56 protein-coding genes (1 of these 56 running past the window's edge) are annotated in these 55,594 nt (G+C 60.0%); 27 read left to right on the top strand and 29 right to left on the bottom strand.

All coding sequences use genetic code 11. The features are described 5' to 3' along the window. Positions 1-139 carry the 5' portion of a response regulator transcription factor gene (locus tag AB4P91_RS21660; RefSeq protein WP_150595540.1) on the bottom strand. The gene continues 545 nt to the left of window position 1, outside the view, so 139 of the gene's 684 nt are visible here — the first part of the coding sequence; the start codon lies at positions 137-139; its stop codon lies off the left edge, out of view. A 191-nt stretch (positions 140-330) separates the two neighbouring features. Here AB4P91_RS21660 and AB4P91_RS21655 point away from each other — a divergent pair, with 191 nt between their 5' ends. The 6 genes from AB4P91_RS21655 to hcnC all read left to right on the top strand — a co-directional run bounded on the left by AB4P91_RS21655 (position 331) and on the right by hcnC (position 5,752). After that, positions 331-639 carry a hypothetical protein gene (locus AB4P91_RS21655; RefSeq protein WP_395604991.1) on the top strand — a complete coding sequence of 103 codons (309 nt, stop codon included), beginning with the start codon at positions 331-333 and terminating at the stop codon, positions 637-639. A gap of 191 nt (positions 640-830) precedes the next feature. Further along, positions 831-1,772: a hypothetical protein gene (locus AB4P91_RS21650; protein WP_150595539.1), complete on the top strand. Its 942-nt coding sequence runs from the start codon at positions 831-833 to the stop codon at positions 1,770-1,772. A gap of 226 nt (positions 1,773-1,998) precedes the next feature. Beyond that, complete coding sequence (locus AB4P91_RS21645; RefSeq protein WP_150596690.1) at positions 1,999-2,538, top strand: hypothetical protein; 540 nt, start codon at positions 1,999-2,001, stop codon at positions 2,536-2,538. A gap of 241 nt (positions 2,539-2,779) precedes the next feature. Next, positions 2,780-3,094, top strand: coding sequence for a (2Fe-2S)-binding protein (locus AB4P91_RS21640; protein WP_042562120.1), 315 nt, complete (start codon positions 2,780-2,782; stop codon positions 3,092-3,094). Then, positions 3,091-4,500 (top strand): cyanide-forming glycine dehydrogenase subunit HcnB, encoded by a 1,410-nt coding sequence (gene hcnB, locus AB4P91_RS21635; protein WP_150596689.1) that lies wholly within the window; start codon positions 3,091-3,093, stop codon positions 4,498-4,500. The genes AB4P91_RS21640 and hcnB overlap by 4 nt, the downstream gene beginning before the upstream one ends. After that, the gene (hcnC, locus tag AB4P91_RS21630; RefSeq protein ID WP_395603642.1) at positions 4,493-5,752 is read left to right on the top strand and encodes a cyanide-forming glycine dehydrogenase subunit HcnC; all 1,260 of its coding nucleotides are present in this window, start codon (positions 4,493-4,495) and stop codon (positions 5,750-5,752) included. Before hcnB ends, hcnC begins: the two co-directional genes overlap by 8 nt. 150 nt (positions 5,753-5,902) lie before the next feature. Here hcnC and AB4P91_RS21625 read toward each other — a convergent pair whose 3' ends face one another. Continuing rightward, positions 5,903-7,711 carry a monovalent cation:proton antiporter-2 (CPA2) family protein gene (locus AB4P91_RS21625; RefSeq protein WP_395603641.1) on the bottom strand — a complete coding sequence of 603 codons (1,809 nt, stop codon included), beginning with the start codon at positions 7,709-7,711 and terminating at the stop codon, positions 5,903-5,905. A 248-nt stretch (positions 7,712-7,959) separates the two neighbouring features. On the opposite strand from AB4P91_RS21625, the gene AB4P91_RS21620 reads away from it, so the two are divergent. Further along, on the top strand, positions 7,960-8,874 hold the full coding sequence (locus AB4P91_RS21620; protein WP_150595534.1) for a LysR family transcriptional regulator: 915 nt from the start codon (positions 7,960-7,962) through the stop codon (positions 8,872-8,874). On the opposite strand, the gene AB4P91_RS21615 is transcribed toward AB4P91_RS21620, so the two are convergent. The 4 genes from AB4P91_RS21615 to AB4P91_RS21600 all read right to left on the bottom strand — a co-directional run bounded on the left by AB4P91_RS21615 (position 8,864) and on the right by AB4P91_RS21600 (position 14,277). Then, complete coding sequence (locus AB4P91_RS21615; RefSeq protein ID WP_150596687.1) at positions 8,864-9,631, bottom strand: substrate-binding domain-containing protein; 768 nt, start codon at positions 9,629-9,631, stop codon at positions 8,864-8,866. The genes AB4P91_RS21620 and AB4P91_RS21615 overlap by 11 nt on opposite strands. Positions 9,632-9,643: 12 nt before the next feature. Next, on the bottom strand, positions 9,644-10,936 hold the full coding sequence (locus tag AB4P91_RS21610) for an MFS transporter (RefSeq protein WP_150688685.1): 1,293 nt from the start codon (positions 10,934-10,936) through the stop codon (positions 9,644-9,646). A 751-nt stretch (positions 10,937-11,687) separates the two neighbouring features. Beyond that, positions 11,688-13,658: a M48 family metallopeptidase gene (locus AB4P91_RS21605; protein WP_395603640.1), complete on the bottom strand. Its 1,971-nt coding sequence runs from the start codon at positions 13,656-13,658 to the stop codon at positions 11,688-11,690. Between the two features lie 22 nt (positions 13,659-13,680). Beyond that, complete coding sequence (locus AB4P91_RS21600) at positions 13,681-14,277, bottom strand: LemA family protein (RefSeq protein WP_395603639.1); 597 nt, start codon at positions 14,275-14,277, stop codon at positions 13,681-13,683. A gap of 311 nt (positions 14,278-14,588) precedes the next feature. Between AB4P91_RS21600 and AB4P91_RS21595 the strand changes: the two genes are divergently transcribed. Continuing rightward, positions 14,589-14,897 carry an RcnB family protein gene (locus AB4P91_RS21595; protein ID WP_150595529.1) on the top strand — a complete coding sequence of 103 codons (309 nt, stop codon included), beginning with the start codon at positions 14,589-14,591 and terminating at the stop codon, positions 14,895-14,897. A 48-nt stretch (positions 14,898-14,945) separates the two neighbouring features. On the opposite strand, the gene AB4P91_RS21590 is transcribed toward AB4P91_RS21595, so the two are convergent. Next, complete coding sequence (locus AB4P91_RS21590; RefSeq protein ID WP_150595528.1) at positions 14,946-15,257, bottom strand: protealysin inhibitor emfourin; 312 nt, start codon at positions 15,255-15,257, stop codon at positions 14,946-14,948. Beyond that, positions 15,254-16,318 carry a M4 family metallopeptidase gene (locus AB4P91_RS21585; protein WP_395603638.1) on the bottom strand — a complete coding sequence of 355 codons (1,065 nt, stop codon included), beginning with the start codon at positions 16,316-16,318 and terminating at the stop codon, positions 15,254-15,256. Before AB4P91_RS21585 ends, AB4P91_RS21590 begins: the two co-directional genes overlap by 4 nt. 143 nt (positions 16,319-16,461) lie before the next feature. On the opposite strand from AB4P91_RS21585, the gene AB4P91_RS21580 reads away from it, so the two are divergent. Beyond that, on the top strand, positions 16,462-16,794 hold the full coding sequence (locus tag AB4P91_RS21580; RefSeq protein WP_395603637.1) for an FKBP-type peptidyl-prolyl cis-trans isomerase: 333 nt from the start codon (positions 16,462-16,464) through the stop codon (positions 16,792-16,794). Continuing rightward, entirely contained in the window at positions 16,791-17,009 is a 219-nt protein-coding gene (locus tag AB4P91_RS21575) for a hypothetical protein (RefSeq protein ID WP_395603636.1), read from the top strand. Before AB4P91_RS21580 ends, AB4P91_RS21575 begins: the two co-directional genes overlap by 4 nt. 66 nt (positions 17,010-17,075) lie before the next feature. Here the strand turns inward: AB4P91_RS21575 and AB4P91_RS21570 are convergent, their stop codons facing one another. From AB4P91_RS21570 to ftrA, 3 genes are all read right to left on the bottom strand, one after another. Next, entirely contained in the window at positions 17,076-17,387 is a 312-nt protein-coding gene (locus AB4P91_RS21570) for a helix-turn-helix domain-containing protein (RefSeq protein ID WP_395603635.1), read from the bottom strand. A gap of 2 nt (positions 17,388-17,389) precedes the next feature. After that, positions 17,390-17,713: a type II toxin-antitoxin system RelE/ParE family toxin gene (locus tag AB4P91_RS21565; protein WP_395603634.1), complete on the bottom strand. Its 324-nt coding sequence runs from the start codon at positions 17,711-17,713 to the stop codon at positions 17,390-17,392. Between the two features lie 265 nt (positions 17,714-17,978). After that, entirely contained in the window at positions 17,979-18,953 is a 975-nt protein-coding gene (ftrA, locus tag AB4P91_RS21560; RefSeq protein WP_395603633.1) for a transcriptional regulator FtrA, read from the bottom strand. A 102-nt stretch (positions 18,954-19,055) separates the two neighbouring features. Here ftrA and AB4P91_RS21555 point away from each other — a divergent pair, with 102 nt between their 5' ends. From AB4P91_RS21555 to AB4P91_RS21540, 4 genes are all read left to right on the top strand, one after another. Next, positions 19,056-19,484 carry a rhodanese-like domain-containing protein gene (locus AB4P91_RS21555; RefSeq protein ID WP_150688678.1) on the top strand — a complete coding sequence of 143 codons (429 nt, stop codon included), beginning with the start codon at positions 19,056-19,058 and terminating at the stop codon, positions 19,482-19,484. Between the two features lie 286 nt (positions 19,485-19,770). Then, positions 19,771-20,550, top strand: a complete 780-nt coding sequence (locus AB4P91_RS21550) for an ABC transporter substrate-binding protein (RefSeq protein ID WP_150595520.1) — start codon at positions 19,771-19,773, stop codon at positions 20,548-20,550. Positions 20,551-20,754: 204 nt separating this feature from the next. Then, complete coding sequence (locus AB4P91_RS21545) at positions 20,755-21,867, top strand: succinylglutamate desuccinylase/aspartoacylase family protein (protein ID WP_395603632.1); 1,113 nt, start codon at positions 20,755-20,757, stop codon at positions 21,865-21,867. Between the two features lie 187 nt (positions 21,868-22,054). Next, positions 22,055-22,771: an alpha/beta hydrolase gene (locus AB4P91_RS21540; protein ID WP_150596679.1), complete on the top strand. Its 717-nt coding sequence runs from the start codon at positions 22,055-22,057 to the stop codon at positions 22,769-22,771. On the opposite strand, the gene AB4P91_RS21535 is transcribed toward AB4P91_RS21540, so the two are convergent. Together AB4P91_RS21535 and AB4P91_RS21530 are read right to left on the bottom strand one after the other, a co-directional pair. Then, a complete protein-coding gene (locus tag AB4P91_RS21535) occupies positions 22,761-23,324 on the bottom strand; it encodes a hypothetical protein (protein WP_395603631.1) in 564 nt (187 codons plus the stop codon). The genes AB4P91_RS21540 and AB4P91_RS21535 overlap by 11 nt on opposite strands. A 74-nt stretch (positions 23,325-23,398) precedes the next feature. Further along, a complete protein-coding gene (locus AB4P91_RS21530; RefSeq protein ID WP_150688674.1) occupies positions 23,399-24,169 on the bottom strand; it encodes a hypothetical protein in 771 nt (256 codons plus the stop codon). A gap of 145 nt (positions 24,170-24,314) precedes the next feature. Here AB4P91_RS21530 and AB4P91_RS21525 point away from each other — a divergent pair, with 145 nt between their 5' ends. The 3 genes from AB4P91_RS21525 (at position 24,315) to dmeF (ending at position 26,213) form a co-directional block, all read left to right on the top strand. Then, positions 24,315-24,854, top strand: a complete 540-nt coding sequence (locus AB4P91_RS21525) for a chalcone isomerase family protein (protein ID WP_150595515.1) — start codon at positions 24,315-24,317, stop codon at positions 24,852-24,854. 135 nt (positions 24,855-24,989) lie between these two features. Continuing rightward, positions 24,990-25,265 carry a metal/formaldehyde-sensitive transcriptional repressor gene (locus AB4P91_RS21520; protein ID WP_150595514.1) on the top strand — a complete coding sequence of 92 codons (276 nt, stop codon included), beginning with the start codon at positions 24,990-24,992 and terminating at the stop codon, positions 25,263-25,265. Between the two features lie 12 nt (positions 25,266-25,277). After that, positions 25,278-26,213, top strand: coding sequence for a CDF family Co(II)/Ni(II) efflux transporter DmeF (dmeF, locus tag AB4P91_RS21515; RefSeq protein ID WP_150688673.1), 936 nt, complete (start codon positions 25,278-25,280; stop codon positions 26,211-26,213). Here dmeF and AB4P91_RS21510 read toward each other — a convergent pair. After that, on the bottom strand, positions 26,210-27,319 hold the full coding sequence (locus AB4P91_RS21510; RefSeq protein WP_395603630.1) for a cytochrome P450: 1,110 nt from the start codon (positions 27,317-27,319) through the stop codon (positions 26,210-26,212). The two genes, dmeF and AB4P91_RS21510, sit on opposite strands and share 4 nt — an antisense overlap. A gap of 79 nt (positions 27,320-27,398) precedes the next feature. On the opposite strand from AB4P91_RS21510, the gene AB4P91_RS21505 reads away from it, so the two are divergent. The 3 genes from AB4P91_RS21505 to AB4P91_RS21495 all read left to right on the top strand — a co-directional run bounded on the left by AB4P91_RS21505 (position 27,399) and on the right by AB4P91_RS21495 (position 30,306). Next, the gene (locus tag AB4P91_RS21505; RefSeq protein WP_395603629.1) at positions 27,399-28,157 is read left to right on the top strand and encodes an ArsR/SmtB family transcription factor; all 759 of its coding nucleotides are present in this window, start codon (positions 27,399-27,401) and stop codon (positions 28,155-28,157) included. Positions 28,158-28,267: 110 nt separating this feature from the next. Next, positions 28,268-29,488, top strand: coding sequence for a putative DNA modification/repair radical SAM protein (locus tag AB4P91_RS21500; protein ID WP_150595510.1), 1,221 nt, complete (start codon positions 28,268-28,270; stop codon positions 29,486-29,488). Continuing rightward, positions 29,485-30,306 (top strand): TIGR03915 family putative DNA repair protein, encoded by an 822-nt coding sequence (locus AB4P91_RS21495; protein WP_150595509.1) that lies wholly within the window; start codon positions 29,485-29,487, stop codon positions 30,304-30,306. The genes AB4P91_RS21500 and AB4P91_RS21495 overlap by 4 nt, the downstream gene beginning before the upstream one ends. A 70-nt stretch (positions 30,307-30,376) precedes the next feature. Here AB4P91_RS21495 and AB4P91_RS21490 read toward each other — a convergent pair whose 3' ends face one another. The 5 genes from AB4P91_RS21490 to AB4P91_RS21470 all read right to left on the bottom strand — a co-directional run bounded on the left by AB4P91_RS21490 (position 30,377) and on the right by AB4P91_RS21470 (position 36,587). Next, positions 30,377-31,396: a branched-chain amino acid aminotransferase gene (locus tag AB4P91_RS21490; protein ID WP_042559687.1), complete on the bottom strand. Its 1,020-nt coding sequence runs from the start codon at positions 31,394-31,396 to the stop codon at positions 30,377-30,379. 242 nt (positions 31,397-31,638) lie between these two features. Further along, on the bottom strand, positions 31,639-33,012 hold the full coding sequence (gene lpdA, locus AB4P91_RS21485; protein ID WP_395603628.1) for a dihydrolipoyl dehydrogenase: 1,374 nt from the start codon (positions 33,010-33,012) through the stop codon (positions 31,639-31,641). Positions 33,013-33,016: 4 nt separating this feature from the next. Next, complete coding sequence (locus AB4P91_RS21480) at positions 33,017-34,291, bottom strand: dihydrolipoamide acetyltransferase family protein (protein WP_395603627.1); 1,275 nt, start codon at positions 34,289-34,291, stop codon at positions 33,017-33,019. Continuing rightward, positions 34,292-35,350 (bottom strand): alpha-ketoacid dehydrogenase subunit beta, encoded by a 1,059-nt coding sequence (locus AB4P91_RS21475; RefSeq protein ID WP_042559684.1) that lies wholly within the window; start codon positions 35,348-35,350, stop codon positions 34,292-34,294. Between the two features lies 1 nt (position 35,351). Continuing rightward, positions 35,352-36,587 (bottom strand): 3-methyl-2-oxobutanoate dehydrogenase (2-methylpropanoyl-transferring) subunit alpha, encoded by a 1,236-nt coding sequence (locus AB4P91_RS21470; protein ID WP_042559683.1) that lies wholly within the window; start codon positions 36,585-36,587, stop codon positions 35,352-35,354. 185 nt (positions 36,588-36,772) lie between these two features. On the opposite strand from AB4P91_RS21470, the gene bkdR reads away from it, so the two are divergent. After that, positions 36,773-37,261, top strand: a complete 489-nt coding sequence (gene bkdR / locus AB4P91_RS21465) for a Bkd operon transcriptional regulator BkdR (RefSeq protein WP_042559682.1) — start codon at positions 36,773-36,775, stop codon at positions 37,259-37,261. Between the two features lie 27 nt (positions 37,262-37,288). On the opposite strand, the gene AB4P91_RS21460 is transcribed toward bkdR, so the two are convergent. Next, positions 37,289-38,152 (bottom strand): MBL fold metallo-hydrolase, encoded by an 864-nt coding sequence (locus tag AB4P91_RS21460; RefSeq protein WP_150596671.1) that lies wholly within the window; start codon positions 38,150-38,152, stop codon positions 37,289-37,291. 95 nt (positions 38,153-38,247) lie between these two features. On the opposite strand from AB4P91_RS21460, the gene AB4P91_RS21455 reads away from it, so the two are divergent. The 3 genes from AB4P91_RS21455 to AB4P91_RS21445 all read left to right on the top strand — a co-directional run bounded on the left by AB4P91_RS21455 (position 38,248) and on the right by AB4P91_RS21445 (position 40,809). After that, a complete protein-coding gene (locus AB4P91_RS21455) occupies positions 38,248-38,589 on the top strand; it encodes a helix-turn-helix transcriptional regulator (RefSeq protein WP_150595589.1) in 342 nt (113 codons plus the stop codon). Positions 38,590-38,754: 165 nt separating this feature from the next. After that, positions 38,755-39,999 (top strand): FAD-dependent oxidoreductase, encoded by a 1,245-nt coding sequence (locus AB4P91_RS21450; protein ID WP_395603626.1) that lies wholly within the window; start codon positions 38,755-38,757, stop codon positions 39,997-39,999. A gap of 9 nt (positions 40,000-40,008) precedes the next feature. Continuing rightward, positions 40,009-40,809: a sulfite exporter TauE/SafE family protein gene (locus AB4P91_RS21445; protein ID WP_150688666.1), complete on the top strand. Its 801-nt coding sequence runs from the start codon at positions 40,009-40,011 to the stop codon at positions 40,807-40,809. Between the two features lie 46 nt (positions 40,810-40,855). On the opposite strand, the gene AB4P91_RS21440 is transcribed toward AB4P91_RS21445, so the two are convergent. From AB4P91_RS21440 to AB4P91_RS21415, 6 genes are all read right to left on the bottom strand, one after another. Continuing rightward, positions 40,856-42,136, bottom strand: a complete 1,281-nt coding sequence (locus AB4P91_RS21440; protein WP_150604594.1) for a TRAP transporter large permease — start codon at positions 42,134-42,136, stop codon at positions 40,856-40,858. Beyond that, positions 42,136-42,663, bottom strand: coding sequence for a TRAP transporter small permease (locus AB4P91_RS21435; protein WP_042559676.1), 528 nt, complete (start codon positions 42,661-42,663; stop codon positions 42,136-42,138). Before AB4P91_RS21435 ends, AB4P91_RS21440 begins: the two co-directional genes overlap by 1 nt. A gap of 77 nt (positions 42,664-42,740) precedes the next feature. Continuing rightward, the gene (locus AB4P91_RS21430) at positions 42,741-43,712 is read right to left on the bottom strand and encodes a TRAP transporter substrate-binding protein (protein WP_150595501.1); all 972 of its coding nucleotides are present in this window, start codon (positions 43,710-43,712) and stop codon (positions 42,741-42,743) included. Positions 43,713-43,772: 60 nt separating this feature from the next. Then, positions 43,773-44,666 carry an SMP-30/gluconolactonase/LRE family protein gene (locus AB4P91_RS21425; protein ID WP_395604990.1) on the bottom strand — a complete coding sequence of 298 codons (894 nt, stop codon included), beginning with the start codon at positions 44,664-44,666 and terminating at the stop codon, positions 43,773-43,775. Positions 44,667-44,710: 44 nt separating this feature from the next. Continuing rightward, positions 44,711-45,535, bottom strand: a complete 825-nt coding sequence (locus AB4P91_RS21420) for an NAD-dependent epimerase/dehydratase family protein (protein WP_395603625.1) — start codon at positions 45,533-45,535, stop codon at positions 44,711-44,713. A 392-nt stretch (positions 45,536-45,927) separates the two neighbouring features. Next, positions 45,928-47,223: an OprD family porin gene (locus tag AB4P91_RS21415; protein WP_395603624.1), complete on the bottom strand. Its 1,296-nt coding sequence runs from the start codon at positions 47,221-47,223 to the stop codon at positions 45,928-45,930. A 321-nt stretch (positions 47,224-47,544) separates the two neighbouring features. Here AB4P91_RS21415 and AB4P91_RS21410 point away from each other — a divergent pair, with 321 nt between their 5' ends. The 3 genes from AB4P91_RS21410 to AB4P91_RS21400 are packed head-to-tail and all read left to right on the top strand — an operon-like array spanning position 47,545 to position 51,007. Further along, positions 47,545-49,209, top strand: a complete 1,665-nt coding sequence (locus AB4P91_RS21410) for an MFS transporter (protein WP_210701918.1) — start codon at positions 47,545-47,547, stop codon at positions 49,207-49,209. Then, positions 49,206-50,348 carry an HlyD family secretion protein gene (locus tag AB4P91_RS21405; protein WP_150688663.1) on the top strand — a complete coding sequence of 381 codons (1,143 nt, stop codon included), beginning with the start codon at positions 49,206-49,208 and terminating at the stop codon, positions 50,346-50,348. Before AB4P91_RS21410 ends, AB4P91_RS21405 begins: the two co-directional genes overlap by 4 nt. A 38-nt stretch (positions 50,349-50,386) precedes the next feature. Further along, the gene (locus tag AB4P91_RS21400; protein WP_042559668.1) at positions 50,387-51,007 is read left to right on the top strand and encodes a TetR/AcrR family transcriptional regulator; all 621 of its coding nucleotides are present in this window, start codon (positions 50,387-50,389) and stop codon (positions 51,005-51,007) included. 210 nt (positions 51,008-51,217) lie between these two features. Here AB4P91_RS21400 and preA read toward each other — a convergent pair whose 3' ends face one another. The 3 genes from preA to hydA form a co-directional block, all read right to left on the bottom strand. Continuing rightward, on the bottom strand, positions 51,218-52,492 hold the full coding sequence (preA, locus tag AB4P91_RS21395; RefSeq protein WP_395603623.1) for an NAD-dependent dihydropyrimidine dehydrogenase subunit PreA: 1,275 nt from the start codon (positions 52,490-52,492) through the stop codon (positions 51,218-51,220). Then, on the bottom strand, positions 52,493-53,860 hold the full coding sequence (locus AB4P91_RS21390) for an NAD(P)-dependent oxidoreductase (protein WP_395603622.1): 1,368 nt from the start codon (positions 53,858-53,860) through the stop codon (positions 52,493-52,495). A 164-nt stretch (positions 53,861-54,024) separates the two neighbouring features. Beyond that, positions 54,025-55,464, bottom strand: a complete 1,440-nt coding sequence (gene hydA / locus AB4P91_RS21385) for a dihydropyrimidinase (protein ID WP_042559665.1) — start codon at positions 55,462-55,464, stop codon at positions 54,025-54,027. Positions 55,465-55,594 lie beyond the last annotated feature (130 nt).

The following is a 55,594-nucleotide window of genomic DNA, read 5'->3' as shown; positions in this document are numbered from 1 at the left end:
CATAGTTGCCAGTCACGGCACGGTCGAGGCCCTCGCGGCCATTGTCGACCCAATCCACATCGAGGCCGTGGCTGCTCAATTCGGCGACGATTTCCCGGGCAGTCACGGCATCGTCTTCGATGGTCAAAATACGTGTCATAGGCTCGCCTTGATCGGTTCAAACGGAATGGCAGCATTTTGCCAAGAAATTTCCGCGGCGCTTTAAATTAACTTTCATGTTGTAGCTGCCATTGAGCGGGGTCGAGGATTAATTTCTCGGAACATCGATATCATCTAGCCATAACCTCAACAGGGAGTGGTGCCGTGCGCCTGTTCAAACGCTGTGGCTGGATGCCCGTTATCGCTGTGCTGCTGGCCTTGCTCAGCGCTTCGGCAGTCGCCGCCAATACCCCATGCTCGGGCAAGAAAGGTGGAATTGATCGCTGCGACGGCGACCTGTTTCTGTGCAACGACGGCTCTATCAGTGGCTCGAAGAAGAGCTGTGCGGCGATGTACGGCAACCAGGGCCAGAGCCGACCGCAAACGCTGCTGCACAGCGACGATGGATGCGCCTGTGGCACGGGTTCGTTTTGCACCGGGCCACGGGGCGGGGTGTACTGTCTTACGCCCAGTGGCAACAAGAGTTACAAGCGTAAGTGATCGGCTTTTGGCCAATGCATAAAACCCGCTGAATTCCGCGGCTTATTGCAATTTGCAACGTCCTGGGAAGTTCAGATTTTCTAACCTGTTGAAATAAAAGGATTTATTAAATTCGCGCAACTGGCACGGTCGCTGCAATTCTTCTGCTGACGAGTTGTAACACCATTTTTCATGCCTGGAGCACTACAACAATGAATAGATCCTCTGATGGGTTTTATGCTGCCTACGAAGGAGAGTCGAGCAACGTTTCAGGGGTGTCCTGGGGCGCGATCTTCGCAGGTGCCGCGGCGGCCGCTGCACTGTCTATGATTCTGGTGCTGCTGGGCTTCGGGTTGGGTTTCTCTGCCGTTTCGCCTTGGGCCGGGGAGGGCGTCAGCGCCAAGGGTCTGGGTATTTCAACGATTGTGTGGCTGGCGGCGACGCAAATCATCGCTTCCGGCCTGGGTGGTTACATCGCCGGCCGCCTGCGGGTGAAGTGGGCCAACATGCACGGTGACGAAGTGTATTTCCGCGACACCGCCCATGGCTTCCTTGCCTGGTGTGTGGCGACCTTGGTGACCGCGGTGCTGGTCGTCGGTTCGGTCAGCAGTGTCATCAGCGGCGGCGTGCAGGCCGGTGCCAGTGTTGCCGGTGGTGCAGCAAGCGCCATGACCCAAGCGGCCGGCACTGCTGCAGCCAATACTGACAGCAACCAGTACGGTTACTACATCGACAACCTGTTCCGCGATGACCGTCCAGCGTCCGTCAGTGATGACGCTGCACACGGCGCAGTGGCGCGGATCTTCACTGAAAGTCTGGCCAATGGTCAGCTCAGCGCCGAAGACCGCACTTACCTCGCACAACTGGTTGCGCAACGGACCAACCTGAGTCAGGCCGACGCCGAACGTCGTGTCGATGAAGTGTATGCCCGTACTCAGAAAGCCATTGCCGACGCCAAGCTGAAAGCTCAGCAAGCCGCCGATACCGCCGCGAAAGTCGCTGCCATGACCTCGCTGTGGATGTTCGTTGCGCTGTTGGCCGGTGCGTTCTTCGCAAGCTTTGCAGCCATCTTCGGCGGTCGTCGTCGGGATGCGGTCGAGTACGTTGAAGTCGACACTTACACCACTACCTCCACACTGCCTCCAGTTCGTTAAATAGGGAGAATTACCATGCGCTCACTACTGCTGTTTTTCCTCGGTATTCCGATCCCGATCATCATCCTGATTGCGCTGTTCGTACACTAATTGCTCTATTGAGGCTCATGCCTCGGCCGCTTCTACCTTCGGGTAGAAGCGGCTTTTTGCTTTCTGGGGGATCAACAGCGAGAATCTGCGCCGGAAGCGGATGGGCCGCTTCCTGTTCTGTTTAAGGATGAATGCGTTGGACAAGAAGGAAATCAAACGGCAGTTGGTGGAAATGCTCGAAGCCGGGCGCTCCAAGACCGAAACCTTCAGGGCGCTGTCAGGCGGCAAGGTCAAGGATCGGGTGTTGGCCGCCTGGATCGCTGGCCGTCCGGATCCGGTCCTCATCGAGCGCCATTCACTGAAGATCAAAATCCTCGTTGGACTGATGTGCGTTCAGGCCGCGCTCACTGCGTTGGCGGCGTTGACGCTTGGCTATTCGTTCAGCATCGGCCTGGTCTTGAGCATCATGCTGATCGCTGGCGGCATCCCGCTTTTGTTTGCGTGGGGGTTCTACAAAAACTCCGCAGCGGCGTACACCGTCTACGTACTGCTGACACTCAGCCAGATGTCGCGCCTGTTCAAGGGGTACGCTGAGGATCCGGTATCGACGGCGGTAGCGGTGGGCATCACGCTGGCACTGGTGTTCTACGTTGCCTGGCTGAAGACCAAACTGTTTCCCGACCTTGGGTTCATTGGGGCAAAGAAGATCAAAGGCCAATTCGTCTTCTCCAACTGATCGTTGAACCATCCGACTGCTTTCACTGGCCTGGATCAATATTTCAGCTGGCGATATCGCCTAACGTAAATGATCCAGGCCTTTGCTAAAACATGAACTACATTGTTCTCGCGCGCACCTCGTTGCGCTGACGGAGTACCTCGCGAGCCCGCCCGAGACAAGAAGCAAACGGGCCGCAAGGTGTAGTGCAGCAAGGAGCTGACACAACCTCAACCGAACCTTTTCACGGATGAACATCGCAATGCACTGCCTAGAAAGAACCTTCGATATCCAGCCCTTGGCGCAGGCGGATATGACCGTGCACATCAACGGTCAACCGGTCACTGCCGCCATCGGCGAAACCGTCCTCAGCGTTATCCAGTCCCTTGGCGTGCGCCAGATTGCGCGCAACGATCATGATCAGATCAGCGGCGCCTACTGCGGTATGGGCGTGTGCCAGTGCTGCCTGGTGAAAATCAATGGCCGGCATAAACGCCGTGCCTGCCAGACCGTCGTGCGTGATGGCATGCAGATCGAAACCCAGGTCAACCGCATCGCCGGGCAGGAGGTCGTATGAGCCTGCAACCGGTGATCGTCGGCGGCGGTCCGGCGGGGATGGCGGCGGCCATCGAACTGGCGCGCCATGGCGTGCGCTGCACCTTGCTGGAAGAGGCCTCGCGCCTCGGTGGTGTGGTCTATCGCGGGCCGCTGCGTGACGGCGTGCAGCTGGATTATCTCGGGCCACGTTACGCCGAAGCGCTGGGCAAACTGCACGGTGATTTCCTGGAGCAATCGGGGTTGATCGACGTGCGCCTGAATCACCGCGTGGTCGGCGCCGAAGGCACCCGCGCGCTGGTAGTGCTGGACGCTGACGAGCAGCTTCACGAGATCGAGTATCCACAGTTGTTGCTGTCGGCCGGCTGCCATGAGCGCAGCGTGCCGTTTCCCGGCTGGACCCTGCCAGGGGTGATTCTGCTCGGTGGACTGCAACTGCAAATCAAAAGTGGCGTGGTCAAACCGCGGGGCCCGGTGATTATCGCCGGGACCGGCCCACTGCTGCCGTTGGTGGCGACGCAACTGCATGCGTCGGGCGTCAAAGTCGCGGGCGTGTATGAGGCCTGCGCGTTCGGCAAGATCGCCCGCGAAAGCCTGGCGTTGCTGAACAAGCCGCAATTGTTCCTCGACGGCTTGAGCATGCTCGCCTACCTGAAACTCCACGGCATCGCGATGAACTACGGCTGGGGTGTGGTCGAAGCCCACGGCGAAGGCGAACTGAAAAGCGTCAGTGTCGCGCCGTACTCGCAGACCTGGACGCCGGACATGTCCCGTGTCGAGCGCTTCGAGGCGCAGACCCTGGCGGTCGGTTATGGCTTCATTCCGCGCACCCAACTCAGTCAGCAAATGGGCCTGGATCACGGCTTCAGCGACGATGGTTATCTGCGCGCCCATTCAAATGTCTGGCAGCAAAGCAACCAGCCTCACATCCATCTGGCCGGCGACATGGGCGGGATTCGCGGTGGTGAAGCGGCGATGCTGGCCGGCAAGATCGCTGCGACATCCATCCTGCTGCAACGCGGTGTGCTCGACGAGGATCTGGCGCACGTTCGTCGCGACCGCTATTTGGGCAAACTCAAATCCATCGTGCGTTTTCGCGCGGCGGTGGATCGCTACACCGAACGCGGTGTTGGCCAGACCGCATTGCCGAACGCCGACACAGTGATTTGCCGCTGCGAACACGCGACCCGCGCCGACATCGATCTGGCGCTGGAGCAGGGCGTGCAAGACATTGCCAGCTTGAAAATGCGCACCCGCGTGAGCATGGGCGACTGTCAGGGGCGGATGTGCGTTGGCTACTGCAGCGACCGCCTGCGGCAGGCCACCGGCCGTCAGGATGTCGGCTGGCTGCGCCCGCGCTTCCCGATCGATCCGATTCCTTTTTCCGCATTCCAGTCTGTCGGCACGGAGGCCGTTTCCCATGAGTAAGTTCTACGACGTGGTCATCGCCGGCGGCGGTGTGATCGGGGCGTCCTGCGCCTATCAATTGTCCAAACGCAAAAACCTCAAAGTGGCCTTGATCGACGCCAAGCGTCCTGGCAACGCGACCCGCGCGTCAGCCGGTGGGTTGTGGGCGATCGGCGAGTCGGTGGGCCTGGGGTGCGGGGTGATTTTCTTCCGCATGATGTCGGCCAACCGCAAGCGCGAAACCCAGGGCGCGGCGGTGGCGGTGGACGCCAGCACGCCGCACATCCTGCCAGCGTCGTTCTTTGATTTCGCCTTGCAGTCCAATGCGCTGTACCCGGCGTTGCACCGTGAACTGAAAGACAATCACGGCATGGATTTCAAGTTCGAAAAGACCGGGCTCAAATTCGTGATTTATGACGATGAAGACCGGCTCTACGCCGAACATATCGTCGGCTGCATTCCACATTTGGCCGAGCAGGTGCGCTGGCTCGATCAAGCCGCACTGCGCGAAGCCGAGCCCAGCGTCAGTCATGAAGCACGCGGGGCGCTGGAGTTTCTCTGCGACCATCAGGTCAGCCCGTTCCGCCTCGCCGACGCCTACCTGGAAGGCGCGCGGCAGAACGGTGTCGATATCTTCGTCAACACCAACGTCACCGGTGTGTTGCACCACGGCACGCGGGTCACCGGCGTACAAACGGCCGAGGAGGGCGTGTTCCACTGCAAGACGCTGATCAACGCCAGCGGTGCCTGGGCGGCGGACCTGAGCGAATGGGCGACCGGCATCCGCATTCCGGTGAAACCGGTGAAAGGGCAGATTCTGCTGACCGAGCGCATGCCGAAAATCCTCAATGGCTGCCTGACTACCAGCGACTGCTACGTGGCGCAAAAGGACAACGGCGAGATCCTCATCGGCAGCACCACCGAAGACAAAGGCTTCGACGTCACCACCACCTACCCGGAAATCGCCGGGCTGGTGCAGGGCGCGGTGCGCTGCTTGCCGGAGCTTGCGCACGTCAACCTCAAGCGCACTTGGGCGGGCCTGCGCCCAGGTTCGCCGGACGAGTTGCCGATTCTGGGGCCGATGCGTGGGGTGGAGGGGTATCTGAATGCCTGCGGGCACTTCCGTACCGGGATTCTGACCTCGGCCATTACCGGTGTGCTGCTGGATAAAATGGTCAACGACGAGCCGCTGCCATTGGACATCACGCCGTTTCTGGCAGATCGTTTCGAGACGGCGCCGGTCAAGCAAACGCTCGAGTCAGAGCCTGCCTGACCCGAGCAAGATTGATGTTGAACAGGCCGGCCCCTTCGCTGGCGAGACAGCTCCCACAGTGGCCGAGTCGTATCAAAATTTTGTATACGAAGCTGAATCCTGTGGGAGCAGGCTTGCCAGCAGATGGCGATCTGCGCGGCGCCTGATCTCTCAGGTTTTGCGAGATTCTTCTTCAAGCTGATCCGACTCAAACAAACGCGCCAGTTCCGCCCGGGCTTCCTGGGCGGTTTGCAGGACTTTGGCTGCGTCGTCATACACCGCGTGTTGCGCCTCCAGCACTTGTTCGTCGTGGTGCTTGAAGCGTTTGATCCGCGCATCGGCCTGGGTCTGGGTCAGCCCGAGGCCAACCAGCGTGCGCCGGCTCATTTCCAGACTTGAATAGTACGTCTCACGAATCGCCTCGGCGCCGACATCGACCAAGCGGTGAACATGCTGACGGTTACGGGCCCGGGCAATGATCTTCATGTGCGGGTAGAGCTTGCGCACCACCTCGGCGGTCTTAATATTCGTCTCCGGATCATCCGTGGCGATCACAAAATATTCCGCTTCACCGACCTTGGCGGCATGGAGAATTTCCGGGCGCATCGGGTCGCCATAAAACACCGGCACACCACCGAAACTGCGTGACAGTTCGATGGTTTCCACCGAAGTGTCGAGGGCGACAAACTTGATGTTCTGCGCCCGCAGAATCCGCGCAACGATCTGCCCCATCCGGCCCATGCCGGCGATCACCACGCGCGGCGTGTCCGTGTCGATTGCGCGGAATTTCTCGGGTACTTCCACCGGTTGCACTTTTGGGCTGACCAGCCTGGCACAAAGCAACAGCAACAGCGGCGTCACGGCCATCGACAGGGTGATGGTCAGGACCAGCAGGTCATACAGCCGCGGCTCGAACAGACCCTGATCGCGCCCGATCTTGAACACCACAAACGCGAACTCACCCCCCGCCGCCAGCACGATGCCGAGGCGAATCGCACTGACCTTGTTCAAGCCACCGGCCAGACGTCCCACCACAAACAGCAACGGCAGTTTCAAGCCGATCAACAACAGCGTCAGCCCCAGCACGGTTATCGGCGCGCTGAGCAACAGACTCAGATTGGCACCCATGCCGACGCTGATGAAAAACAGCCCGAGCAGCAGGCCTTTGAAGGGTTCGATCTGCGCTTCCAGTTCATGGCGATATTCAGAATCGGCCAGCAGCAAACCGGCAAGAAATGCCCCCAGCGCCATCGACACACCGACCAGATCCATCAGCCACGCGGTGCCGATCACCACCAGCAGCGCGGTTGCCGTCGACACTTCCGGCAGACCGGTTTTCGCCACCACGCGAAACACCGGCCGCAACAGATAACGCCCGCCGATCACCACCACGGCAATAACGCCGAGCACCTGCAGACTGTGCCGTACATCGTCGGCAGTGCTGGTGTGATGATCGACACCGGCGAGCATCGGCACCAGCGCGATCAACGGGATCGCGGCGATGTCCTGAAACAGCAGAATGGCAAACGCCAGGCGCCCGTGGGGGCTGGTCAGCTCCTTGCGCTCGGCAAGGCTTTGCAGGCCAAACGCGGTGGACGACAGCGCCAGACCGAGGCCCAGCACAATGGCGCTGTTCAGCGGCTGGCCGAACACGGCCAACGCCAGCACGCCAATCACCGACGCGGTCAGCAGCACCTGCGCCAGACCGACACCGAACACCGATTTGCGCATCACCCACAAGCGTCGCGGTGACAGTTCAAGGCCAATGATGAACAGCAGCAACACCACGCCCAGCTCCGAGATGTGCGCCACGCTCTGGGGATTGCCGATCAGGCCCAGCACCGACGGGCCGATGATCACCCCTGCAAACAGATAACCAATCACCGCGCCCAATTGCAGACGTTTGGCCAAGGGCACGGTGAGCACCGCCGCGAGCAGAAAAACAACGGCGGCTTGCAACAAATTGCCTTCATGGGGCATGGGTTTACTCCTGACAACGGTACGGCGGGGGCGACAAGGATAAAGGCAGCACAGACCTGCAAGCCACTGGAGAACCAATGGGGGAGCGCGCTTGCTCGCGAAAGCGGGGGTGTCAGCCAACCTGTGAGTCGCTGACAGAATGCTTTCGCGAGCAAGCTCGCTCCTACAAGGGACTTCATTGGATCTGTAATATATTGCATCAATTGGTTACATTTATAACCCAAGCGAATCAATCCCCGAGTTCCGCCATGGCCATCAACTTCGACCTCAACGACCTGCAAGCCTTTCGCGCCGTGGTCGAGCAGGGCAGTTTCCGCAAAGCCGCCGACACCGTGCGACTTTCGCAACCGGCCTTGAGTCGACGCATCGAGAAGCTTGAAGACGCTCTGGGCGTGAAACTGTTCGAGCGCACCACGCGCAAAGTCAGCCTGACCCAGGCCGGGCGCGGTTTCATGCCGAGTGTCGAACGTTTGCTGGATGATCTGGACGTTGCACTGCTGGGCATCAGCGAAGTTGCTTCGACCCGACTGGGCCACGTCACCGTCGCTTGCGTGCCCTCTGCCGCGTACTACTTCATGCCGCGTGTGGTTGCGCGCTATCACCAGCAGTTCCCGCGCATCAAAGTCAAAGTCCTCGACGCCAGCGCCCACGACGTATTGAGCGCCGTGGTCAATGGCGAGGCCGATTTCGGTTTGAGTTTTATGGGCACGCAGGATGCCAAAGTCGACTTCGAACCGCTTGTGCAGGAGTGCTATGTCGTGGCGTGTCGTCGCGATCACCCGTTGGCTGGGCGCAACAGCGTGACGTGGGACGAGTTCTACCAGCAGGATTACATCTCGCTGGACAAGACTTCCGGCAACCGCTTTTTACTCGATCAGGCCTTGAGCAGCGTGGTGCCGCAGCGTCAGAGCATCTGCGAGACCCGGCATGTGACGACGATGATTGGCCTGGTGGAGGCCGGGTTGGGCGTAGCGGCGGTGCCGTTGATGGCGATGCCGGGGCCGGATCATCCGATCCTGACGCGGATACCGCTGACGGATCCGCAAGTGATGCGCAGCGTTGGCATCATCAAGCGCCGGGATCGCACGCTGACCCCGGCGGCACTGGAACTGGAGCGGCTGGTGGTGGAAATGAAAGTCCAGCCGCCGATTATCAATGCTTGACCGAATCCAGCCCGGTCGCCTGCACGTCAGCCTGTGCGGCCGGCGCAGCGAGGTAGGCGAGTAACGCTTTGGCCTCGGCGGGATGTTGCGCGTTGACCGGAATACCCGCAGCGAAGCGCGTCACCGATTGCACTGACTCTGGAATCTTCGCCACGAAACTCACCCCCGGCACCGGCAGCAGTTCGCTGACCTGCTGGAAGCCCAGTTGATAATCACCGGTGCCAACCACCGAGCCCACGGGGATTTTCGCGATCATCTTCGCCTTCGGTTTCAACTGATCTTCGATGCCGAGTTTCTTGAACAACTGCTGCTCGATGTACACGCCGCTGGCGCTGTCGGAGTACGCCACCGATTGCGCGTCAAGCAGGGTTTTTTTCAGGCTCTCGACGTTGCTGATGTCCGGTTTCGGCGCGCCAGCGCGCACCACCATACCGATCCGCGAGTCCGCCAGTTCTACCCGTGACGCCGGGTCGACCTTGCCTTGTTTGATCAATTCGTCGAGGGCGTAGCCGACCATGATCACCACGTCGGCGTGCTCGCCACGCGCAAGGCGATTGGGGATCGCCTCTGGCGCCTTGCCCATCGACGGGCCGAACTGGGTGTCGAGGGTGTTGCCCGTGGCCGCGGCGAATTTCGGGCCGAGGATTTTATAGGCCGCGGTGAAGCCGCCCGAGGTCATCACGTTTACCTGTTCGGCGTGCGCCAGGGCGCTGAAAGCGAGGAGGGCGAGGGCGCCCAGATTCAACAGTTTTTTCATGGTCGTGGTTCCTTATGCAGTAGCCGGTAGCAGACGGCCGCCCGCGCGGCGATAGAGGTAAAGCGTCGCGAGCAATGCGCAGAGCGCGCCGATGCTCATCCAGTAGCCCGGCGCAGCTTTGTCGCCGGTGTATTGGATCAAGAAGGTCGACATCGCCGGCGTGAAACCGCCGAAAATCGCTGTGGCCAGGCTGTAGGCGAGGGAGAAACCGGCGACACGCACTTCCACCGGCATGATCTCGGTGAGCGCCGGAATCATCGCGCCGTTGTACAAACCGTAAATAAACGACAGCCACAACAGCGACAGCAGCATGTGGCTGAAACTCGGTGCCTGCACCAGGTACGACAGCGCCGGATAGGTCGTGGCCAGCGCCAGCAGTGACATCGCGATCAGCACCGGACGACGGCCGATGCGGTCGGACAACATGCCGCCGATCGGTAGCCAGAAGAAGTTCGACACACCCACTAGCAGTGTTACCAGCAGCGCGTCGGAAGTGCTCAGGTGCAGCACGGTTTTGCCGAAGGTCGGCGCGTACACGGTGATCAGGTAAAACGCGGTGGTGGTCAGGGCGACCATCAGCATCCCGCCGAGCACCACGCCCCAGTTCTGGCCGAGGGTGCGGAACACTTCGCCCATGGTTGGGCGGTGCTTGCGTGCGGCGAACTCTTCGGTCTCCGCCAGATTACGCCGCAGGAAAAAGATGAACGGGACGATCATGCAGCCGATGAAAAACGGAATCCGCCAACCCCAATCGGCAACCACGTCCGGCGCCATCCACGCGTTCAGGGCGTAACCCAAGGCAGCCGCGACGATGATCGCCACTTGTTGACTCGCTGATTGCCACGCAGTGAAAAAACCTTTGCGGCCCGGTGTGGCGATCTCGGAGAGATACACCGACACGCCGCCCAATTCCGCACCGGCCGAGAAGCCCTGCAACAGCCGCCCGATCAATACCAGCGCCGGGGCGAACAGGCCGATGGTTTCGTAGCCGGGCACCAATACGATCAATATCGTGCCGCTGGCCATGATCGACAGGGTGACGATCAATCCTTTGCGCCGACCGACATCATCGATGTAGGCGCCAAGCACAATCGCCCCCAGCGGACGCATCAGGAAGCCTGCGCCGAACACTGCAAAGGTCATCATCAGGGAGGCGAATTCACTGCTCGCCGGAAAGAACACCGCCGCGATCTGGGTGGCGTAGAAGCCGAACAGAAAGAAGTCGAACTGTTCGAGGAAGTTACCCGAGGTCACTCGGAAAATGGCACCGGCCCGGGAGCCGCCGTGTGGGATTGAGGCTGTCATAGAAAAAAACTCCACCGCTTTTATGACGTGCGCTACGGGGAGGCGGCGCACGGTTTTTATTGAGGCGGATGGTGGCGCAGATGTAACAATCTGTTAATTGCATTGTTGGCATGGATTGATGCTGAAAGTGGATCAATGTTGATCGGTTCTAGGCATGCACCTTTGTAGGATTGCCTGAGAACAACACAGAATTTGTGGGAGCTGGCTTGCCAGCGATGGCGGCCTCCGGGCCGACCATGCTCTGGGTTGTTTTGGGTGAATATCCGGTTTTTTGGTGAGGGCGACTTAGGGTTCCGCCCTTACGGCGGGTCACTTTTGGCAAACGCCCCAAAAGTAACCAAAAGGTCTGTGCCCTGACGTCCGGCCCGCTCGCTAGAGCTCGGGGTTCCTTCGCTCCGGAATCCATCCGGGGCATCGATTCCGGTTTGCTTCGCTGCACCTCCTTTCGATGTCCTCCCCGGATGAATCCCTCCACTCAGCCTCCCGACGGGCCTTCCAGATCAAGAGCTGCACTCGAGCTAACGCTCATTGTGTTGAGTGGTGAGAAGCAAGGGCGGTGGGGGTTGTGTTTTTGCTTTTCTGTGGAGCCAACCTGCTGGCGATGGCGGCCTGACAGCCGACCTGTGTCTGTCAGGTGTACTCAAATCCTTATTGGAGCCAGCCTGCTGACGATGGCGGCTTGATAGCCGCCTCATGTCTTTCAGGTCTGCCCAATACCTGTGGGAGCTGGCTTGCCAGCGATGGCGGTGGGTCAGGCGACGCTAATCCTTGATGGTTCGGTTTCCTCACGGGCAGGTTCGCTAACCCTGTCATCTGCCAAGGCCTGCGCAGTCAGCAGCGGCGGTAGTGGGCAATCGAGCAAATCCGCCACCGCGCGAAACACCTCTGCCTCAGCGACGGTGATCACGCCGTCGTGCATCACGCAACGGGTCATGGCGTTGAGCAGGGCGGGCCGCTCCTCTGGCATGAGGTGGCGCAGACGCTTGATCGCCGCTTCCAGCCCCGTCAGCTCCTGCAGTTCAACGCGCATTTCCTGGGGCCGTTCAAACGCCAGGCCTTGCCAGGCAAATTGCAGTGCCTGCGATGCTGCCGGCATGTTCTGCTGCCCGGCGCGGGCGAGTGCGGTGAGCAGCGCCATGAGTTCTTCGGCGCACTGGAACAAACCGAACTTGAACTGCACAGGTGCGGCGCCCTCGACATTGCGCTCGACAATCCGTAACAACGTCCACTCCAGCAGTTCGGTTTCGTTGTCGGCTTCGATCAACCGATTCAGGTTGTGCTTGACCTTGGCGAAGGGTTTTTTGCCCAGTTGTTGCAGGCTTGGAATGGCCAGGTCCAGCAATGGCAGACGCAGGCCAGGATTGAGCGACGACAAAGGTTCGCGCAGCAGGTTCAGGGTGCTGAACATACTGTCGTCGATTGCCTCGCGCAGTATCTCCAGTTGCACGCCCAGCAAGGAAACCGAGCGCGACAGCAGCAGTCCGTAAACGATGGCCTCCGCTCCGTCGACGGTGCGTGCCGCCGCTTTGAGTGATTGCGGGATGTCTTCCAGCATGCGCCGCGCTTCGATCAGATGTTCGGCTTGCGGCGCGCCGATGGCGGCAACGGATCCCTGAATCGAGTTCATGTCGTAAAGCACCGCCATGGCAACAGCAGGCACGCCGCCGAACGCGTCGGGTACGGGCAGAACGACAGGGGGCTGTGTCTCGGTCAGCGGTGCTGCGATCTTGCTGAAACTGCCATCCCATTGCGCATCGACCCGGCGAATTCGTTCATTCAGATCCGGATGCGATGCCAACGAGTCAGAGCTTGTGGCGCCCGGTCCGAAATACAGGTGGCTGTATTCCTCGGCCCGGGGGGATTTGATGGCCGAGCCCAGCTCATAACCGCCAATTTTCTTCAACGCACCGGCGATGCCTTGCGGATTGCGGGTGTATTGCACCGCGGTGGCATCGGCCAGAAACTCACGCTCCCGGCTGATTGCAGCTTTGATCCGATTGCCGAATATCGTCCCCGCGATACCGACAATCAACAGTGCAAAACCAATCAACATCGGAATGGCCACGAACTTGTTGCGACTCACTGGCGTTTTACCGACGTGCTCCGTGCCCTGGAGGATATAGGAGCCAGTCAACCCCAGTACCATGATCCCGTGGACGATGGCGACCAGCCGCGTATTGAGGCGCATGTCGCCGTTGTAGATGTGGCTGAACTCATGGGCGATCACCCCTTGCAGCTCTTCGCGGGTCAGCAGATTGATCGCGCCCTGGGTGACGCCGATGACCGCATTCTGTGGCGTGAGTCCCGCAGCGAATGCGTTTATGCCCAGATCGGGCAGCAAGTACACCGAAGGCACGGCGGTGCCGGAAGCGATGGCCATTTCTTCTACCACGTTGAGCAAACGCTGCTCTTCGAGCGTCTGCACGCTGTGGTTGATCAGCCGGCCGTCGAGACGCCGCGCGACCACTTTGCCGCCCTCGGACAACTCCCAATGTTTCGACAGGCTGCCCATCAACACGATGCTGATGATCACCGCCGACACGGTGCCGACCAGTTGCCGATTCAGCTCCAGATCCATAATGACGTTTCCGTCACCATCCTCGACCGGAATGACCATGATCAGGCAAGACATCGCGATCAGGCTGAGTACCGCGAGCATCATCAAAGAAATCAGCAGCAAGGTGCGTCGCTTGGCTTGACGCTGTTGTTCAAAAAAATTCATGTCGCCATCCGTTGGCCAGGGGTCAGAACGAAACCTTTGGAGCTTCCTGAATGGCCGCGCTGTCGGCGAACGTCAGCGGCGATGCATCGGCACCGTGGCCGAACAACGGGGCGAACAAGGCGGCGGGGAAACTTTGCTTGAGCGTGTTGTAGGTCATCACCGCATCGTTGTAGGCCTGGCGGGAGAAACTGACTTTGTTTTCGGTGCTGCTCAGCTCTTCGCTCAGTTGCTGCATGTTTTGTGAGGCTTTGAGATCCGGGTAGGCTTCGACCGTGACATTCAACCGGCCCATGGCACTGCTCAATGCGCTGTCGGCCTGACCCAGTTGGGCCATGTTCTGTGCATTGCCCGGCTGCGCCTGAGCTGCCTGCAGTCCGGCGAGCGCAGTGTTGCGCGCAGCGATCACGGCCTCCAGGGTTTCACGCTCATGAGCCATGTAACCCTTGGCGGTGGCCACCAGGTTGGGGATCAGGTCATAGCGGCGCTTGAGTTGTACTTCCAGTTGCGCAAAGGCGTTTTTGATCTGGTTGCGTCGGGCGACGAGGTCGTTGAAGAGTTTGATGGCATAGAGGGCGAGGAGCCCGGCAACGACCAGAATGATAATGAGGGTGCTGTTCACGGTGATGTCCTTGTTCACGCGGCAGAAAGGGGCGCGGCATGTTAGCGCAAATGCCTGCTCGCGACAGCCGTGTTTTCGGGCATCGCCATGCATTGAAAGTGCCGTCCCCATCGCTGGCACGCCAGCTCCCACACAGATCTGTAGGCAGCTCAAGTTTTGTAACCACCATAAAAACTGTGGGCGCTGGCTTGCCAGCGGTGACGGCCTGTCTAACAAAAGAAATCTCCCTGCCAGTCCAAACAAAAAACAAGGAATGATTTTGCCGCCGCGCAGTCGGAGTACAGGTAGCACATATCTCTGGAGGTTCACCGATGAACAGCAAAACCCTATTCGCCAGCCTGGCCCTGGTCGCCGGCATTGCCGGGATCAGCCCGATTGTTCAAGCGGCGCAAACCTCGAACGACCCCTCCGTCCAGTCCCCCGTCAGCGATCGCGAACTAAAGATCAACGACCGCGCGCCAGACGTTTATCAACGCAGTGACAAAGCCTTGAAAAACTGGAAAGCGAAAGGTTTGAAAGCACCGGTTGAGCAAGCGCAGTGGGTGCAAATCAATGATCAGTACGTGATGGTGATGATCACCAACGGGACGATTGTCGAGATGCAGCCGGTAGAGCGTTAAACCGCTTCAGATGATCAGCCACGGATGGCAGATTTTGCAGTTCCGCGCTTACAGCAACTGCCCCTTGTCCCACAGATGCACCAGATCCCCCGGCGCTTGATCCTCCGGCACTTTCAGCACCATTTCCCCGGATGGGTAGCGCACTTCTATCTGATAGAAGCGTTGGTCTGCGCGCCCGGTTTCGGCACTGTCCAGCGGCAGACACCCCTCCAAAACCGAGCAGATTCGTGTGCGTTCGCTGATGTCGCATTGCGCAAATTCAATTTCACGCGGGCGGCTCAGGCTATGAATGGCCGCCACGCCACCCTGACGTGAAACCCGCACTACGGAATCGTCACCCAGCTCGGGCAGAATTTTCATACAGCCTCCACGACCAATTCGATACCGACCTGGGCCCAAGCCTCACGCACCGCAGTCACCTCTCTGGCACCGAAGCGCTTGCCAGCGTTTTCGACCGTCAACCCGGCGAACGCCTCAAACGTTGCGTCCTGACTCAAGCGTTTGTCGCACAGCGTGTCGTACCAGATCCGCCCGGCCTTTTCCCAGGCGAAACCGCCCAAGGCTCGAGCCGCCAGATAGAACGCCCGGTTGGGAATCCCTGAGTTGATATGCACGCCGCCATTGTCTTCTGTGGTAATGACGAACTTGCGCATGTGGTCCGGTTGCGGATCCTTGCCCAGCAGCGGGTCGTCATACGCCGTGCCAGGGTGCGACATCGAGCGCAGACCCTGGCCGTGGATTTGCGGCATCAGCAGATCGGCGCCGATCAGCCAGTCAGCCTGCTCGGCCGTGTGGCTGAGCGAATATTGCTTGGTCAACACGCCGAACACGTCCGACAGTGATTCGTTCAGTGCGCCCGATTGGTTCGCGTAAATGAGACCGGCTTGGCTTTCCGTCACACCATGGGCCAGTTCGTGGGCGATGACGTCAAGCGAGCGGGTGAAACGCTGGAAAATTTCCCCATCACCGTCACCGAATACCATTTGAGCGCCGTTCCAGAAGGCGTTCTCGTAGCCTTGACCGTAGTGCACGCTGCCGATCAGGGCAAACCCGTTGTTGTCGATCGAGTCGCGACCCAACACCTTCCAGAAGAAATTATAGCTGGCGCCCAGCGCCTCATAAGCTTCATCGACCGCCGGATCGCCTGTCGCCGGCTGTCCCTCCACACGCACCTTGATCCCGGGCAGCAGCATCTTGTTTTGCGCATCATGCACGCTGCGCTGAGCGATGCCGGGCTTACTCGATGGCGCAAGAATGGCGCGAGCTTCCCGGCGCAAGGGCGCGCCGGGGTTGGGCAACAGGCTGCGCACATGATTGAGGGTGAGCATCGCCGCGGTGCGCTGCGGCTGCGAACCATGCGCGATGATGCGGTTGAGGATGTAGGGCGGAATAAAACTGCGCGGCGATTGTGAGTCGGTCATCAGAGCTTCCCTGGCTAAATACGATGTCGATACACATGTGAGCAGCGCGGCGTGTTTCGGTTCCATGCATTGCCAACGGAGGCGGATTCTGCGAAAAACGCTGTCCGCGCCCCCAACGGGCCATCCTGACTGAGTGAAACGCCATGACCGACGAACTGCAAATCATCGACCTGCAACCGGGCGAGGGCAAAGCCGCCGTCAAAGGCGCGCTGATCTCCACCCAATACACCGGCTGGCTGGAAGACGGCACCGAGTTCGACTCTTCCTACAGCCGCGGCAAACCTTTCCAGTGTGTGATCGGCCGCGTGATCAAGGGCTGGGATCAGGGCCTGATGGGCATGCAGGTGGGCGGTAAACGCAAACTGCTGGTGCCGGCGCATCTGGGGTATGGGGAACGGACCATGGGCAAAATTCCGCCGAATTCGAATCTGGTGTTTGAGATTGAGCTGTTGGAAGTTTTGACGCGGGAGGATTGAAGTGGGCGTTTGTTTCCTTTGCTGAAGAGGACGGACAGGTCGTCAAGTTCATCAGTGCTCTGGTCCAGCAGAACGAGGCCTTTACGGTCACCGTGACTCATCGCGACGACGTGGGCAGCACTGAGTCATCCAGCGAGCTGCTGAACTCGCTGGATGCTGTGGAGGTTTACCTCAGGGCACAGACGCCGTTTATCCTCTCCGACTTTCGGCGGTGAATGTGTCGACGTCTTCGCGAGCAAGCTCGGCAGGTCCGATGCAATGCCTGTGAGAAGATGCAGCTGTCAGGCCCAGTGCAGGGTCGGGTTCAGCGGGAAGCAGATGTCCACTTCCAACTTCGCTGCGGCCGACAGATTGACCAACGCATCCAGAGAGAACTTGTCGATCTTGCCGTTAAGTGCATCGTTCAGGCGTGGCTGACTGATCCCAAGTCGTCTGGCTGCATCCTTTTGTGGAAGCTCCCACGCGCGGATGGTCTCGCAAAGCGTGCGCATCAGTTTGGCCCTCAAACGCATATTGGCGGCCTCCTGCGGTGTATCTTCCAGTGCATCCCAGACGCTTGAGAAGCGCTCGGACGCGGGTTGATGATCCTTCATGGCTAAATGATTTCCTGGTATCTGGCGCGTGCCAATTCAATGTCTCGCGTTTCAGTTTTGCGGGTGGTCTTGTGCATGACGTGCAGCACATAGATCGCCTCGGGTCGGTTGACCACGTAAAACACTCGAAACGCTCCTGAGTCCTCGGTGATCCTGATTTCGTTGACGCCCCGACCTAATGTTTTCATGGGGCGCCAATCAAAGGGCTCGTCACCCTGTTGCAATAGATCCAACTGAAATCCCGCAGCTCTGCGAGCATCGATGGGGAAGGCTTTCAGATGCTTGAGCGCGGTCCCGACAAACACCACATCCGTGTGTCTTGACATCGACTTCTCCTGTTTTGACAGGAAAAGCCTAATCGCTCAGCGCGAATCGTGATGCGGCGGTGTGTTGCAAGGCATGGCAGTAATCGCCTGATCATCAGGTTATATCGGAATCGATATAAATCAAGCCCCTTATGCATTTCCAGATATTCGGTTCCAGACAGGGATGTCTTTGTGAGCTGATTTTCAACATTGTTCACATGTACCGATCACACCACAGCTCCACTGTAGGAGTGGGTCTGGTCGCGATTGCGCCCTTGAAATCCCCTCAAGAAGTGATTCTGACTCCACCCCCAAACCGCTCCCGATACACCGACGGCGGCACACCGACCACCCCGCGAAACGCCACGCGAAAACTCTCCACCGATCGATAGCCGCAGCGCTCGGCGATCTGCTCGGTGTTCTGCGTCGTGCTCTCCAGCAATTCCCGCGCCCGCGCCAACCGCTCATGCTGCAACCACGCCTTGGGCGATTGCCCGCTGGCTTCAGTGAAACGCCGCAGGAATGTTCGCTCGCTCATCGCCGCTTCACTCGCCAGGTCGCGCACCTCCAACGGCTCGTGCAAGCGCTCGCGCGCCCACTGCATCACCCGCGACAGATCGTTGCGCGGCGTCTGGCTGACGGGGGTCGGAATGAATTGCGCCTGACCGCCGGTGCGCTGCGGCGACATCACCAGCCGCCGCGCCACCGAGTTGGCGACCTGCGTGCCGAAGTCCCGTGCGACCAGATGCAGACAGGCGTCGATGCCCGCCGCGCTGCCTGCCGAAGTGATCAACTGGCCGGAGTCGACGTAGAGCACATCCGGATCGACTGCAATGGCTGGAAAGCGCTGCGCCAGTTCCGCTGTGTAACGCCAATGAGTGGTGGCGCCGCGCCCATCGAGCAGGCCGGTGGCTGCCAGCACAAACACACCTGAGCAAATCGACAGCAATCTCGCACCGCGAGCATGGGCCCGGCACAGTGCGTCGATTAACGGTGGAGGCACTGAAGCATTCCGGTCGCGCCAGCCGGGGATGATGATGGTGCGGGCTTCGGCCAGCAGCTCCAGCCCTCCGTCAGCCAGCACCTGAATCCCGCCCATGGCGCGCATCGGGCCTTGATCGACCGCCGCAATTGCATGCTCGTACCACGCAAAGTCGAACTCCGGCCGGGCCAGCCCGAAGATCTCCACGGCAATGCCGAACTCGAATGTGCAGAGGCCGTCGTAGGCCAGAATCGCGACCAAACCTGGTGAAGTGGGCATTTGGCGGAAAATTCCCGATGGGTGTCTTGTGCGCCACTTTAGCGATAAGCGTTGGCTGGATAAAGTCTGTTCACACCCACTCAGATGAAGGAGCAACACCTCATGCCCAGCCTGGTTTGCGAAATCCCTCCCGCCCCGTCGGCCATCGCCCTGATGCATTTCAGCAATCGTCTGACGTTCGAAACCGATTGTTCCGACGTGTTCAGCAGCCTTGAGGCCGGTGCGGTCGACTTTGTGCTGGTCGATGTTCGCGGACCAGTGGCCTTCGAGCGAGGTCATGTACCGGGCGCGATCAATATTCCAACGCGGCGGCTGACCGTTGAAGGGTTGGCGGGATACCCGAAAACCACGGTGTTCGTGGTCTATTGCGCCGGCCCCCATTGCAACGGCGCGAACAAGGCTGCGGTTAAACTCGCGGCGCTGGGTTACCCGGTCAAGGAGATGATCGGTGGCGTGACGGGTTGGCTCGACGAAGGGTTCGAGCTGAGCGTGACGCAAGCCGGCAAAACGTCCCTCGCATGCGACTGTTGAAACTCGACAAGATCCCCCGCTGCGAATCCTGACATTTGCAGCCCCTACACGAGATTTTTGGTATCGATTGAGGGCTTGTCCTACAGCCTTTGCACCACGACGGCGCACCTGTTGACCCCGGTCAATCAGTGCGCCGAAGTTCTGTAAGTAATTGTCGCTTAAACACAATTTGCCCTGTGCGCGCCGCCATAGACTGCCGACCACTTCGGTTTTTGCCGCTCTATGGCCATGACCGGACGCTGAATCGAAAGCTGCCAATAAAAGCCTCCGCACACAGGAGTAATAAATGAAGAAGCTAGTGATGTTCGGTGCCCTGGCACTGTCGATGTTGTCCCTGACCGCTGTGGCCGAAGACGCCAAGCCGATCCGCATCGGTATCGAAGCCGGTTACCCGCCATTCTCGATGAAAACCCCTGACGGCAAACTCACCGGTTTCGACGTGGATATCGGCGATGCGCTGTGTGAGCAGATGAAAGTCAAATGCACGTGGGTCGAGCAGGAATTCGATGGCCTGATCCCGGCGCTGAAAGTGAAGAAAATCGACGCGATCCTGTCCTCGATGACCATCACGGACGACCGCAAGAAAAACGTCGATTTCACCATCAAGTACTACCACACACCGGCCCGCTTCGTGATGAAGACAGGCTCCAATGTCACCGATCCGCTGACCCAGCTCAAAGGCAAGAAAGTCGGTGTACTGCGCGCCAGTACCCACGACCGTTTCGCCACCGAAGTGCTGGTCCCGGCCGGGATCGATCTGGTGCGTTACGGCTCGCAGCAGGAAGCCAACCTCGACATGACGTCCGGTCGTCTGGATGCCATGCTGGCCGACTCGGTCAACCTCAGCGACGGTTTCCTGAAAACCGACGCGGGTAAAGGCTTCGAATTTGTCGGCCCGACCTACGAAGACGCCAAATACTTCGGCGGCGGCGCCGGGATTGCAGTGCGCAAGGGCGATGCGGCCCTGGCTGAGCAGTTCAACAAAGCCATCACCGAAATCCGCGCCAACGGCGAGTACAAGAAAGTCCAGGACAAGTACTTCGACTTTGACGTGTACGGCCATTAATACGCCGTAAAAAAGTGGCCCCGTTGATGCGGTGGCCACTTTTTTATTGCGCGTAAGTTGAGGTCAGATGAGAACTCTGTGGGAGCGAGCTTGCTCGCGAATACGGTTTAACATTCAACCTCTTCGTTGACTGATACGCCGCCTTCGCGAGCAAGCTCGCTCCCACAGGTGATTTTCGCCAGTTTTGTACGCAGGAGTTTTCTTATGCAACGCATCGACCATCTTCTGCCCTGGAGCCATTTGGGCAGCGAACGTTCCCTCAGTGTGTTCCGTTACGGCACGGGTGCCCGCAAGGTGTACATCCAGGCCAGCCTGCACGCCGATGAACTGCCGGGCATGCGCACCGCGTGGGAACTCAAGCAACGCCTGAACGCACTTGAAGCGCAGGGTCGTTTGCAAGGTGTGATTGAACTGGTGCCGGTGGCCAACCCGATCGGGCTCGATCAGCATCTGCAAGGCAATCACATGGGCCGCTTCGAATTGGGCAGCGGCAAGAACTTCAACCGTGCGTTCGTCGAACTCAGTGCGCCGGTGGCAGCGTTGATCGGCGAGCGTCTGGGTTCTGATGCCGACGCCAATATCGCGCTGATCCGCCAGACCATGCGCCAGGTCTTCGATGATCTGCCGGCTCCGGCCTCGCAACTGGAAGCCCTGCATCGTTTGTTACTGCGCCACGCTTGCGATGCTGATATCACCCTCGATCTGCACTGCGATTTCGACGCCGCGATTCACCTTTATGCGCTGCCCCAGCATTGGCCGCAGTGGCAGTCATTGGCGGCGCGCTTGAAGGCTGGCGTGGCGTTGCTGTGTGAAGATTCCGGCGGCAGTTCGTTCGATGAATCCTGTTCGACGCCGTGGTTGCGTCTGGCACGAGCCTTCCCGGACGCGGCGATTCCAGCGGCCAACCTTGCGACCACGCTGGAGCTGGGCAGCATGGGCGACACCCGGGTCGATCAGGCTCAGGCCAATTGCGAGGCGATTCTAGGGTTTCTGGCGGAGCAGGGTTTCATCAGCGGTGAATGGCCGGCGGCGCCAGGCGAATGCTGCGAAGGCATACCATTCGAAGGCACCGAATACCTCTTCGCGCCGCACCATGGTGTGGTGAGTTTTCTGCGCTCGGCGGGCGAGTGGGTAGAGCAGGGGGATGCATTGTTCGAGGTGGTGGATCCATTGAAAGATCGCGTCACCACCGTGCGTGCAGGAACCAGCGGGGTGTTGTTTGCGATTGATCGCGGGCGTTACACCGAGCCGGGGACCTGGCAAGCGAAGGTGGCGGGGCGGGTACCGTTTCGTACGGGTAAATTGACTAACGACTGACCGATTTTTGCTGTATTTGCTGGCCTCATCGCTGGCACGCCAGCTCCCACAGTGTTCTCGGGCGTTCACAAAACCTGTGGGAGCTGGCTTGCCAGCGATGGCGGCATCCGCGGCACCACAACATTTGGATCCTTGCTTCAGGATGTTAGGCTCCCCCCCGAACCCTGCACCCTGTGAAGGAAGACTTATGTTGAAGGTGTTTGCTCTGCTGACCCTCCTGGCGTCCACCGCCGCTCATGCTCAAACCACACTGCAATCCGATCTGCCGCTCAAGTACATCGAACAGGTTCACCCTGACGCCGATCCACGTCCGTTGGTGATTTTCCTGCACGGTTACGGCAGCAATGAAGCCGATCTGATCGGCATGAAATTTCAGCTGCCGGCGCAGTACAACTACCTCTCGGTGCAGGCACCGCTGGCGTTGGGCGAAGGGCGTTTCCAATGGTTTCGCAAGAAAGGCGAAGGTGCCTACAACGGCGAGACCGATGATTTGAAGGTCAGCGGCCAGAAACTTCGGGATTTTGTCGCGCAAGCGGCGAAGAAATATCACGCTGCCCCGGACAAGGTGTACCTGATCGGCTTCAGCCAAGGCGCGATGATGACTTATGAGGTGGGCCTGCGACCACCCGTGGCGGTGGGCGGTATTGCGGCGCTGAGCGGGCGTTTATTGCCGGTGTTGAAGGCAGAGCTGAAGACCGACCAACCACCGCTGCCGCTGAGCATCTTCATCGGTCACGGCACGGCCGATGATCCAGTGCCGTATCACCTCGGTACTGAGGCCAATGCATTACTCCAGAAACTGGATTACAAACCGCAGTTTCACGCGTATCCCGGCGTCGGCCACAGCATCAGTGCGGCCGAACTGCGGGACCTGAACGCCTGGTTGCAGCAGCTCAATCCTTGAGGATGGTCTTCACCAGCGCATCGTGACCTTTCTTGTCGCTGACCCGGGAAATCACCTGAACCAACGCCATGCGCGTCCCGGAACCGGCCATCAACGTCGTGTTGAGGGTTTGGCCGCCGCCCTGGCTGGCGGTGCTGTCGACCTGGCGCAAGCCCAGGCCAGTGCCTTTCTGGGTCAGGCTTTTTTCGCTGAGTTTGTTGAAGTCTGGTAGCGCTTTGCGCTGCGCTTCGATGAAATCGGACACGCTGCCGTCCAGGAACTCGCTGTCGTTGTCCTTGACGTTGTTGCCTTCGGGGATCTGGTTTTCTGCGGCGATGACCACGGTTTTGCTGGTCTGGTTGGTGTACATCGTGCCCGTGGCACCGGTCGGACTGGCCGGCAGCGGTTCGGCAATGAAGCCTTTGGGCAGGGTGAACGCGAATTTGCCGCCCAGCATCGAGACCTTCTCGGTGGCGGTTTTTTCCTTGGCCTTGGCCGCTTGAGCGTTGAGGGCGCCGAGGCCGGCGACCGCCGCCAGCAACAGGACGACGGCTTTCTTGCTCAACAATGTCATTCGAATCTCCGGTAAGTGGTCATGCCAGGCGGGCGATCATCCCACGCAGCGCCTCGGCACTCCAGCACGTCTCGTCAGGCTTGCGGCTGCGCTGCCGGTTTGGCCAGCAGTTTGCGCGTGACGCCAAGCATGGCCACTGACACGGCCACGCCAATCGCAAATCCGCTGAAGCCCAGGCTTGGCAAGGTCAGCGCTGACACCAGACAAAACGCCGAAAACGAGTACATCCCGGTCGCCGTCGCGCGCAACAACGCCGCGGTGAACTCGGGACCGCGGGTCTGCTGGGAAAACACCGCCATGACACTGCCGAGCACCGGGAAGACTGCCAGCAATCCGCTCCAGCGTTCGCCGACGGTGCTGGCCAGCATCGTCACCAGCAGCGTCAACGCCGCACCGGCGATCATCCGCCAGATCAGTTTGTCCGACTTTGGCGCCGAGCGATTCAGTACCGGTTGCACCTTGGGAAACAGGTAGGGCGCCGCCAATAAAGCGACTGCGGCCGCCCCTATAGAAAACGGCAGCGACGCCGGGATCAGCGACAAGACCAATGCCAGCGTCGCCCAGACAGCCAGCGAAGCGCTCAGCGCCCACGGCCAGTTCGCCTTTTGCGCGACCTGCGCGTACGTGATGCAGAAGGCGATCATGGCGAACATTGCCGACAACGCGGCCACTGCTGACTGCGCGGCAAACTGCGGCCCCTGTTCGATCGCCAGGAAAAACAGAATCGGCCCGACCACCACCGGCAAACCCGACAGCCACCCGGCCACACTTGGCCCCCAACGTTTGCCGGCCAATGAGATCAGCAGCAGAAAACCGGGAATCAGCAGCAGTTTGAGGATCAGCACGCAGGTGTCTCCGTCGGATGAGAGACGGCCACGGTAGCATCGCTGCTTGCGAATTGCTGCATATGCGAGCGTTTTTTGTATACAAAGTGACGGAGGCATACAGGCTATGCTTTGCATATGAGGGATTCGCAGAGTCGATGACGTAATGAGCCGATCAAAAAATGTGTTGCGTGGCTGCTGTGCCATCAGCTTTTGGGCCTTGCTGGTGGCGCCTGCCTGGGCCAACTGGCAGGACGAAGTGCCCGGCGCCAGGATCATTGGTACCGGCGATTTCAGTGTGTTCGGTTTCGACGTTTATAACGCACGGCTGTGGAGTGCCGCGCAGCCTCTGGTAGACGGGCAGCCTTTTGCCCTGGAGTTGATCTACCAGCGCAAGATTTCTCGCGACGATCTGGTCGAAGCCAGCGTTGATGAAATCAAACGTCTGAATGGCGCCTCCGTCACCCCGGCACAACTGACCGGCTGGCAGGCACAGATGCAGCAGGCGTTCGTCGACGTTCAGGCCGGCACCCGCATCACCGGGGTGTATTTGCCGGGGCAGGGCGCACGATTTTTTGTCGGTCAGCAGTTGCAGCATGAGATCGACGACCCGCAGTTTGCCCGGGCGTTTTTTGATATCTGGTTGAATCCGCGTACGCGCAATCCTGAACTGCGCCAGCAATTGCTGGGCGTGACGGGATCCTGAACTCTCGTCAACGAGGCCGAAACCCCTGAGCTGAGTGTTCGACCCAAGGGCCTGCTCCTCTCATCCCGATTGCCTGTTGCCACTGGCGATGTAATCAGCGAGCATGCACGGCATATAGGGGTAGGGGGTATGGGTATGGCGCACATTCATGAACACAAAGATGAACTGCTCAACCGCGTCCGGCGCATTGCCGGGCAGGTTCAAGCGGTGGAAAAAGCGCTCGAAGGTGATGCCGATTGTGCCAAGACCCTGCATCTGGTCGCGGCGATTCGGGGTGCGGTCAACGGCTTGATGGAGCAATTCATTGAAGCTCACACCCGTGAGCACGTCGCACATCCCGACCTCAGCGACGAAGCGCGCGCCCAAGGTGCCGAAGACTTGCTTCAGGCTATTCGCCGTTATTCCAAATAGAGCGCCAACATCATGACTCCGACCCCACAGATTGATCGCCACAGCCACGATCATCAGTTTCTCGGCGCCTCTCACGATGAAAACGCCCGTCGCACACGCTGGGTGGTGGCGCTGACGTTTGTAATGATGATCGGCGAGATCACCGCCGGTTATATCACTGGCTCCATGGCATTGCTGGCCGACGGTTTCCATATGGCGACCCATGCCGGCGCGTTGGGTATTGCCGCAGCGGCCTATGGTTTTGCCCGGCGCAATGCCAATAACAAACGCTACAGCTTCGGCACCGGCAAGGTCGGTGATCTGGCCGGTTTCGCCTCGGCCATGGTGCTGGGGCTGGTATCGCTGGGCATTGCCGGTGAGTCGATCCTGCGTCTGTTCCAGCCGACCACCGTGGCGTTTGGCGAGGCGACAGTGATTGCCGTCGTGGGGCTGGCGGTTAATCTGGTCAGCGCCTTTGTGTTGATGGGCCACCACGGGCATGACCACGGCCATCATCATGACCATGCTCACGAACATGGCCGTCATCACCATCACGACAACAACCTGCGTTCAGCCTACGTTCATGTGCTGGCCGATGCATTGACTTCGGTACTGGCGATTGCCGCGTTGCTGGCCGGCCGGTATCTCGGCTGGGTCTGGCTGGATCCGGCAATGGGTATTGTCGGCGCCATCGTCATTGCCAAATGGGCGTTCAACCTGATGCGAGACAGCTCCGCTGTGTTGCTCGACGCCACCGATGAGCCGGTGGCTGCCGAAATCCGCGAGCTGCTGGAAACCTCCGGCGATGTGCGGATCAGCGATCTCCACGTCTGGCAGGTTGGCCCGCAAGCACGGGCGGCAATTGTCAGCGTGGTAGCGAGTGCCGGGGTTACCGCAGAAGCCGTTCGCGCACGGCTGGCACCGGTGCATGAGCTGTCGCACTTGACCATCGAACTGCACAGCGCTTAATGCTTCACTTCAGTGAACAGTGGAATCCGCCCATTGAGGGACGGGCGGTAGTGCCAGTTCAGGTGTTCCAGTTCAATGCCGTGAGTGAGCATTTCCTTCACCGTCGCGCTGGCAATACTCATGGCAAGCGCTTGCCCCGGACATTGATGTCGACCGCTGCCAAAACTCAAACTGCGGCGGTGTGGGCGATCCAGTAGAAACTGGTCGGGGTTGTCGTTCAGGGCCGGATCGCGGTTGGCCGAGGCCAGCAGCACCAGAATCACCGCGCCAGCCTCGACGCGCACACCGTCGATTTCGCAGGATGCGGCGACAAACCGCCGGGTGTTCTGTACCGACGGGTCGAAGCGCTGGACTTCACTCAGCAAGGCTTCCACTGATTCGCCACGCAACTCGGGCTGACGATGTAACGCCAGCAGCGCATTGCCGATCAGTCCCGCGCAGCCTTCAAACGTTTGCGAGCAGAGGCCGATCAGGTTGGCGATCAGGTTCTCTTCATCCCCTTCAAAGCGCTGCCTGATACCTGCAAGCAAAGCACTGTTCGCCGCGGGTTCGGCCAACAACTCGATGAACTGCCCGCGCAATTGTTCGGCGGCGGCATGGGCAGCCGCCCGTTGCACGTCGCTGCTCAGTGGCGACAGGCACGCCGCGAAATCGGCTGTTAGCGCACTGATCGTCCGACTCTGCGCCGGAGAAAACCCGAGCAACGCCGCCACCACCGACACCGGACCGCGGAACATGGCTTTGTACAAACCGTCCGCATCCGTGCTGAGCAGTCGTCCGTTGACTCGCGCCCGGACTTCGTCCTGATCGATCAGCCCCAATGGCAGCTCGAATGCCGAACGTGGGCAGCGCTGGCGTTCACCATCGTTCATCCGCATCAACTGCGCGAAGACCTGGCCAGCCATGCCATCGGCAATCGCTTTGGGCACCGGCTCCAGCGCGGGGCGCACCCGGCAGTCGGCATGAGCCAATACCGCGCAGACGGCGCGAGCGCTGCTGGCGACCCACAGTCTCAGTTCGGGATCAAAGGTCAGTCCACCCATGCCGCGTAGTGTTGCGTAGTAGGGGTAGGGATCGGCATGAGTTGCAGCGATGATCGGATCCATGGTTCGCAGCCTTGTCGATGAGGAAAGTGTTGCTACTATCTGCAGTCCGTAACGGCGATGATTCGTCGGGGAGCGAAATATGCACGCAGAACATCAAGACATCGGCGTCTCGCAGGTGGCCGCCGCCATCGCCGAGCCGGCGCGGACGAAAATCCTCTGCTCGCTGATGGACGGCCACGCTCGCACCAGCACCGAGCTGGCAGCCGTTGCTGACGTCAGCGCCTCCACCGCCAGTGCGCACCTGGCCAAACTCAAGGATCTGGCGCTGGTGCGTCTGCATGTTCAGGGTCGTCATCGGTATTACAGCCTCGCCGACAAACGTGTCGCACAGGCGCTGGAAGCATTGATGGTGATCGGCCAGAACGCCGCGCCGACCTTCAAGCCGCACACACCGGATCGCCTGCAATTCGCTCGCACGTGCTACGACCACATGGCCGGGACACTGGCGGTGATGCTGCACGACCGCCTGCTCGAAGCGGGGTGGTTGGTGGCAATCGACGAGCAGGCGTATCGCTTTAGCGACAGCGGTGAGGCGTTCTTCGCCGGGTTGGGCATTGAGGTCGAAGACTTGAATGCATTGCGGCGCAAATTTGCCTGCCCGTGCCTGGACTGGAGCATGCGCCGGCCTCATCTTGGCGGGTCACTGGGGGCGGCGTTGCTGCAAGCAGCGCTCAAGCGCAAGTGGGTGACGCAGGATCTGGACAGTCGGGCGTTGGCGTTGACGGCGGTGGGGCGCAAGGACATTCGTGCGAAGTTCGGTATCGAGTTGCCTATTGAAAACATCCAGACCAAAACATCCCAGCCTTCGGCACCTCCAGCGGGCCGTGATCACGTGTAGACGCTATCGCACGATGCGATCTTTTGCTCGACCGACGAAGGGCACTTTTTCACCTTGAACCTGACAGGTCGACCCTATACTGTATATGCAACCAGTAAAGGGCCCGTGCCATGCAAATTATCGACAAGCTCAGCATTCTCGCCGACGCCGCCAAGTACGACGCCTCCTGCGCCAGCAGTGGCGCGCCCAAGCGCAGTTCCGAGGGCAAGAGCGGTCTGGGCTCTACCAATGGCATGGGCATTTGCCACAGCTATACGCCGGACGGGCGCTGCGTCTCACTGCTGAAAATCCTGCTGACCAATTTCTGCCTCTACGATTGCCAATACTGCGTCAACCGCCGCTCCAGCGATGTGCCTCGCGCGCGTTTCACACCCGAGGAAGTCGTGGCGCTGACCATGGACTTCTACCGCCGTAACTGCGTCAGCGGGCTGTTTCTCAGCTCGGGGATTATCCGCTCGGCGGACTACACCATGGAGCAACTGGTTCGAGTCGCCAAATTGCTCCGCGAAGAGCACGAGTTTCGCGGTTACATCCACCTCAAGACCATTCCCGAAGCCGATCCGGCATTGATCGCGGAGGCTGGGCGTTATGCCGATCGCCTCAGCGTCAACATCGAGCTGCCGACCGATACCAGCCTGCAAATCCTCGCGCCGGAGAAAGACATCGGGTCGATCAAGCAGGCGATGCAAACCATCTACACCGGCGAGCAGACAGTACTCAACGAACCTCGCGCGCCAAAGTTCGCGCCGGCCGGGCAAAGCACGCAGATGATTGTCGGCGCCGATGACACCGACGACAGCACCATCCTCCATGGCGCCCAGGCCTTGTACGGTAACTTCCGGCTGCGCCGGGTCTACTACTCGGCGTTCAGTCCGATCCCCGACAGCCCGAAAAGCGTGCCACTGGCAGCACCGCCGCTGATGCGCGAGCACCGCTTGTATCAGGCTGATTTTCTGTTGCGCAGCTACGGCTACAGCGCCGGCGAATTACTCAAGGGGCCGGGAAACCTGGCGTTGGACATCGACCCGAAACTGGCGTGGGCGCTGCAGAATCGCGAGGTATTCCCGCTCGATCTGAACAGCGCCGAACCCTCGTTGATCGCGCGCATTCCCGGGATTGGCCTGCGCACCACGGAACGCCTGGTGGAGTTGCGCCGGCAGCGGCGCATCCGTTACGAAGATGTGGCGCGCATGCGCTGTGTGCTGGCCAAGGCCAAGCCGTTCATCATCACCAGCGATTACCACCCGCAGCAGGCCGAAGTCACCAGTCAATTGCTCTATCAGCAATTGCGCGACCGGCCAATGCCGCAGCAGATGGGGTTGTGGGGATGATCAATCTCGATTGCGACGACCTGTTCGACACCTGGCGCCAACAGGCACGCTGGCTGCTTAGCCATGAAGTCGACCCGAGCGTGGTGAGTTGGGCCACCGAGGGCGTCAGTGATCTGTTCGCCAGTGATCATCAGGTACCCGAAGGGCAGGGGCCGTTTCAGGCGCGAATTCCGCGTGCATTGCTCGATACGCTTGGGCAAGCCGCACAATATCGTGGCGACCAGCGCTGGAGTCTCTTGTACGAGGTGCTGTGGCGAGTCAGCCACGGCGATCGCACGGCGATGATGGCGGGGGACAAGCTGGGCAGCGAGTTACAGCGGCGGATCAAGCAAGTACGCCGCGAAGCCCATCACCTGCATGCCTTCGTGCGCTTCATCGAGCGGCCGACGAATTTGCCCGGCCCGCAATATGTGGCGTGGCACGAACCGGCGCACGACATCCTGCACAGCGCCAGCGAGCATTTCGTCGCGCGCATGGGCCGGCACCGTTGGCTGATCGCGACCCCGCGTGATGGGGTTTATTTCGATGGCGAACAACTGATCCATGAGCGCCAATGCCCGGTGGAATGGCAGCAAATGGCGCAGAACGTCGACGATCCGCACGGCGATCTGTGGTTGACCTATTACAGCCACATCTTCAACCCGGCGCGGCTCAACCCGAAGGTGATGCAGGGCCATTTGCCGGTGCGGTTCTGGAAAAATCTGCCGGAGGGCGAATTGATTCCGGGGCTGATCACGCAGGCACGGATGGGCAAACAGCAGAATGGGCAGGCAAGCGGGATTGCCGGGCGTTCCGGGAAACGGATTGCGCTTAAATAAAAGATCGCTCTAAATAAAAAGCCCCCACCGGTTTCCCGGTGGGGGCTTTTGGACATCAGCGACCGTCAGATCAAACCTTGACGATCCAGCCCGCTGGCGCTTCGATGTCGCCGGTTTGCACGCCAGTCAGCTCTTTATAGAGCTTCTGGGTAACCGGACCGACTTCGGTTTCGCTGTGGAACACATGCAGATGGTCGTTGTAGCTGATGCCGCCGATCGGGGTGATCACCGCCGCAGTGCCGCAGGCGCCGGCTTCCTTGAAGTCCGCCAGTTTGTCGATCAGCACATCGCCTTCAACCACTTCCAGGCCCAGACGCGTTTTCGCCAGCTCGATCAGCGACAGACGGGTGATGCCCGGCAGTACCGAGGGTGAACTCGGGGTCACGAACTTGTTGTCGTGGGTGATCCCGAAGAAATTGGCCGAGCCGACTTCTTCGATTTTGGTGTGGGTCATCGGGTCGAGATAGATCGCGTCGGCGAAGTTGGCTTTCTTGGCTTTCGAGCCCGGCATCAGGCTGGCCGCGTAGTTGCCGCCGACCTTGGCTGCACCGGTGCCTTGTGGGGCGGCGCGGTCGTAGCTGGAAATCTGGAAGTTGTGCGGGGTCAAGCCGCCCTTGAAGTAGGCGCCGACCGGGATGCAGAAGATCGAGAAGATAAACTCGGGCGCAGTGCGCACGCCGATGTTGTCACCCACGCCGATCACGAACGGACGCAGGTACAGCGCGCCGCCGGTGCCGTATGGCGGAATGAAACGCTCGTTGGCACGAACCACTTCTTTGCAGGCTTCGATGAACTGCTCGGTTTCGACCATCGGCATCAGCAGACGCGCGCAGCTGCGTTGCATGCGCAGGGCGTTCTGGTCCGGGCGGAACAGGTTGATCGAACCGTCCTTGCAACGATAGGCCTTCATGCCTTCGAAGCACTGCTGACCATAGTGAAGGGCAGTCGAGCCTTCGCTGATGTGCAGCACGTTGTCTTCGGTCAGGGTGCCTTTGTCCCACTCGCCATCGCGAAAGTACGACAGATAGCGCTTGTCGGTCTTGATGTAGTCAAAACCCAGCTTGTCCCAATTGATGCTTTCGTTACCCATGACACCCTCTATCACTGAACAACCGCCGAAACGGTTCAAGGCTTCTGACGTTTTTTGGATGGGCACAACAATACTTCATTCTTGAGCGGTTTCGCAGCCCGGACTATCGGATGACAGACAGATAATTTGCGGTGGCCTCAACAATTCGCGAGCAAGCTCGCTCCCACATTTGCAATGCATTTCCCAGTGGGAGCGAGCTTGCTCGCGAAGAGGCCATCACTGTCACCCTTAATCTGGAGAGTTTACAGGTGCAACGCATGCCCCAGAGCACGCAACGCCGCTTCCTGCACCGCTTCACCCAAGGTCGGATGCGCATGAATGGTGCCGCCGATGTCTTCCAGCCGCGCGCCCATTTCCAGGCTCTGCGCGAACGCCGTGGACAACTCCGAAACCCCGACACCCACCGCTTGCCAACCGACAATCAGATGATTGTCGCGACGCGCAACCACCCGCACGAAGCCGGTTTTCGACTCCAGGGTCATTGCCCGGCCATTGGCGGCGAACGGGAAGCTGGAAACGATGCAGTCGAGCCCGGCAGTTTTGGCCTCGTCCGGCGTCTTGCCGACCACCACCAGTTCCGGGTCGGTAAAGCACACGGCAGCGATGGCTGTTGGGTTGAATTCGCGGTTTTTGCCGCTGATCAGCTCGGCAACCATCTCGCCTTGCGCCATGGCGCGATGGGCCAGCATCGGTTCGCCGCTAAGGTCGCCGATGGCGTAGACATTGCGCATGCTGGTCTGGCAGCGGCTGTCGATCTTGATCGCCGAGCCGTTCATGTCCAGATTCAGTGCTTCGAGGTTCCAGCCTTGGATATTCGGTTTGCGACCGACGGCCACCAGCACCTGATCCGTTTCCAGATTCAGGGTGTCGCCGTTCGGATCACGCACCTGCAAGGTACCGTCGAAACCCAGCACGCTGTGGTTCAGATACAGTTTCACGCCCAGTTGCTTCAGCGCTTCATGCACCGGTTGCGTCAGCTCAGCGTCATAGGCTGGCAGAATGCGCTCCTGCGCCTCGACCACGCTGACTTCCGCGCCGAGCTTGCGATAGGCAATGCCCAGCTCCAGACCGATATATCCACCGCCGACCACGACGAGGCGTTTTGGCACACTTTTCGGCGCCAGCGCTTCGGTGGAGGAGATGATCGGCCCGCCAATCGGCAGGATCGGCAGGTTGACACTGGTCGAACCGGTGGCCAGCACCAGATGTTCGCAGTGAATGCGCGTGTCGCCGACTTCCACGGTTTTGCCGTCGATGACGTTGGCCCAGCCGTTGATGACTTGAATCTTGTTCTTCTTCAGCAATGCGGCAACGCCGGTGGTCAGGCGATCAACAATGCCGTCCTTCCACTCGACGCTTTTGCTGATGTCGAGGGTCGGCGCCGAAACGCTGATACCCAATGCCGAATGCTGGTTGTGCTGCTGGGTCTGATGAAACTGCTCAGCCACATGGATCAGCGCTTTCGAGGGAATGCAGCCGATGTTCAGGCAAGTGCCGCCCAGCGATTGGCCTTCGACCAGAATGGTCTGAATGCCCAGTTGCCCAGCGCGAATCGCCGTGATGTAGCCGCCGGGGCCGCCGCCAATGATCAGCAGCGTGGTGTTCAAGGTTTGCATTGCATCACTCCACAAACAGCGTTGCGGGTTGTTCGAGCAGGCCACGAATGGCCTGGATGAAGAGCGCCGCGTCCATGCCGTCGACCACGCGGTGATCGAAGGAGCTGGAGAGGTTCATCATCTTGCGGATCACTACCTGGCCTTTGACGACCATCGGACGTTCGACGATTTTGTTGACGCCGACGATGGCCACTTCCGGCAGATTCAACACCGGCGTGCTGACGATGCCGCCCAACGCACCGAGGCTGGTCAGGGTGATGCTCGAGCCGGACAGTTCATCGCGGCTGGCCTTGCCGTTGCGGGCGGCGTTGGCCAGGCGCGAGATTTCTGCCGCGCTGTCCCACAGACTGCGCGCTTCGGCGTGACGCACCACCGGCACCATCAGGCCGACATCGCTCTGCGTGGCGACCCCGACATGCACGGCGCCGAGGCGAGTGATGACCTGGGCTTCGTCGTCGTAACGGGCGTTCATCTGCGGGAAGTCGCGCAGGGCCACCACCAATGCGCGGACGAGGAACGGCAGCAAGGTCAACTTGCCACGGCTGGCGCCGTGTTTTTCGTTCAAATGCGCGCGCAGTTCTTCAATCGCGGTGACGTCGATTTCTTCGACGTAGCTGAAGTGGGCGGCACGTTGAGTGGCGTCTTGCATGCGCTGGGCGATCTTGCGGCGCATGCCGATCACTTGAATCTGTTCTTCGTCGTTGCGCTGGGCGTAAGCCGCTGCCACTGGCGCTTGAGCGTTGGACTGACCTTGCGCCAGATAGGCGTCGAGGTCTTCGTGCAATACGCGACCGGCCGGGCCACTGCCACGCACCAGACGCAATTGAATGCCCAGTTCCAGCGCATGTTTGCGCACGGCCGGGGAGGCCAGCGGACGCTCATTCGCTTCACGAGCAACCATCGGGCCCTGGCAAACGGCAGCCGAACGCGGTGCAGCGGCGGCGGGTTTGGTCTCTACGACAGCTTCGGCTTTCGGTGCAGCAGGTTCCTTGACAGCAACCGGAGTCGGGGCAGCCGATTCTTTCAGATTGCCCGCGCCTTCCACTTCAATGCTGATCAGCACGCTGCCGACCGCCATCACTTCACCCGGCTGACCGCCAAGCGCAATCACCTTGCCGTGCACCGGCGAAGGAATATCGACCATCGCCTTGTCGGTCATGACATCGGCCAGCACCTGATCTTCAACCACCAGATCGCCAACCTTGACGTGCCATTGCGACAGTTCTACTTCTGCGATGCCTTCGCCAATGTCTGGCATCTTGATAACGTGCGTGCCCATTCAGACCTCCATAACCCGTTTCAAAGCCGCGCCCACTCGGGACGGGCCAGGGAAATACGCCCACTCTTGCGCGTGCGGGTAAGGGGTGTCCCAACCGGTGACGCGTTCGATCGGCGCTTCCAGGTGATGGAAGCAGTGCTCTTGCACCAGCGACACCAACTCGGCGCCGAAACCGCAGGTGCGAGTCGCTTCGTGAACCACCACGCAGCGACCGGTTTTCTTCACCGATTTGACGATGGTTTCCAGGTCCAGCGGCCACAGGCTGCGCAGGTCGATGACTTCAGCATCGACGCCGCTTTCTTCAGCGGCCACTTGCGAGACATACACGGTGGTGCCGTAAGTCAGCACGGTGACGTCCTTGCCCGGACGGGTGATCGCGGCGACGTCCAGCGGCACGGTGTAGTAACCGTCCGGCACTTGTGCGGCAGGGTGTTTCGACCACGGGGTTACCGGGCGGTCGTGGTGGCCGTCGAACGGGCCGTTGTACAGGCGTTTTGGCTCGAGGAAGATCACCGGGTCATCGTTTTCGATGGAGGCGATCAGCAAACCTTTCGCGTCATACGGGTTGGACGGCATGACCGTGCGCAGACCACAGACCTGAGTGAACATCGCCTCGATGCTCTGGCTGTGGGTCTGACCACCGTAGATGCCACCCCCGCACGGCATGCGCAGGGTCATCGGTGCGGTGAACTCGCCAGCCGAGCGATAGCGCAGACGCGCCGCTTCGGAAATGATCTGGTCGGACGCCGGGTAGACGTAGTCGGCGAACTGGATCTCGGCCACCGGACGCAAACCGTAAGCGCCCATGCCGACGGCAACGCCGACGATGCCGCTTTCGGAAATCGGCGCGTCGAACACCCGCGACGAGCCGTATTTGGTCTGCAGGCCTTCGGTGCAACGGAACACGCCGCCGAAGTAACCGACGTCCTGACCGAATACCACCACGTTGTCGTCACGTTCAAGCATCACATCCATGGCCGAGCGCAGGGCCTGGATCATGGTCATGGTGGTCGTGGTCATGGCGGTTTCCAGCTGAATATTGTTGTTGTGATCGTTCATCTCAGACCCCCAACTGCTGACGCTGGCGCTTCAAGTGCTCCGGCATCTCTTTGTAGACGTCTTCGAACATGGTCGCGGCGCTTGGAATCTGGCCACCGGCGAGGGTGCCGTACTGCTCGGCCTGTTTCTGCGCGGCAATCACTTCGGCTTCGAGTTCGGCGCTGACGGCGGCGTGCTCTTCATCGGACCAGTGGCCGATCTTGATCAGGTGCTGCTTGAGACGCGCGATCGGGTCGCCGAGCGGGAAGTGGCTCCAGTCATCGGCCGGACGATATTTCGATGGATCGTCGGAGGTCGAGTGCGGGCCGGCGCGGTAGGTGACCCATTCGATCATGGTCGGGCCGAGGTTGCGGCGGGCGCGCTCGGCAGCCCAGGCAGAAGCCGCGTAGACCGCGTAGAAGTCGTTACCGTCAACTCGCAGCGAGGCAATGCCGCAACCGACGCCGCGTCCGGCGAAGGTGGTGGCTTCACCGCCAGCGATGGCCTGGAAGGTCGAAATCGCCCACTGATTGTTGACCACATTGAGGATCACCGGCGCCCGATAAACGTGGGCGAAGGTGAGGGCGGTGTGGAAGTCCGATTCGGCAGTGGCGCCGTCGCCGATCCAGGCCGAGGCGATTTTGGTGTCGCCCTTGATCGCCGAGGCCATGCCCCAGCCCACGCCCTGAATGAACTGGGTGGCGAGGTTGCCGGAAATGGTGAAGAAGCCGAAGTCCTTGACGGAGTACATGATCGGCAGTTGACGGCCCTTGAGCGGGTCGCGCTCGTTGGACAACAACTGGCAGATCAGGTCGACCAGCGGCACGTCGCGCGCCATCAGAATGCTTTGCTGACGATAGGTCGGGAAACACATGTCGTCGACGTTCAGTGCCAGCGCCTGAGCGCTGCCAATGGCTTCTTCGCCAAGGCTCTGCATGTAAAACGACATTTTTTTCTGACGCTGGGCGACGACCATGCGGTTGTCGTAGATGCGCGTCTTGAGCATGGCGCGCATGCCCTTGCGCAGGATCTCGACCGGCACGTTTTCAGCCCATGGGCCGAGGGCGTTGCCCTGGTCGTCGAGCACGCGAATCAGGCCTCGCGCCAGATCGGCGGTGTCGGCGGGTTCAACGTCGATGGAAGGTTTGCGCACCGTACCGGCATCGGTCAGATGCAGGTAGGAAAAGTCGGTTTTGCAGCCTGGACGGCCCGAGGGTTCAGGGACGTGCAGACGCAGCGGTTCGTACGCTTGGGTCATGGCTTCTACGCTCGATCTTGTGAATTTCTTGTAGTGAGCTGGCAGTCATTCTTCGATGGAAGAAATCTTGTCCTACAACAATCATAGGCGCGGGCAAGAAGAATATTTCTCTCTGTTTCGTTGCGCTGGAGATGATTTGCAGATAAAAAATCTGCATAAACATAAAAAACAGGTGGTTTTGTCTCATGCGCAAACTGGACCGTACCGATATCGGCATTCTCAACAGCCTTCAGGAGAATGCGCGCATCACCAACGCCGACCTCGCACGCTCGGTGAATCTGTCGCCGACACCGTGCTTTAACCGGGTCAAGGCCATGGAAGAATTGGGCCTGATTCGCGAGCAAGTCACGCTGCTCGACGCCGATCTGCTGGGCCTGCATGTCAACGTGTTCATTCACGTCAGCCTGGAGAAGCAGGTGGAGGAGGCATTGCAGCATTTCGAGGAGGCGATTTCCGATCGTCCCGAGGTGATGGAGTGCTACCTGATGGCCGGCGACCCGGACTATCTGATCCGGGTTTTAGTGCCGTCCATCCAATCGCTGGAGCGGTTCATGATGGACTTTCTGACCAAAGTGCCGGGGGTGGCGAATATCCGGTCGAGCTTTGCGCTCAAGCAGGTGCGCTATAAAACGGCGTTGCCGTTGCCGGCGAATGGATTGACGCTGGGTGTCTGAAGGGCAAGATCGGACGACCTTTTGACGTTAAAGCTTGTTGATCGGAATCTTCAGATAAACCACGCCATTGTCTTCCGCCGCCGGAAAATTCCCCGCCCGCACATTCACCTGAATCGCCGGCAGCAACAGCGTCGGCATGCCCAGCCCGGCATCACGCTGGGTACGCATCTCGACGAATGCCGCTTCATCAATGCCGTCATGCACATGAATGTTGCTTTTACGCTGCTCGCCGACGGTGGTCTGGCAGTGGGCCTCGCGGCCCTCTGGCGGGTAGTCGTGGCACACGTAGAGTTTCACGCTGGCAGGGAAGGCCAGCAGTTTGTGAATCGAGTTGAACAGTTGATGGGCATTGCCGCCGGGGAAGTCACAGCGCGCAGTGCCCACATCCGGCATGAACAGCGTGTCACCGACCAGAATCTGCTCGCCGTCGATCAGGTAAGCCATGTCCGCCGGTGTATGCCCCGGCACATGCAGCGCCGTGGCTTTGAGGTTGCCGATGGTGAATGATTCGTTCGGCGCGAACAGGTGATCGAACTGCGAGCCATCGACACAGAATTCTGGCTCGAGATTGAACAACGCCTTGAACACGTTCTGCACTTTGCTGATCGACTCGCCAATCGCGATCTTGCCCCCCAGTTCCCGGCGCAGATAGGGCGCGGCGGACAGGTGATCGGCGTGGGCGTGGGTTTCCAGTAGCCATTGCACTTGCAGGCTGTGCGCCCGCACGAAAGCGATGATCTTGTCGGCTTGAGCGGTGCAGGTGCGGCCGGCGGCGCCATCGTAGTCGAGCACCGGGTCGACGATTGCGCATTGTCCGCCGTCGGCCTCGTAGACCACGTAGCTGTAGGTCGAGGAGGCGGGGTCAAGAAAGGCTTCAATCAACGCGGGCATGGACATGAACCTGTGCAGGAGGGAAAAGTCAGTTGCAACACTTTATGTAAAAACATAATGTTCGCAGCTTAAGTGACGTTGAAGGCATCATGCAAATGCAATCCAGTCTGACCGAATGTGAAGTCGCCCAATTGCGCGCCTCGGCCTCCAAGGCTTGTTCGCTGCTCAAGGCCATGGCCAATGAAGATCGCCTGTTGATCCTCTGTCAACTGACCCAGGGCGAACGCAATGTCGGCGAACTGGAAAAGATGACCGGCGTGCGTCAACCGACACTGTCCCAGCAACTGGGCATTCTGCGCGATGAGGGATTGGTCGGCACCCGTCGTGAGGGCAAATACATCTTCTACGGGCTGGCCAGTCCTGAAGTGATTCAGGTGATGAAAACATTGTCCGGCCTCTACTGTGGCGCTGTGCTCAAGAGCCTGGGTCATCAATAAATAGCCGCCCACACACCAAATCCCCTGTGGGAGCTGGCTTGCCAGCGATGGCGGAGTGTCAGTCGCCATCAATAGCGGCTGACCAGTCCCCATCGCTGGCAAGCCAGCTCCCACAGGTTTTGTGTATGACGGGTAACCCTTGCGTGCAGCGATAAGGAACAAGCAATGAACGTTCAACACTGTGGCCCATCCATCAGTGCAGACATCGTGGTCATCGGCGGCGGCACTGCCGGTGTCGCCTTCGTCGCCAGCCTGCTCAAGCGCGATCCGCACTTGAACATCACCGTCATCGAACCGAGCTCCCAGCATTACTACCAACCGGCGTGGACGCTGGTCGGTGGCGGCGCTTATGACGTGAAAGACACCGTTCGACCGATGAGCAAAGTCATCCCGCGCCAGGCCACCTGGATTCAAGCGGCGGTCACCCAGATCGACGCGGACAATCGCCAACTCACCCTCAGCGATCAACGCAGTGTCGGCTATCAAAACCTGATCGTCTGCCCCGGCCTGCGTCTGGCCTGGGAGAAAATCGAAGGCTTGCAAGACAGCCTCGGCCAGCACGGTGTCACCTCCAATTACAGTTATCAGCACGCGCAGTACACCTGGGATCAGGTGCAGAAACTGCGCGGCGGCAAGGCGCTGTTCACTCAGCCGGCAATGCCGATCAAATGCGCTGGTGCGCCGCAAAAAGCCTTGTACCTGTCCTGTGATCACTGGCGCAGGAACGGCGTGCTGAACAACATCAATGTCGAATTCAATCTGGCGGGCGCTGCGTTGTTCGGCGTGGCCACGTTCGTGCCGCCGCTGATGAAATACATCGAGAAGTACAACGCGCAACTGGCGTTCAACGCGAATCTGGTCAAGGTCGACGGCCCGGCGAAAACCGCGTGGTTCGAGATCAAGGACGCCAACGGCAACGTCACCCGCGAAGCAAAAACCTTCGATCTGTTGCACGTCGTGCCGCCGCAGGTTTCGCCGGAGTTCATTGCGCAAAGCACATTGGCCGACGCCGCTGGCTGGTGCGAAGTCAATCCGCACAGCCTGCAGCATCCGCGTTATCCCGAGGTGTTTGCACTGGGTGATATCTGTGGCACCAGCAACGCGAAAACCGCCGCGGCGGTGCGCAAGCAAGTTGTGGTGGTCGCACAAAACCTGCTGGCCCTGCGCAAGCAACAACCGCTGCCGTTGAAATACGACGGCTACGGTTCCTGCCCGCTGACGGTGGAGAAGGGCAAGGTGATCCTCGCCGAGTTCGGTTATGCCGGTAAATTGCTGCCGACCTTTGCCCTGGACCCGACCGTACCACGTCGGTCGGCATGGTGGTTGAAGGCAACGCTGCTGCCGTGGTTCTACTGGAACGGCATGCTCAAAGGTCGCGAATGGCTGACCAGCCTGTCCAAGGTCGATTGAGAAAACCCTATGTTGCTGGCAAGTCTGTTTGGCGTGGTGATGGGGTTGGTCCTCGGGTTGACCGGGGCCGGCGGCGGAATTCTAGCGGTACCGGCGCTGGTGCTCGGGCTCGGCTGGACGATGACGCAAGCGGCGCCGGTGGCGTTGTTTGCCGTCGGCAGTGCGGCGGCGGTCGGCGCTATCGATGGCTTGCGTCATGGTCTGGTGCGTTACCGCGCGGCGCTATTGATTGCCGCACTCGGCGCGGTGTTTTCGCCGCTGGGGATCTACTTCGCGCATCAGTTGCCGGAGAAGATCCTGATGGTTCTGTTCAGCCTGCTGATGGTCATGGTGGCCTGGCGCATGCTGCGGCGCGAGCGTCAGCAGGCGGGGCCGAGTGATCATGGCCACGCCAGTTGGGGCCAGAAGAATTGCATGCTCGATGAAGAGACCGGACGCTTCGACTGGACGGCCAAATGCACTGCAACCCTGGCGGCATTGGGCGCGGTGACGGGCGTGGTGTCAGGATTGTTGGGTGTGGGTGGGGGCTTCTTGATCGTGCCGGCGTTCAAGCAGCTGACCGACGTGCAGATGCGCGGCATCGTTGCCACGTCATTGATGGTGATCAGCCTTATTTCGGTGATAGGCGTGATCGGCGCGCTTCATGCCGGCGTGCGGATCGACAGCCTGGGTGCGGCGTTCATTGTCGCCAGCGTGGTCGGCATGATCATCGGGCGCAAGCTCTGCGCTAAGGTGCCGGCACGTGCGTTGCAGGTGGGGTTTGCGAGTGTGTGTCTGGTGGTGGCGGGGTATATGTTGTTGCGGGCTTGAGCAAACCCTGTGGCGAGGGCGCAAATCCCTCGCCACAAGTACTGCGTTACAACACCAGATGCGGCAGCCACAGCGAAATAGCCGGTACGTACGTCACCAGCATCAACACCATGAACAGCACGGCATAGAACGGCAGCAGCGCTTTCACGGTGCTCTCGATGCTGACCTTGCCCACCGCCGAGCCGACAAACAGCACGGCGCCCACCGGCGGTGTTATCAATCCGATCCCCAGGTTGACCAGCATGATCATGCCGAACTGCACCGGGTCGACGCCAATGCCGAGAATCACCGGCATCAGGATGGGCGTGAGGATCAGGATCAGCGGCGCCATGTCCATCACCGTGCCGAGCAACAGCAGCATGACGTTGATGCACATCAGGATCACGTAGCGGTTGTCCGACAGGGTCAGGAACAGCGTGGTGATCTTCGCCGGAATCTGCATCAGGGTCATGATGTAGCCGAAGCTCGCGGCGAAACCGATCAGGATCATCACGATCGAAATCGTCCGCACGGTGCGATGCATCAGCTTGGGCAGTTCACTCCACTTGTAGTCGCGGTAGATGAACATGGTCACGAAGAACGACCACAACACTGCGATGGCAGCCGATTCGGTGGCAGTGAAAATTCCTGACAGGATGCCGCCGAGGATGATCACCATCGCCATCAGGCCCCACAGCGCTTCGCCGCAGATTTTCAGGGCCTGGCGCATCGGGATGACTTCGCCTTTGGGATAGTCGCGTTTACGCGCGAAAATCAGGCAGAGCACCATCAGGCACGCGCTCATCAACAGCCCGGGAACCACGCCGGCCATGAACAGCGATGCGATGGACACGGTACCGCCGGCGGCCAGCGAGTAGAGCACCGAGTTGTGGCTCGGCGGGGTCAACAGCGCTTGCACGGAACCGCTGACGGTCACCGCCGTGGAGAAATCACGCGGGTAACCTTTGCGCTCCATTTCCGGGATCAGCACCGAGCCCACGGAAGCGGTGTCGGCTACCGACGAACCGGAAATGGCGCCGAAAAACGTCGACGCCACGATGTTGACCAGCGACAGGCCACCACGCACGAACCCGACGAGTACACCGGCAAACGCCACCAAGCGCCGGGACATGCCGCCCTCGGCCATGATCGCCCCGGCCAGCACAAAGAACGGAATCGCCAGCAGCGAGAATTTGTTCACCCCGCCCGCGACCTGAATCATCAGGGCCTGAAACGGAATGTCGATCCACCACGCGCCGATCAGCGCCGACAACCCGAGGGCATAGGCGACCGGCATGCCGATCAGGATCAGTGCGATAAAACTGCCCAGCAGAATCAATGCGTCCATCAGGCAGCCCCTTCGTTTTCTTCAACCAGATCGAACCGCACCACGCGGCGATTGCTCTGGTCACCCAGCAACAGTTTTTCCACGACGAAAATCAATGTCAGCGCGCCGCCAACCGGGATCGGCATGTAAGTGATGCCCACGCGCAGGGTAGGCATGGCGCTCATGAACTGGTTCCAGGTCGACAGGCACAGCTTGGTGCCCCAGATGGTCATGAACAGGCAGATGATGCCCATCAACACCTGGGAAACGATGCTCATGGTTCTGCGCATGTTCGGGTTCAGGCGATCGGTGACCATGGCCACCGCCATGTGTGCACCGGCGCGATAACTGGCAGCGGCACCAATGAAGGTGAAGACCATCATCAGCAGGATCGCGGTGGGCTCCGGCCAGCTCGAGCCGGTGCCAAGGATGTAACGGGCGAACACGCCCCAGGGGATGATCAGGGAAATGGTCAGCACCGACAGACCGGCGACCCAGATGCAGGCCATGTAGATCCGGTCGTTGATGCTCAGCAGCAGATTCTTCATCGGGTTCCACCGTAACCGGGCAGGCGCTGACACCAAACGAGGTCAGCGCTGCCGGGCCTTTCATTGAGGACAGAGAGTTACTGAACGGCTTCGATGCGCTTGATCAGGTCGGCGTAAGGCGCGCCGTACTTCTCGCGAACCGAGGCGGTGGCCTCGTAGAAGGGTTTTTTGTCGACGGTGATGAACTCCACGCCGGCAGCCTTGAGTTTCTCTTCACTGCTGGTGGACTTGGCGTCCCACAACGTGCGTTCCTCGGCCTGCGCGGCTTTGGCTGCTTTTTTGACCAGGACTTGTTGATCGGGAGTCAGTTTTTCCCAGGTGATTTTCGACATCACGATGGGCTCAGGCAGAATCAGGTGACCGGTCAGGCTGTAGTACTTGGCGTTCTGGAAATGGTTGTGTTCGAGCAGGGTCGGCGGGTTGTTTTCCGCGCCGTCGATCACGCCGGTTTGCAGGGCACTGAAAATCTCGCCAGTGTCCATCGCGATGCCGTTGCCGCCCATCGCGTTGATGGTGTCGATGAACATCGGATTGCCTTGCACGCGAATCTTCATGCCCTTGAGGTCTTCGAGTTTGCGCACCGGTTTTTTGGTGTAGATGTTGCGCGTGCCACCGTCCATCCAGGCCAGGGCGACCAGACCGAATTCGGAGTTGGTGATCTTGTCGAGAATCGCATCGCCGACTTCGCCGTCAATGACGGCGCGCATATGCGCCTGATCGCGGAAGATGAACGGCATGTTGAACACGTTCACATCCGGTACCACCGGACCGACGATGCCGAGACTGACACGGGTCATCTGGATCGCGCCGACCTGCGCCTGTTCGATGACCTCTTTCTCCGAGCCGAGCACACCGCCCGGGAAATACTTGAAGGTCAGGTCGCCATTGGTTTCCTTGGTCAGGGCTTCGCCCATGCTTTTTTCAGCGACTACCGTTGGATAACCGGCGGGGTGGATGTCGGCGATTTTGATCTCCAGCGCGTGAGCGGCGCTGCTGAGGGTGAAGGCCAGCGGGAGTGCAACGGCGAGCAAGGTGCGTTTGAAGTCCATGGGGGTGTCTCCAGTCTTGTTATTTTTGTGTTCAAGGCACAGCGGTGCAGCAGAGGCGGGTTAAAGCAAATCGTTGAAAAGCGGCTCCGGCAGGCCTTTGACGCCGGGGTTGAGGGCGAACACGCCGCCGGCCAGAGACTGCGGGTCTTGGTCATCGCCGGGGCGAATCGAGGCAACAAACAGGGTGTCCATTCGGGCGCCACCAAAGGCACACATGGTCGGTTTTTTCACCGGCACCGGCAGCGAGTAATCAAGGCGTCCATCGGGGGTGAAGCGGTGGATGAGGCCTGCGTCGTTGGCGCAGATCCAGTAGCAACCGTCGGCATCGACCGCCGCGCCATCGGGGCGGCCGCAGTGTTGATTCATGTCGACGAAGACGCGCCGATTCGACGGTGTGCCGCTGGCAGTGTCGTAATCGAACGCCCAGATCAGTTGTACGTTGGGATGCGAGTCGGACAAGTACATGGTTTTGCCATCGGGGCTGAAGCCTAGCCCGTTGGGCACGATGAAACCGTCGAGTTGCGCGTCGATCACACCAGACTCGGCGGCGCCGTAGCGATAGAGCCGGCCTCCGGGCGCGTTCAGGCCCATGTTCAGCACCATGCTGCCCGCCCAGAAACGGCCCTGGCGGTCGCAACGACCATCGTTGAGGCGCATGTCTTCGCGGCTGTGTTCGACCGTGGCGAGCAATTCGCTGTCGAGGCTGCCGTCCGCGTTCGGGTACAGCCGGAAGAAACCGGTTTCCATGCCCGCGATCCAGCCACCACGGCTGTGAGGGGCGATGCAGGCGAGCATTTGCGGGGCTTTCCAGGCGTGAACATGCCCGGTGTCGGCGCTCCAGCGTTGCAGGCCGCCGTTGGGAATATCCACCCAATAGAGGGCGTTTTCCTGCGGCACCCAGACCGGGCTTTCACCGACCGCATTGCGGGCGTCGACGATCAATTCGGCTTGCATACTCATTCCCTTGGTTCTTATTGGAGGGGGATCAAGTGGACAGGTCAGTCACCAAACGGGCCGGCCGCAACGAAGGCGCCGCCCTGATAAATGCGCGCCGGGTCATCGGCGGCCGGCATCGGTTGGGCCTCGACTTTTTCGCGGAATACTTCAGAGCTGTCCTTGGCTTCGAAGCCGAGGTGGCTGGCCAGGCGGTTGTCCCACCAGACGTCCTTGTTGTCGGACATGCCATACACCACGGTGTGGCCAACATTCGATGTGTACAGCGCGCGTTCGAGCAATTGGGTGAGGTCGTCGAAGCTCAACCAGGTGTGCATCATTCGGCGATTCTGTGGTTCCGGGAAAGAAGAGCCGATGCGAATGCTCACGGTCTCGATGCCGTAGCGATCGAAGTAGAAACTGGCCATGTCTTCGCCATAGGACTTGGACAAGCCGTAGTAACCATCGGGGCGGCGGGCGGAGCTGGCGTCGAGCGGTTCGTCCTGTTTGTAGAAGCCGATGACGTGGTTGGAACTGGCGAAGATCACCCGTTTTACGCCATGCCGGCGCGCGGCTTCATAGATGTGGAAGACGCCGCAGATGTTGGCACCGAGAATCTCTTCGAACGGTCGTTCAACGGACACACCGCCGAAATGCAGGATCGCGTCGACGCCTTCGACCAGTTGGTGCACAGCGTTTTTGTCGGCAAGATCACACAGCACGACTTCTTCGCGGTCATCCACAGCCGGGGCGAGCGCAGCGATGTCAGACAAACGCAGTACATTGGCGTAAGGCCGCAGACGTTCGCGCAATACTTTGCCCAGGCCGCCAGCGGCACCGGTCAGCAGCAGGCGATTGAATGGGGCGCATGGGGTAGAAGTGGACGTCATGGCAATCCCTGAACTCGTTGTTATTAGGTTTGTTGTAGGTTGTCGTATGACTGCGCTGAAGTATCGGTAGGGTTTCCGGATCTTGTCAACGCGACTTTTGTTGTAAATGACGGAAGGGCTGATTACCCGGTTGTTGCCTGACAATGCGATCTCTATAGGAGTGAGCCTGCTCGCGATGGCGCAGTGTCTATCCACATCAATGTTGAATCTGCTGCCCTCATCGCTGGCAAGCCAGCTCCCACAGGTATCAAACGCAAATATGATTCCTGTATTCACCACCAACACTGTGGAAGCTGGCTTGCCAGCGATGGGGGCGGCTTAGGCAATATTTGCAGTGACTGACATGACGCCATCGCGACCAGGCTTGCTCCCACAGAGGAAGGGCGGATGCCTTACAACAACGATATCGGATAGCTGATAAAGAGCCGGTTCTCATCAAACTCGTTGGTGCTGAAGTCTCGGCGAATTGTCGCGTTGCGCCATTTCACATTGAGGTTTTTCAGCGGCCCGCTCTGTACGGTGTAGGCCAGTTCCGACTCGCGGCCCCATTCCTTGCCATCGCTGGAGGTGGCGGTGTGGACGTTATCGCCGCTGATGTAGCGGTTCATCATGGTCAGACCGGGAACGCCGAGGGCGACGAAATTGTAGTCATGGCGAACCTGCCAGGAGCGCTCCTTGGCGTTGTCATAACTGGCGTTGTAACTGTCGTTGGCCAGGGTGCCGCCGCTGGTGCCGTTGACGCGCATCCACGCATCGTCGCCGCCGAGTTTCTGCAGGCCGACGTAGAAGGTGTTGCCGCCGTATTTGGCCGAAAGCAGGGCGAATGCGGTTTTGTTGTCGAGATCGCCGGCCTGCGCGCTGCCGTCCTCTTTGCCGGTGAAGAAACCGAGGTTGGCGCCCAGCGTCCAGTCGCCGATGGGCTGGCTGTGGCTGAGGTTGAAGTATTGCTGTTGGTAGATGTCGGTGAGTTCGGCGTACCAGACGCCGACCTGGGTGCGCTTGTCGTTGAAGGCGTATTCACCCCCGCCGAAGTTGAAGCGGTCGGACGTGAACGCGCCTCGGCCGTTCATCGACATGTCTTCCATGCTCGCGTCGTTGCGCGGGCTGTTGCCGCGGAACTGGCCGCCGTACAGGCTCAAGCCGTTGATCTCGGTGGACGTGATCTGGCCACCGCGAAAGGTCTGCGGCAGGGAGCGGCCATCGTCGGAACGCAGGATCGGCAGTACCGGCATCCATTCGCCGACCTTCAATTCGGTCTTCGACACCTTGGCTTTCAACGCCACACCGAGGCGACCGAAATTGTCCGCCGGGCGCCCGTCATCGTGGATCGGCAGCAGCTGTGTGCCGCCAGTACCTTTGCCACCGTCGAGCTTTTGCGAGTACAGCCCGAGCATGTCTATGCCGAAACCCACGGTGCCTTGGGTGAAGCCGGACCTGGCATCGAGGATGAAACTCTGCGTCCACTCTTCAGCCTTGCCCTGCGCATTGTTCGGGTTGGTGAAGTTGCGGTTGAAGTAGGCGTTGCGCAGGTTCAGCGTGGCTTTGCTGTCTTCGAGAAAGCCTTCGGCGCAGGCGCTCATGGGCAAGGCGAGGGCGAGGCTGCTGCAGCCGATCAGGCTAAGGGTGGCACGAGGACAAGTGACGCTAAAGCGGGAAGGGCGGACGGAATTGCGGGCGATTGTGCTCACTGTGACGCTCCCTGGATCATTGTTGTTTTTATTATTGTTATACGTCGTCGTACAACATGAGGGCGGATATTTCCTAGGTTTCACTGGAAAGTCAACAGGAAGTTATACGATGACTCGTTCCAGGTAAAAATCGCCCATTCAACATAGAACTCTGTGGGAGCTGGCTTGCCAGCGATAGCGGTGTGTCAGTACACAAAGATGCTGGATCTGCCGGCCTCATCGCTGGCAAGCCAGCTCCCACAGGGTTTTTTTGTTGTCCATGGAATGTGCTGTCTGCGGTTTTGCGGCAAACTTCGTTCATCTCCCGCACAAGGCTTTTCAATGGATCAATACGCCCCGCGCAACTGGCAGCCTCACGAGAAGCCCAGTCTGCCCGGTTCCCCCTCGACGCCACTGCACTCCAATCCCAAGCGACTGGCCTATGCGTTGGTGGGTTTGCTGGTGGCGTTGACCGGCGGTTTGGGCAATTCACTGGTGGTCGCCAATCTGATTTACCTGCAGGGCGCGCTCGGTGCGACCACGGCGGAGATGGCGTGGCTGCCGGCGGCGTATGTGATGACCAACGTGTCGATGAACCTGCTGCTGGTGAAGTTTCGTCAGCAGTTCGGTTTGCGTGCGTTCACCGAGGTGTTTTTGGTGCTGTATGCGCTGGTGACCTTCGGCCATTTATTCGTCAACGATTTGAACTCGGCAGTGGCGGTGCGTGCGGCGCACGGTATGGTCGGCGCCGCGTTGAGCTCCCTGGGTCTGTATTACATGGTTCAGGCATTTCCGGCGAAATGGCGGATGAAAGCGCTGGTGCTCGGCCTCGGCAGCTCGCAGTTGGCTTTGCCGCTGGCGCGATTGTTTTCCGAGGATTTGTTGCAGATTGCCGAATGGCGCGGGCTGTACCTGTTCGAATTGGGCATGGCCCTGCTGTCGCTGGGTTGTGTCTTGCTGCTCAAGCTGCCGCCCGGAGACCGTTTCAAGACCTTCGAAAAACTCGACTTTCTCACCTTCGCGATTCTGGCCAGCGGTGTGGCGTTGCTCTGCGCGGTGCTGTCGCTGGGGCGCATCGACTGGTGGCTGGAAGCCGACTGGCTCGGCGTCGCCCTGGCCGGTTCTATCGCGTTGATACTCACGGGCCTGGCCATCGAACACAACCGCAGCAACCCGATGTTGATGACGCGTTGGCTCGGCAGCGGGGTGATGATTCGTCTGGCGCTGGCGGTGATCCTGATTCGCATGGTCACCTCCGAGCAATCCACCGGTGCCGTCGGCTTCATGCAATACCTCAACATGAGCAGCCAGCAGTTGTACAGCCTGTACGTGGTGATGATGATCGGCAGCGTCGCCGGCCTGCTGACCAGTGCGCTGACCATCGACCCGAAGCATCTGTTGATGCCGTTGATCATCTCGCTCGCATTGATGGCGACGGGCTCCGTGATGGACAGTTTTTCCAACAATCTGACCCGCCCGGAAAACTTGTATTTCAGCCAGTTTTTGCTGGCGTTCGGCAGTACGTTTTTCCTCGGCCCGACCATGGTTCTAGGCACGCGCAACGTGCTGACCAATCCGCGCAATCTGGTGAGCTTTTCCGTGTTGTTCGGGATCTGCAATAACCTCGGCGGCTTGATTGGTGCGGCGTTGCTCGGGACGTTTCAGATCGTTCGCGAGAAATTTCATTCCAGCCAGATCGTCGAGCACCTGACGCTGTCTGATCCGTTAGTGGCCGCGCGGGTGCAGAGTGGCGGTTCAGCCTACGGCTCGTTGCTGGCCGACCCGAACTTGCGCAATCTGGCCGGGATTCGCAGCTTGGCCAATGCCGCGACGAGGGAAGCCAATGTGCTGGCCTATAACGACGTGTTCATGCTTATCGCGGTGATCGCGGTGCTGACCATGATCTGGTTAACCATTCGTGCGCTGTGGCTGATGAGCACTACCAAAGCCGTCGCCGCTCCTCCCGATAAGCCTTCCGTACCTGACAGCGGTGCCATTTCTTCATGACCGAACCGACCACTACCACCACCAATGCCATTGCTGCCACGCCCGAGGGTGTGGCGCCGCCGTCATCGCCGAACACCGAACCGCGTTCGCTGCGGGTGCGGATTATCTCGTCGTTAGGCTTTGCCGCGATTGCCGTCGTCGGCGTATTGATCGTGCTGTATGCCTGGCAGTTGCCGCCGTTCAGCAGTGCCGTCGAAACCACCGAAAACGCCCTGGTGCGTGGGCAGGTGACGATCATCGGCCCACAGCTCGCCGGCTACGTTTATGAAGTGCCGGTGCAGGATTTCCAGTATGTGAAAGCCGGCGATTTGCTCGTGCGTCTGGATGACCGCATCTATCAGCAACGCCTCGATCAATCGCTGGCGCAACTGGCCGTGCAGAAAGCCGCCCTGGCCAACGTGGTGCAACAACGCAACAGCGCCGAAGCGACGATCAAGTTGCGTCAAGCAGTGGTCGCCGACAGCGAAGCGCAGTTACGCAAAAGTGCCGCCGATCTGCGCCGTAACAAGGAACTGGTGAGAGACGGCTCGGTGTCCAAACGTGAAATGGACGTGGCACTGGCGGCCGACGCGCAAAGTATCGCCGCCGTCGCCCAGGCCAAGGCCAATCTGGAAATCGCCCGTCAGGACCTGCAAACGGTGATCGTCAATCGCGGCTCACTCGAGGCCGCTGTCGCCAGTGCCGACGCCGCCGTGCAACTGGCGCGGATCGACCTGTCGAACACGCGCATCGTCGCCCCGCGCGACGGCCAGCTCGGGCAGATCGGCGTGCGTCTCGGCGCTTACGTCAACTCCGGGGCGCAATTGATGGCGTTGGTGCCGAACCAGAAATGGGTGATCGCCAACATGAAGGAAACCCAGATGAACAACGTGCGGGTCGGGCAACCGGTGCACTTCACCGTCGACGGGTTGAACCACCGCAAATTCACCGGGCATGTGCAGCATATTTCCCCGGGTACCGGTTCTGAATTTGCCTTGTTGCAGGCGGATAATGCGACAGGCAACTTCGTCAAAATCGCCCAGCGAGTGCCGGTGCGCATCACCATTGATCCCGATCAGCAGGAAGAAGAACGATTGCGACCGGGGATGTCGGTGGTGGTCAGTATTGATACGGCGGCGGGGGATACCCAGCCGCATTGACCAACAGTCTTCGAAAACGTTGTTGTCAGGGAGCCCACATGGGCAATCACAAGATCGAGATTCGCCGCAGTAACGTCGAAAAAATCCTCCTCGGCGCGGAAAAGGTCTTCGCCGAAAAAGGCTTCGGCAGCACCGCCATGGCCGACATCGCCGCGGAGGTGCAACTGCCGCGTTCCAATCTGCATTACTACTTCAGCACCAAGAGTGAGTTGTACAGCGCGGTGCTGTTCGACCTGCTGGAAGTGTGGAAGCAGGACGCGTTGTGCTTTGAAATGTTCGATGACCCGCGGGTGGTGCTCAGCAGCTATATCCGCGCCAAGATGAACCACTCGCGCAGCCGGCCGTATGGCTCGAAAGTCTGGGCCAATGAGATTATTCATGGCGCGCCGACGCTGGGTGAGGCGCTGGATGTCAGCCTGTATGACTGGGCGAAGATGAAAGAAGCGAAGATCCGCCAGTGGGTCGAGGACAAACGCATCCTGCCGGTGGAGCCGTCGAGCCTGCTGTACATGATCTGGGCGTCGACCCAGCATTACGCCGACTTTGATCATCAGGTGAATATCCTGAACGATCACCAGCCACTGTCGGACATGCAGTTCGAGCGGGCGGTGCAGACGGTGACGAGTGTGATTTTGCGCGGGATCGGGTTGGAGCCCTGAATCAAAAGCTGACCCTCACCCCAGCCCTCTCCCGGAGGGAGAGGGGGCCGACCGCGGTGTCTGGCGAGCTTCGTCGACCTGAAAGACCGAGGCGTTTATGGATTCGCTACGGCACTTTCAGGCCGGCGGAGCTTTGAAGCATCCCCCAATCAGTCCCCTCTCCCTCGGGGAGAGGGTTAGGGTGAGGGGACCGTTTGATCAGCACGCAACCTAAACCGCGACGTGATACGGGTTCCTCGGGTCATGATTCCAGTCCAGAAACGGCTTGCCCGTCTCCATCGGCACCATCTCGATGCAGTCCGCTACCGGGCAGGTGATCTGGCACAGATTGCAGCCCACGCACTCATCATCGATCACTTCATATTTATGCGTGCCATCGGCCTCGCGGACACTGCTGATCGCCTGATGTGAAGTGTCCTCGCAAGCAATGTGGCAACGCCCGCAACCAATGCACGCCTCCTGATCGATCTTCGCAATCACCTGATAGTTGATGTCCAGGTACTTCCAGTCCGTGGTGTTGCCCACCGCACGCCCGGAAAACTCGGCGATGCTGGCGTAGCCCTGACTGTCCATCCATCGCGACAGCCCATCCTTCATCTCCTCGACAATCCGAAAACCATGCAGCATCGCCGCCGTGCACACCTGCACCGCACCGCTGCCCAGCGCCATGAATTCCGCCGCATCACGCCAACTGCCGATGCCGCCGATGCCGCAGATCGGCAGGCCCTCGGTCAGTGGATCGCGGGCAATTTCCGCCACCATGTTCAGCGCAATCGGTTTCACCGCCGAGCCGCAGTAACCGCCGTGGGTGCTTTTGCTGCCGACGGTGGGCAGGGCGACCATGTGTTCCAGATCGACGCTGGTGATCGAGTTGATGGTGTTGATCAGTGACACCGCGTCCGCACCACCGCGATGCGCTGCGCGGGCGGCGACGCGGATGTCGGTGATATTTGGCGTCAGCTTCACGATCACCGGCAGCGAGCAGTAAGTCTTGCACCAGCGCGTCACTTGTTCGACGTACTCGGGCACCTGACCGACCGCCGCACCCATGCCGCGCTCCGGCATGCCGTGGGGGCAGCCGAAGTTGAGCTCGATACCATCGGCCCCGGTGGCTTCCACCAGCGGCAGAATGTATTTCCACGATTCCTCAACGCACGGCACCATCAGCGACACAATCAGCGCGCGGTCCGGCCAATCCTTTTTCACCTGAGTGATTTCACGCAGGTTGATCTCCAGCGAACGGTCGGTGATCAATTCAATGTTGTTGATGCCCAGCACTTCGCGGTTGTTGCCGTAGTGCGCCGAGTAACGCGACGACACGTTGACCGCCGCCGGGTCCTCACCGAGGGTTTTCCAGACCACGCCGCCCCAGCCCGCCTCGAAGGCGCGGACCACGTTGTAGGCTTTGTCGGTCGGCGGCGCGGAGGCCAGCCAGAATGGGTTAGGGGCTTTGATGCCGGCGAAGACTATCGAGAGATTGGCCATTTACGCAGCCTCCACGTTAAGCATCAGTTGAGCATTGATCGCCTCGGCGGCGAGCTTGCCGTGCTGCACCGCTTGCACCGTCAGGTCCTGATCGAGGCTGGTGCAGTCGCCACCGGCATACACGCCGGGAATGCTGGTGCGCAGGTTTTCATCGACCTGAATCCGTTCGCCCTGACGCTTGAGTTCACGGGCCATCGGGTCGGCAAGGGCGCTGCCGTCGAAGGATTGACCGATGGCTTTGAAGATCGCATCGGCCGCCAGGTCGAAGGTTTCCCCGGTGGTTTGCAGACGCCCGTCGACCAGATCCGTGCGGGCGAAACGCATGCCGCGCACGCGGCCCTGATCATCGAGCAACACCTCTTCCGGTTGTGCCCAGGTCAGCAGGCGCACCTGATTGGCTTTGGCGATGTCTTGTTCATGACCGGTGGCGCCCATGTCCGCCGCGCCACGGCGATACACCAGATTCACATCGCGGGCACCGAGGCGAGCCATTTGCACCGCCATGTCGATCGCGGTATTGCCGGCGCCAAGGACGATGCAGCGCTCGGCCAGCGGCAGTTGCGTCAGGTCGTCGGCCTGACGCAGTTCGCGGATGTAGTCGGTGGCGGCGAGCAGGCCGGGGGCGTCCTCGTGGGCCAGGCCAAGTTGTTTGCTGGCGTTGAGGCCGAGGCCGAGGAACACCGCGTCGAACTGTTGATGCAATTCGCTGAGGGTCAGGTTTTCGCCGAGTTTTTGCCCATGGCGGATTTCAATGCCGCCGATTTGCAGGAGGAAATCCAGTTCCTTCTGCGCGTAATCGTCGACCAGTTTGTACTTGGCGATACCGTATTCATTCAGCCCGCCAGCCTTTTCCCGCGCCTCGAAAATCACCACATCGTGACCGTGCATGGCGCTGCGATGGGCGCAGGACAAACCCGCAGGTCCGGCGCCCACCACCGCGATGCGCTTGCCGGTCGCAGCGGCGCGCTGGAACGGGTGTTCAGTGAAGTGCGCGTTGTCCACGGCGTAACGTTGCAACAGGCCGATCAGCACCGGTGCGCATTCCTGGGCGTTGTTGCGCACGCAGGCTTGCTGGCAGAGGATTTCGGTCGGACAGACCCGCGCGCAACTGCCGCCGAGGATGTTCGCCGAAAGGATTTTCTGCGCGGCACCGGGCACGTTGTCCTGATGAATGTTGCGGATGAACGAGGGAATATCGATCTCGCTCGGGCACGCATTGACGCACGGCGCGTCGTAGCAATACAGACAACGCGACGCTTCCAGATGGGCTTGCCGAGCATTGAGCGGCGGCGCCAGATCAGTGAAGTGACCGGCGAGGGCGGCCGCGCTTTCGTGCGGGTGGGGGAGATGGTTCAGGGTCTCGATCACGGTTTTTTGCCTCACGGTTATTGAGGTGCTCTGCCTCTGATGGGCAGTGGTTTTTGTGGCGTTCGGGATGGCTTCATCGCTGGCGAGCCAGCTCCCACACGGTTATGTGAGCACCCTGGATCCCTGTGGGAGCTGGCTTGCCAGCGATAGGCCGAAGGCCGCTTTCAGCGTTTCACAGCTGTCGGCTTATGTTGCTCAGCCCGCTTGCTCAGCAAATCAAACACCGCCGGATACGCCGGCCGTTCGATGTACCGTCCGGCACCCCGTTCGGCGCGCAAGTCGCCATCGGCCCAGACCACCCGGCCTTGGCTGACGGTATGGCTCGGCACACCGCGCACGGTCTTGCCTTCGAAGATGTTGAAGTCCACTTGCTGATGGTGGGTCTTGGCGGAAATGGTGCGCGTGCCTTGCGGATCCCACAGCACCAGATCGGCATCGGCGCCGACGCGAATCGCGCCTTTGCGTGGGTAGAGATTGAAGATCTTCGCGGTGTTGGTGGAGGTCAGCGCGACAAAATCCTGCATCGAAAAACGCCCGGTATTGACCCCTTCATCCCATAACAGCGCCATGCGGTCTTCGATGCCGGCAGTGCCGTTGGGGATCTTGCTGAAGTCGTCGCGCCCGGCGGCTTTTTGCTCGGCGCAGAAACAGCAGTGGTCGGTGGCGGTGGTGTGCAGATTGCCGTTTTGCAGGCCATGCCACAGCGCTTCCTGATGGCCGCGTGGACGAAACGGCGGACTCATCACGTAACCGGCGGCGGTCTGCCAGTCCGGATGTTGGTAGACGCTGTCATCCAGCAATAGATGGCCGGCCAGAACCTCGCCGTAAACCGGTTGGCCCTTGCTGCGCGCATAGGTGATTTCGTCGAGGGCTTCCTTGGTCGAAACGTGCACCAGGTACAACGGCGTGCCAATGGTTTCAGCGATGCGAATGGCCCGACTCGCCGCTTCACCTTCAACCTGCGAAGGACGAGACAGTGGATGTGCTTCCGGCCCGGTGATGCCCTGGGCCATCAATTTGCGTTGCAGGTGATAGACCAGCTCGCCGTTTTCCGCGTGCACGGTCGGCACCGCGCCGAGTTCCAGACAGCGCTCGAAACTCGCCACCAGCGTGTCGTCGGCGGCCATGATCGCGTTTTTATAGGCCATGAAATGCTTGAAGCTGTTGATCCCGTGATGGCTGACCAGTTCGGCCATTTCCTCGCGTACCTGCTCGCTCCACCAGGTGATCGCGACATGGAAGCCGTAGTCCGACGCCGATTTTTCCGCCCAGCCACGCCACTGATGAAACGCCTCCATCAACGACTGTTGCGGATTGGGAATCACGAAATCGATGATCGACGTGGTGCCGCCGGCCAGACCCGCCGCGGTGCCGCTGAAGAAGTCTTCGCTGGCCACGGTGCCCATGAACGGGAGTTGCATATGAGTGTGTGGATCGATGCCGCCGGGCATCAGGTATTGACCGCTGCCGTCGAGCACTTCGGCGCTGGCGGGAACATCAAGGTTTTCACCGATGGCTTTAATCACGCCGTCAGCGCAATAGACGTCGGCGCGATAACTTTCATCATGGGTAACAACGGTGGCGCCACGGATCAACAGAGACATTCCGAGTTCCTCGCAGGCATGACCGACTTGTGCCGGTTCTAAATGTTTTATTGATGTACAGCGGTGAAGGGCGTATTCCTGTCAGCGCTGTCAGGAATAGAAACTAGTCTCAGTTTTGCAATAGATCAAG

Source organism: Pseudomonas sp. B21128 (genome assembly GCF_044218865.1).
Lineage (GTDB): Bacteria > Pseudomonadota > Gammaproteobacteria > Pseudomonadales > Pseudomonadaceae > Aquipseudomonas > Aquipseudomonas iridis.
The sequence above is the reverse complement of the archived record's forward strand: the minus strand, read 5'-3'. Positions and strand labels throughout refer to the sequence as shown.

Excerpts from the sequence above, each read along its gene's own strand:
- AB4P91_RS21505 (WP_395603629.1), top strand. The coding sequence starts at position 27,399 with ATGCACGCAGAACATCAAGACATCGGCGTCTCGCAGGTGGCCGCCGCC.
- AB4P91_RS21620 (WP_150595534.1), top strand. The coding sequence starts at position 7,960 with ATGGCCATCAACTTCGACCTCAACGACCTGCAAGCCTTTCGCGCCGTG.
- AB4P91_RS21625 (WP_395603641.1), bottom strand. The coding sequence starts at position 7,711 with ATGCCCCATGAAGGCAATTTGTTGCAAGCCGCCGTTGTTTTTCTGCTC.
- AB4P91_RS21445 (WP_150688666.1), top strand. The coding sequence starts at position 40,009 with ATGTTGCTGGCAAGTCTGTTTGGCGTGGTGATGGGGTTGGTCCTCGGG.
- AB4P91_RS21420 (WP_395603625.1), bottom strand. The coding sequence starts at position 45,535 with ATGACGTCCACTTCTACCCCATGCGCCCCATTCAATCGCCTGCTGCTG.
- AB4P91_RS21510 (WP_395603630.1), bottom strand. The coding sequence starts at position 27,319 with ATGGATCCGATCATCGCTGCAACTCATGCCGATCCCTACCCCTACTAC.
- AB4P91_RS21410 (WP_210701918.1), top strand. The coding sequence starts at position 47,545 with ATGGATCAATACGCCCCGCGCAACTGGCAGCCTCACGAGAAGCCCAGT.
- AB4P91_RS21475 (WP_042559684.1), bottom strand. The coding sequence starts at position 35,350 with ATGAACGATCACAACAACAATATTCAGCTGGAAACCGCCATGACCACG.
- AB4P91_RS21495 (WP_150595509.1), top strand. The coding sequence starts at position 29,485 with ATGATCAATCTCGATTGCGACGACCTGTTCGACACCTGGCGCCAACAG.
- AB4P91_RS21460 (WP_150596671.1), bottom strand. The coding sequence starts at position 38,152 with ATGCCCGCGTTGATTGAAGCCTTTCTTGACCCCGCCTCCTCGACCTAC.
- AB4P91_RS21525 (WP_150595515.1), top strand. The coding sequence starts at position 24,315 with ATGAGCCGATCAAAAAATGTGTTGCGTGGCTGCTGTGCCATCAGCTTT.
- ftrA (WP_395603633.1), bottom strand. The coding sequence starts at position 18,953 with ATGCCCACTTCACCAGGTTTGGTCGCGATTCTGGCCTACGACGGCCTC.
- AB4P91_RS21470 (WP_042559683.1), bottom strand. The coding sequence starts at position 36,587 with ATGACCCAAGCGTACGAACCGCTGCGTCTGCACGTCCCTGAACCCTCG.
- dmeF (WP_150688673.1), top strand. The coding sequence starts at position 25,278 with ATGACTCCGACCCCACAGATTGATCGCCACAGCCACGATCATCAGTTT.
- AB4P91_RS21535 (WP_395603631.1), bottom strand. The coding sequence starts at position 23,324 with ATGACATTGTTGAGCAAGAAAGCCGTCGTCCTGTTGCTGGCGGCGGTC.
- lpdA (WP_395603628.1), bottom strand. The coding sequence starts at position 33,012 with ATGCAAACCTTGAACACCACGCTGCTGATCATTGGCGGCGGCCCCGGC.
- AB4P91_RS21650 (WP_150595539.1), top strand. The coding sequence starts at position 831 with ATGAATAGATCCTCTGATGGGTTTTATGCTGCCTACGAAGGAGAGTCG.
- AB4P91_RS21550 (WP_150595520.1), top strand. The coding sequence starts at position 19,771 with ATGAAGAAGCTAGTGATGTTCGGTGCCCTGGCACTGTCGATGTTGTCC.
- AB4P91_RS21520 (WP_150595514.1), top strand. The coding sequence starts at position 24,990 with ATGGCGCACATTCATGAACACAAAGATGAACTGCTCAACCGCGTCCGG.
- AB4P91_RS21565 (WP_395603634.1), bottom strand. The coding sequence starts at position 17,713 with ATGTCAAGACACACGGATGTGGTGTTTGTCGGGACCGCGCTCAAGCAT.
- AB4P91_RS21610 (WP_150688685.1), bottom strand. The coding sequence starts at position 10,936 with ATGACAGCCTCAATCCCACACGGCGGCTCCCGGGCCGGTGCCATTTTC.
- AB4P91_RS21640 (WP_042562120.1), top strand. The coding sequence starts at position 2,780 with ATGCACTGCCTAGAAAGAACCTTCGATATCCAGCCCTTGGCGCAGGCG.
- AB4P91_RS21435 (WP_042559676.1), bottom strand. The coding sequence starts at position 42,663 with ATGAAGAATCTGCTGCTGAGCATCAACGACCGGATCTACATGGCCTGC.
- AB4P91_RS21430 (WP_150595501.1), bottom strand. The coding sequence starts at position 43,712 with ATGGACTTCAAACGCACCTTGCTCGCCGTTGCACTCCCGCTGGCCTTC.
- AB4P91_RS21580 (WP_395603637.1), top strand. The coding sequence starts at position 16,462 with ATGACCGACGAACTGCAAATCATCGACCTGCAACCGGGCGAGGGCAAA.
- hydA (WP_042559665.1), bottom strand. The coding sequence starts at position 55,464 with ATGTCTCTGTTGATCCGTGGCGCCACCGTTGTTACCCATGATGAAAGT.
- bkdR (WP_042559682.1), top strand. The coding sequence starts at position 36,773 with ATGCGCAAACTGGACCGTACCGATATCGGCATTCTCAACAGCCTTCAG.
- AB4P91_RS21540 (WP_150596679.1), top strand. The coding sequence starts at position 22,055 with ATGTTGAAGGTGTTTGCTCTGCTGACCCTCCTGGCGTCCACCGCCGCT.
- AB4P91_RS21545 (WP_395603632.1), top strand. The coding sequence starts at position 20,755 with ATGCAACGCATCGACCATCTTCTGCCCTGGAGCCATTTGGGCAGCGAA.
- AB4P91_RS21590 (WP_150595528.1), bottom strand. The coding sequence starts at position 15,257 with ATGAAAATTCTGCCCGAGCTGGGTGACGATTCCGTAGTGCGGGTTTCA.
- AB4P91_RS21615 (WP_150596687.1), bottom strand. The coding sequence starts at position 9,631 with ATGAAAAAACTGTTGAATCTGGGCGCCCTCGCCCTCCTCGCTTTCAGC.
- AB4P91_RS21440 (WP_150604594.1), bottom strand. The coding sequence starts at position 42,136 with ATGGACGCATTGATTCTGCTGGGCAGTTTTATCGCACTGATCCTGATC.
- AB4P91_RS21425 (WP_395604990.1), bottom strand. The coding sequence starts at position 44,666 with ATGCAAGCCGAATTGATCGTCGACGCCCGCAATGCGGTCGGTGAAAGC.
- AB4P91_RS21490 (WP_042559687.1), bottom strand. The coding sequence starts at position 31,396 with ATGGGTAACGAAAGCATCAATTGGGACAAGCTGGGTTTTGACTACATC.
- AB4P91_RS21585 (WP_395603638.1), bottom strand. The coding sequence starts at position 16,318 with ATGACCGACTCACAATCGCCGCGCAGTTTTATTCCGCCCTACATCCTC.
- AB4P91_RS21450 (WP_395603626.1), top strand. The coding sequence starts at position 38,755 with ATGAACGTTCAACACTGTGGCCCATCCATCAGTGCAGACATCGTGGTC.
- hcnB (WP_150596689.1), top strand. The coding sequence starts at position 3,091 with ATGAGCCTGCAACCGGTGATCGTCGGCGGCGGTCCGGCGGGGATGGCG.
- AB4P91_RS21400 (WP_042559668.1), top strand. The coding sequence starts at position 50,387 with ATGGGCAATCACAAGATCGAGATTCGCCGCAGTAACGTCGAAAAAATC.
- hcnC (WP_395603642.1), top strand. The coding sequence starts at position 4,493 with ATGAGTAAGTTCTACGACGTGGTCATCGCCGGCGGCGGTGTGATCGGG.
- preA (WP_395603623.1), bottom strand. The coding sequence starts at position 52,492 with ATGGCCAATCTCTCGATAGTCTTCGCCGGCATCAAAGCCCCTAACCCA.
- AB4P91_RS21655 (WP_395604991.1), top strand. The coding sequence starts at position 331 with ATGCCCGTTATCGCTGTGCTGCTGGCCTTGCTCAGCGCTTCGGCAGTC.
- AB4P91_RS21455 (WP_150595589.1), top strand. The coding sequence starts at position 38,248 with ATGCAATCCAGTCTGACCGAATGTGAAGTCGCCCAATTGCGCGCCTCG.
- AB4P91_RS21595 (WP_150595529.1), top strand. The coding sequence starts at position 14,589 with ATGAACAGCAAAACCCTATTCGCCAGCCTGGCCCTGGTCGCCGGCATT.
- AB4P91_RS21500 (WP_150595510.1), top strand. The coding sequence starts at position 28,268 with ATGCAAATTATCGACAAGCTCAGCATTCTCGCCGACGCCGCCAAGTAC.
- AB4P91_RS21405 (WP_150688663.1), top strand. The coding sequence starts at position 49,206 with ATGACCGAACCGACCACTACCACCACCAATGCCATTGCTGCCACGCCC.
- AB4P91_RS21570 (WP_395603635.1), bottom strand. The coding sequence starts at position 17,387 with ATGAAGGATCATCAACCCGCGTCCGAGCGCTTCTCAAGCGTCTGGGAT.
- AB4P91_RS21555 (WP_150688678.1), top strand. The coding sequence starts at position 19,056 with ATGCCCAGCCTGGTTTGCGAAATCCCTCCCGCCCCGTCGGCCATCGCC.
- AB4P91_RS21605 (WP_395603640.1), bottom strand. The coding sequence starts at position 13,658 with ATGAATTTTTTTGAACAACAGCGTCAAGCCAAGCGACGCACCTTGCTG.
- AB4P91_RS21480 (WP_395603627.1), bottom strand. The coding sequence starts at position 34,291 with ATGGGCACGCACGTTATCAAGATGCCAGACATTGGCGAAGGCATCGCA.